This is a genomic window from Bacillus sp. RO1, from assembly GCF_012524115.1.
Classification (GTDB): domain Bacteria; phylum Bacillota; class Bacilli; order Bacillales; family Bacillaceae_I; genus Sutcliffiella_A.
Genome location: NZ_JAAZWB010000084.1, coordinates 1 through 57,671, shown reverse-complemented (window position 1 = coordinate 57,671; position 57,671 = coordinate 1). Strand labels below are relative to the sequence as shown.

Genomic DNA, 57,671 nt, shown 5'->3' with positions numbered 1-57,671 from the left:
CTCCTTTTCCAACCACTTCAATATTGAAGGATACCCATTTGCACCTTCAAAGAGTATTGATAGGGAAGATGCATATTGGTATGTTTCTGAAGATAAAACGTTTGGATGTTGGGTAATCAACATCAACAAGTCCAAAAACATTGTTTCCTTAATTAACCACAACTCTATTGTGTCTTCAAGACAATATCCATCACCAATTCCGCTCCATGATCATGAGGCACCGGAGCCCATAGCATCTTTAATGTGTTGGTACGTTAATGAATATGGGATTGGAGAATATACAATGATAAAAGGAAACAAATTAGTGAATTTGAGTTAAATTATGTTGTTTTCAAGCACCTGGAAGCTCTATAATATAAATAGAGCTTTTTGTTTTTTCTAAAAATTACATAACAAGGGATAACCCTCTATATAAGGCTGCCTTTATTTGGCGTGTCTGTATAGGGGGTTTTTTTGTTCGAAAGGAGCACATTATTGAAAGTAAGTTTATTAATGGAAGGGCATGAGGGTGAGGGGCTTAAAACTCTTCTGCAGATAAATTTTCCTAGCTACGAAATACATACTTTAAAGCTTTCAACCTGGGTGGAAGATAGAGAGTTTATATTAAATTCAAGTCTAGTGATTATAGATTCCTCTCTAGATACGCGAATTAGTGAGTTGAGTATGGTAGAAAAAATAGCGAAGTTATCTAACAATGTCCTGTTGCTGTCGGAGAAAAATGAAGAGGAAGTTATTTTGGATTACTTTTATCTAGGGGTAAAGGGAGTTTTATTAAAGAATAATCAAGTTACCACTCTATTAGATGCCATCTCTTATGTCATACAAGGTGAGATTTATGTAGATCAAAGAATCAATCGTCACATTATAGCGAATCTATTTAAAAAAGAAAAACAACAAGTTAAAAGTACACAAAGCATAAGACCGCAGGATCTGCTTACAAAAAGAGAATGGGAGATATTAGAGGCGATGGCCTTAGACATATCTAATAAAGAAATCGCAAAAACATTATATGTTTCTGAGCCAACCATTCACAATTACTCTGCAAGTATACAAAAGAAGCTCAATGTGAATAGTCGTGTAGGGGCTGTAGTGAAAAGCATAAAGGAAGGTTGGATTAACGCTTACTAATATAAATGTCAGAAAAATAAAAAATAATTTACAAATTTACTATCCCTATTGTATTATATAAAGTAATACAAAATGAATTATTTAAAAAGGGGGACTAGTAATGAAAAAGACAATTGCTATTTTTGGAGGGAGCCAGGAAAAAACTTACAAACAAGTAGGAAGTAAATTCGGTTGTGAGGTATTGTTTCACTCAGGGAAAACACGTAACGGGGGGAATAAAAAAGAGTTTCGCAGCATTATTAAAAAGGCAGATGTTGTGGTTGTTTTGCTAGGAGCATGTGGGCATGTGTCAATGGACATAGTGAAGGAATTATGTAAAAAGAGCGGGAAACCAATTCAGTATGTAAATGGATTTGGTGCTAGCGGCGCAATTCAAAAAGGTCTAGAAACGGTTACCGCTGCATAGGAAAGGAGATGTATTAAAATAAGTGGTTTACAGAAATGCCCGTTAATAATTTTCGAAAAGCCTGCCCAGGCACGAAAAGTTTGTGCAGCCTTTCCTACGAAAGATTGTCGAACACATTTAGAAGTTGCACCAAACAAATATTTACCATCTGGAGCTATCGCGGTGTGGTGTGTAGGGCACGTCTTGCAACTTGTAGATGCAGACAAATATTCAGATGAATACCGAAAATGGGATCTTAAACATTTGCCTATTATACCGGCTGCATTCAAATATCAGGTTGATTCAAAGAAAAGTGGAATCTTTACTAACATTAAAAAGTGGGTTAACAACCCTAAAATAGATTACATCATTCATGCTGGAGATATTGAAAGAGAAGGTCAACTTATTGTTACAGAAATTCTTCGATACATTAATAACAGGAAGCCCGTTAAACGGTTATGGTCCTCCTCGTTAACTAAATCGGCAGTTCAGAATGCTTTTCTTCAATTAAAAAACGACGAACATTATCATAATCTTTTTGTTGAAGCTCAAACTCGGCAGAAAAGCGACTGGGTCATTGGGATAAATTTGAGTAGGTGTGTAAGTATTCTGATGAAAGAGAAAGGTGTTCACGACTCGCTTTTTAGTTTAGGAAGAGTGCAAACAAGTTTGGTTTCTATAATTAATAAGAGAGAAAAAGAAATTGAAGATTTTAAGAGTGTTCCATTCTGGAATATAAAAGGGAAATTCATTGCATCTGGTACTCCTTATTATGGGAAGTGGTGCATTGATAATCTCGAAAATATCTTTGACAAGGAGAGAGCTGAAGCTTTAAGTCTCTATTGTACATCTAAAGAAGCCCGTATACATAAAGTGGACGGTGATCATATAGAAGTGCCTCCACCTCAGTTTTATAATTTAACAGCAATTCAAGAAGAGGCTAATAAACTATATAAATATTCTCCCGATAAAGTCCTGGATATTGCACAAGAGTTATATTTGAAGGGAGCTATTAGTTATCCGAGAGCTCAACCCAGAGTCGTGTCAGACAACGAGGCTCAAGAATTCCCCGAGATATTGTCCACTCTTGAACAAATTACTTTCTTTCAATCATACTTCCCTACACCAATGAAAGACATTAGCAAAAATAAACGTTTTGTCGATGGTAGTAAAGTAAACGATCATTACGCCATTATCCCTACTGTAGAGGTTCCGAATATTTCTAAGTTAAGTATTGATGAACAGCGCGTATATAAAATGATCACCCTACGATTTATATCTGCCCATTATCCTGCAGCTGTATATAAACAGACATCAATAACTACATTGATTGATGAGCAATTCACTTTTTCTACTAAAGGAAAGCAAGTGGTGGTACATGGCTGGAAAGCTATTTTAGGCGAAGGGGAACAACCTGCCAAAGGGGATGAAGATGATTTTCTCCCATCATTGGAAGTTGGAGCTACAGTAGAGCTAGATAACCTAGAAGTTACCGAAGGGAGAACAACTGCTCCACCTAGATATACACAAGGACAATTAGTAAAGGTAATGGAGCAAGCAGGAAGAACCATAGAAAAAGACGCCAGGGCCGATTATACTACCAAAGAATTGAGTTTGGGTACAGTAGCAACCAGGGCTTCTATTATTAAGCAGATCACATCCAAAGCTTATATCGAAGTTAAGGACAATCTTGTTTTTATGACACCAAAGGGGAGACAACTAATTAGCATACTGGGTGAAGGTTGCTGGATTTCCTCTCCCATCACTTCAGGTAATATGGAACGCTCTCTAGAGGAAATTGGAGCAGGAAAAAGGAAACCTGACCCTTTTCTCCATCGTATAAACGAACTAGTCATGCAATTAATCAAAGAGCTCCAAGATAAATCTCCTAAATGGGAAATCCAAGAATCGCTACAACTGGCACCTGAGAACAAGGGTGCGGATATAGGTGAGCCAATAGGAGTTTGCAAATTATGTGGTGAAACTGTTATCGACAAAGGGACTTTTTATGGATGTTCAAGTTTTCATGAGACAGGCTGCGACTTCAGTATTCCTAAAACATTTCTTTCTAAAGAAATCAAACCCCACATTGCAACTAAGATTCTTGAGTCAGGGAACAGTGGCTTGTTGACAGGGTTTAAAAAGAAGAATAAGACCGATGAATATTATGATGCTTTTATTGTATGGGACGAGAATAAAAAAAGACTTTCTTTGACATTCCCACCAGGTAAGGTTAGTTCTTGAATTGGAGGTAAAAGACTATGCAATCTGCTGTATTAACTAGTGGAAAAATTGTCACCGCTGATGAGTACAATCCAGACATCCATGGGAATAGCCTGTACTGTTATGATGTGTCTTGCAAAGCTCCTGTTATTTTTGTAAAAGGCGGCGACAACGTTGCTTCACATTTTAAAACCACAGGAAAGTCAGACGAAAATAAGCATCATACGCAATGTGGATTTTACAGGCCACTCTCATTCTTTGAGTCCGTTAATAAAGTGCAGGAGTATCAAGACGGAATGCTAGAAGGTGGTATAAAGCAAAACATTGTGAAGATAAATTTTAATCAGTTAGACCCTGATTACGAACCTAAGCAAATTAATCGTGAAGAGAAGGAGAAAAAAACTGTAGATCCGACAGATATTAAAATAAAGAAAGAATCAAAAACCACGAAAAGCATTAACTCTCTTAAATCTATAGTTACTCTTTTAACCTCATACGACCCAGGGATTTTATCTAGTATTGTTGTTCAAGTGAAAGATGAGAAGATTCCCATCTCTAAATTAATCTTACATTCCGATACGGCTTACTCCTTGCATTGGAATGAAGAATTATTAGAAATACCTTATTTCGTTTTCGGGAAAGTCGTGAGGGTGATTAGGAGAGAAAAAGTGTATTATATTTTACTTGAATCTCATAACAATTCTCGATTCTCATTAGTGATATTTGATAAATACTTTAAACATTTTACATTAAGAGACGAGCAGCTAGTTGGGAAGGAAATCATCACGTACGGCCACCTAAGGAAAAATGACTATAACCAGGATATGAAACGAAGTGAATTGTGCATTAAATCGGATAAGTTTCTTCAAATATTAACTAGAAGAGGTGATTAAATGAATCAATTAGAGTGGCAAAAGAAGGTAATCAAAGAGGAGTTTGTAAATTCATCTTTAGAAAAGGAAGAGAAGGTGCAGGACCCAAATAGAAGCTTCCGCTTCCGGAAAGCAAAAAGGTTTCCAAGTTCATTAACAAATCCTCTATACAGTAAAAACAAATAAGGGTGAATCTTAGGAGTAGAAATGACAATAAATGATATATTTTCCCTAGTATAGAATCCTTAACTGATGCAATAGGAGCTAGAGGCAATCGAATTGATGCATTGTGTAGGGGAAAGTTTTGTGATATGTTGCCTAAGCATCGACTTGAGAGAGATTAAAAATTGCTAAACGATATGATGAAAGAAAAAAGGAGCTGTCTGAGTTCTCAGAATGCTCCTTTTTAATTACTTGGCTGGGCACTACTTTTCTCACTGAGGGTTTTTATTTTCTCTAAAATGATATTATCATACAAGTGATTTTTATACAGATGAAATATCGTCTTAGCCTCTTCATAATATTCAATAGCTTTCGGCCAATTCCCCATTAATTCGTAATTATAGCCTATCTGATAATGCAGCTCACCGAAGAACTTTTGAGTTTGTTCGGAGATACAGTATTCTATCCCTTCTTCACAAAGCTTAATAGATTCACGGTAATCTTGTAAACGCGTATAAGCTCTAGCTCTAAAATAGCAGTAGCGTAAATGAATGCGACTGTCATGAATAAGTGGTTTCTTTTCTATTTCTATTTTTATTCGATCATATAAGTGTAAAGCTCTATTTAGTTCGTTTAATTGATTGTAAGCTGAACCCAAACTAAGTGCTATTTCAATTTGTTGATCACTCCAATATTTATCCACAGGTGTTAAATTGAATGCTTGATTATATGTATCAACCGCTTCTTTAAATTCCTTAAAATATTCAAATTCTACAATGCCTTTATGCCAAAGCAGGAATTGAAAGTTTAGTTTATCTTCTCTAAATAATGGATTCGTAAATTCCCTATTAATTATTTTTAGAATATCCGGATATTTAAAAGCATTTTTTAGATCATTTATCTTCTTTTTAACAGCTGTTACATAATCCAAATTAGGGGTGGTGCCAATATCAAAGAAATAATTTGGATCTACACCTAATTTTTGAGAAATATAGAATAGGGTATTAGCTTGAGGATATCCGGCTCCTCTTTCTATTTTACTAATCTGCGCCTGGGTGCATATTTCTGATGCCAACTCTTCTTGAGAATACCCAGCTTTTAATCGAAGTTCTCTAATTTTATTTCCTATTAATTTCGGATCCATAGCATCAATCAACCCCTTATTGGGGTCCTACCAACAAAACGCGGAAAACATACGCTAAGCAAATTTCGACATGAAAAAAGCCGATTTTTCCTACGCTAAGGAATCATCGGCTTGATATTAAAAGATAGTTATCCTGCACAACAAGATAGTTTGGATACATCTTTGTCAAACGTTAGAGCAGCCAGCTTCAGTCCTTCTGCCATTGTCAAATATGGTGCAAGGGTTTCGCGAAGATCCTCTACGGTTAAACCGAATTTGACAGCTAATGTCGCTGCATAAATCACGTCTCCTGCGTTTTCTGCAACCACATGAGCCCCTAATATTTTTAACGTTTTCGCGTCCGCGACCAGTTTAAACACACCTGTTGTTTCCCGATTAACCAGTGCTCTTGGAACGGCATCTAACGGCAAAACGGATGTTTTCACTTCATATCCTTTCTCTTTCGCCTGTTGCTCCGTTAAACCAACCGTTGCAATTGCTGGAGCTGTAAATGTAACCCCCGGAACCACTTCTAAATTCAGCTTTTTGTTCAGTCCACCGATAGCATTTCCTGCCGCAACTCCACCTTGATAAGCTGCTACATATACAAATTGAGGACCAAGCGTGACATCTCCTGCTGCATAGATGCGTGAATTCGTTGTTTTTGAATACTCATCGATTACGATTTCACCACGGGGGCCTACTTCAACGCCTGCATCCTGTAAATTCAAGGTTGCCGTGTTTGGTGTTCTTCCTGTGGCAACCAGTAATTGATCTGCCTCAATGATTCGCTTCTTGCCATTTACCTCAACATGGACCTTTTTAATGTCTCCATCTTGTTCGATTCGTTCAAAAGATGCTCCCGTCACTAAGTTGACCCCTTGTTCTGTCAAGGCTTGCGTGATTGCTTCTGAAACCTCAGGATCGTATTCCTTTAACAAACGCGGGCTTCTTTGCATCAATGTGACTTCTGAGCCTAGATTATGGAAGAGTTGTCCCAATTCCATCCCGATATAGCCAGAACCGATGACCGTAAGACGCTTAGGAACCTTCTTTAATTCAAGCAGAGTTGTGCTTGTTAAATAATCGACTTCATCCAGTCCAGGAATGTTTGGCACTGCTGGTGAAGCACCTGTCGCGATTAAGAATCGTTTGGCTGACAACTGAATGCTATTGACTTCAACGGTTTTTTCATCTACGAATTTCGCTTCGCCTTTGATTAATTCAAAGCCGTAGTCATCAATCAAATCCACATATTTTGAGTTTCGAAGATCCGTCACCAGTTCATTTTTCTGCTTGATCAATGGTGCCAAATCAACGTCACCAGCTGACGTGTGCAATCCGATGAATGGATTATTTTTTGCCAGATGATTGATTTCGCCAGCCCGAAGCAAAGTCTTTGAAGGAACACAGCCGATGTTCACGCATGTTCCACCAACCGTACCACGTTCAATGATTGCCACTTTTGCTCCGTATTTCACGGCTTCGATGGCAGATGAAAAGGCAGCCCCACCAGAACCGATGATGATGTAGTCATAATCACCTTCATCACCTAACTGCATCATTTCTTGCGATTGTACTTCTTCTGCTTCGCCTGGTTGATATTTCGCTTCAGCAATCGCTTTTTTCGCTGTTTCAACCTCTAAGCCATTTGGTAGCTCAAATACAGCTTCGCCACGGCGAAAATCTACTTCAATCCCTCTTGCACCCATGTTTTCAAGAGCAACAGCTACATGCTCTTCACAACCCGTACAAGTCATTCCTTGAACGTTCACTCGATATTTTTTCATGTTAACTCCCTCCTTTTATTCGACTCCAAGCCCGAAATCCGAAACTGCCGTCTTAATTGCCTGTAAATCCGTTTTCTTATCATTAAAGGAAACCGTTACTTCGCCCTTGCTTCCACTGACTTTAATGGCTGTTTTGCTAACGCCATCTATCTCTTCCAGGACGCTTTCTACAACAGACGGCGGACAACAATCCATCCCCAAAACCGTGAATGTCCCTGTTTTAGTTGTTTCAATGGTAGCTTTTACTTCCTTCTTAGCATCTATAGTATTTTGTGCTTCTTTTTCGTTGCTACACGCACTAACCACTAACAGAAGGGATAATAGCATCATAATCCTAATTATTTTTACGCTCATATAAAGCACCTCATTTTTTATAGTCCACCTTCAACTAGAAATAAAAAAAGAAACATGCAGAAAACGAAAAACGTCGTGATCCATAAGCCGATGATAGAACTCTTCCTTTTGCCTTTTCTCCCGTAAACCATGTAAAAGGAGTATGCAAGAAGGATGATGGTAACGATGCTGAACAATAACCGATACTTCAATGAGTAGAAGGCGATTGCTCCTGCAAATCCAGTTAATCCAAGAGGAATAAAAATCAGTGGACCCAAGCAGCATGCAGCCATACCAAAAGCTGAAAATATAGTGGCTAACTGTGACACTTTTTCCTTCATGATTTAAACCTCTTCATACTGCAACAATCATGCGTTGTTGTTTCTTTCGTTGTTTCATTTTTAATTTCTGGGTTCAGTTTTCTCCATCCTTTGAAAAGGGTGAAAACAAATAACAGACCCATCACGATGAAAATAACATCTTTAAATTCCGTGAAGTATGAGCCCAGTGCCGTTCCCGCAAACAACGGAAGCAGTAAAAACAAATGGCACGGACATGTGATTAGTGCGACAAGAAACCAACCTGAACTTTTTATTGTGTTTTTCATCCTGTTTCACCTCTTATTTCTTCATCAGTGTTTCAATAATGGGACATTCGTAAATATCTTTGTTTTCGGGACATCTTTCTTTAAGATCCATCAGCATTTGTTCAATTCTTTTGAGATCTTCAATTTTACGCTGGATGTCCTCTATCTTAAGAACGGTGAAATCATACATATCACGGCACTTTGCTTCATCGCGATCAACGACTCCTAGCAACTTATCAATTTCATTTAGCGTAAAGCCTAGTTCCTGCATCCTCTTTATGAAATTCAATCGATCGACCGTTTGTTGTGAATACATTCGGTATCCCTTTTCGGTACGATTAGGCTCTGGAATTAACCCTAAACGTTCATAATATCGAATGGTCTCTTTATTAACGCCGCACTTTTCAGCCAGTTCTCCAATACGAAATTGCATTTATCTCACCTCATATAAAGTATAAACCCTGTACCATAGTACATAGTCAATATATATATTACTCCCTTCAATTAAATGATTCCAATGCCGAAAACGACCGTTTTTGGTTAAAAACAGAGAACTTCTCTAAAACCTCAAAAACTACTTAAAATGCATAACCAAAAATATGACCAAAATCTAAATACCAATATATCTATTACAAACCCCTTTTTGGTATAGTTAGGACATTAAAAAAGGGGGAATTCTTGTTGAAATTTGGATATGCACGTGTCAGTACACAAGATCAGTCATTATCGTTACAACTCGATGCATTGACTCACTACGGAGTGGACCAGACTTTTGAAGAAAAGGAGTCAGGCAAGAGAAAAAACCGTCCGCAGCTTGACGAGCTTCTTAAAGTTTTGCGTAAAGGCGACACGGTAGTTGTCTATAAATTAGACCGTATCAGTCGTAGTACCAAACATTTAATTGAGCTTATGGAACATTTTGAATCAAAGGGTATTCATTTTGTCTCCATACAAGACAAGATTGACACGACAACTGCTATGGGACGATTCTTTTTTAGAATGTTGGCCAGCATAGCAGAATTAGAACGAGATATTATTAGTGAACGAACGAAAGATGGATTGACGGCTGCTAGAGCTAGAGGAAGAAACGGAGGCAGACCGAAGGTTGATTTAAAGAAAATAGAACTTGCTATAAAAATGTACGAAAGCAAAGATTACTCTTTATCTCAAATTAAGACGGCAACAGGGATTGGAGCGACAACCTTATATCGTTATCTAGAAAAGAAAAAGATATCTAGCAAGGAGTTGTAGCATGAGAGGGAAAGAATTACTAACAGAAGATCAAAGAACGGAATTTGTACGAATTCCAGCTGATATGAGCGAAAGTGAACTAGAAACTTATTATACTTTTTCACAATATGACCTTGAAATTATTAAACGACACAGAAGAGATCATAATCGTTTAGGCTTTGCTGTTCAATTATGTGTTCTACGCTACCCAGGATGGTCCCTTTCAGATGTTGGACCTATACCAGATTACATAATCCAATACATAGCTGGACAAATAAATGTTAATCCTAATTCATTTTCTTTATATGCCCAACGAGAGCCAACTAAACATGAGCATATGGAAGAAATCCGTCAAGTTTATGGTTATCAAAATTTTTCCCTAGGGAACTACCGCAAGGTAGCTCAGTTTCTGTTGAATCATGCCCTTCAAAATGGAAATTCAATGTATCTTCTTCGTACAGCACAAGAAGAACTACGGAATCAGAAAATTATTCTCCCTGGTATGACTACTATAGAAAGACTTGTTTGGGAAACTCGTCAACGAGCAGAGGAAAGAATTTTTAAATCATTAACTTGTACTCTATCTAAATGGCAAAAACAAAAGTTAGATAAACTTATAGATCCATTTGTAGACAATAGAAAAACCCCCTTAGCATGGCTTAGAGAACTTCCCGGACACTCTTCACCTGAAGCCTTTTTAAAAGTAATAAAGCGCTTAGAATATATTCGAGATTTAAAATTAGAAATAAATTCAGAACATATCCATCCCAATCGTTTACTTCAATTATCTCGTATTGGAGCAAGGTATGAACCACACTCATTTCGAAGGTTTAAAGAAAAAAAGAAATATGCAATTCTCGTGGCATATCTTGTGACTCATAGTCAGGATTTAATTGACCAAGCAATTGAAATTCATGATCGACAAATGATGATCTTGCAATCAAAAGGACGTAAAACACAAGAAGAAATGCAAAAAGAAAATGGAAAAGCAGTGAATGAAAAAGTCGTACATTTTGCAGATATTGGTTCAGCACTTATCCAAGCACGAAATGAAGGGCTTGATCCATTTAATGCTATTGAAAAGATTATGCCGTGGGATAAAATTGTTTCTTCCGTCGAAGAAGCTCAAAAATTAGCCCGACCGATGGATTACGATTATCTAGATTTGTTAGAAAATCGTTTTTCTTATCTAAGAAAATATACTCCTACTTTTCTTAAGTCTTTTGAATTTCGTTCTACACAAGGTACAGAGCCACTATTGCAAGCCTTAAAGACGCTAAATGAAATGAATGAATCTGGTAAAAGAAAAATTCCAAATGATGCCCCGGTAGATTTTATTCCTAAACGTTGGAAGAAGCATGTTTATGGTGATGATGGAATAATTAACCGACACTATTACGAGATGGCTGCACTAACAGAGTTGAAAAATCATATTCGTTCAGGCGACATATCCGTAGTCGGTAGTAGACTTCATAAAGATTTTGAAGAGTATCTTGTTCCTAAAGAAGATTGGACAACAACTCGTCTTACGGATACTAAACTAGCCGTTCGTTCATCGGCAGATGAATATCTTGAGGAAAGAAGAAAGTCACTAGCTCAACGCCTTACATGGGTTTCAAATAATCTTGATTCTTTAGAAGGAGTAACTATCGAAAAGGCTAAGATCCGATTGGACCGTTTGGAGAAGAATACACCCGAAGAAGCGAGAGCTTTTAGCCTGTCTTTATATAATATGTTGCCAAGAATAAAGCTCACTGATCTTTTAATGGAGGTAGCACACTGGACAGGATTTGACGAAATGTTGATACATGCCTCAACCAATCGCCCGCCAAAGGGAGAGGAAAAAGTTGTTCTCATGGCTGCTCTCATGGCGATGGGAACTAACATAGGACTTACTAAAATGGCAGAAGCGACACCAGGAGTTACTTATCATCAAATGGCTAATGCAGCACAATGGCGTTTATTTGATGATGCTATAAGTCGTGCACAAGCGACATTAGTAAATTTTCAACATAAGCTTAAACTAGCTTCCTATTGGGGAGATGGAAGTACCTCTTCTTCTGATGGAATGCGCGTACAGGTTGGTGTTTCATCGTTACATGCCGATGCCAATCCACACTATGGGTCTGGAAAAGGGGCAACCATTTATCGATTTACCAGTGATCAATTTTCAAGTTTTTATACGAAAGTCATTAATACTAATGCTCGTGATGCTGTCCACGTTATTGATGGATTACTTCATCATGAGACAGATTTAAATATTGAAGAGCATTTTACAGATACAGCTGGCTACGCCGACTCAGTATTTGGATTGAGTCATTTACTAGGATTTCGTTTTGCACCAAGGCTACGTGATTTAGCTGACTCTAAGCTATTCACGATCCAAACGCCAAGTGAATTCCATAAATTAGAAAATATACTCCGTGGTCGTATTAATACAAAAATTATTCAAGAGAATTTCGATGACGTATTACGTGTAGCTCATTCTATTCGAGAAGGAAAAGTGTCCGGTTCACTTATGATGGGGAAATTAGGGTCGTATGCGAGACAAAATAAACTTGCAACTACTTTGCGAGAAATGGGGAGAATCGAAAAGACCATTTTTATTTTGGATTACATATCTAACGAAACACTACGCCGTCGAATTCAACGGGGACTAAATAAAGGAGAAGCGATGAATGGGTTAGCGAGAGCCTTATTCTTTGGAAAACGAGGTGAGTTGCGGGAACGAGGAATACAAGACCAGCTACAACGTGCAAGTGCTTTAAACATTCTAATTAATGCCATTAGTGTATGGAATACCGTTTATCTTACAGAAGCAACAAAACTATTGAAGGAAAAAGGGAATTTGAGAGAAGACTTACTTAAACATATTTCTCCATTAGGATGGGAACACATTAATTTTCTTGGTGAATACAACTTTGATGCAAGAAAAGTAACAAGTCTACATTCCCTACGCCCTCTTCTTCAATAATATTAAAGGCCGATGATTCCTTAGCGTAGGAAAAATCGGCCTTTTTACCTCGGAATTTCTCTTAGCGTATGTTTTCCGCGTTTTGTTGGTAGGACCCCTTATTTAAATGATTATAAGAGAAATATTCTAAAACTGTAAAACATATAAGCTTGAGTATATTACTACAAATGTATTATTTTATACGATTTTCACTGATATATATAGATAAAAGAATATATACTTTTAAAGATGAGGAAATATAAGAATATTCGTGATTTTTAAACTATTTAAATAGATGTTAATATTAGGAAGAATTAACAGTTACGCTAATGCTGGTACTATAGGGTACAGGTATTGTTAATATCTCTTCTATATTTGGTTGAAAAGACATATTGTGCTTAGTTTTATAAGTATTATAATAGAATTTAAATTTGAATAAGAGGTGATTTTAGTGATAACTGTAGTCTTTTTTGTATTATCTTTAATGTTTATTTTTGGAGGTATTTACCTTGCTAAAAGGAGTAAAATTAGTAAGTATAATACAGTTACTAGCATTATATTTTTTGGTGTAGGTCTTTCACTAATAGCGTTTAATATTACTAGACTCCTTTCCAACTAAATGTAATAGAAAACATCTTTGTGTATTAAGGTGGTGTAGTACCTGTTAGGTATAGGAATTAGGAATTATCAAAATCCAAGAGAGAGGAGGCAAATGTATATTAATCTTAATTCCTAAATAAAATATAAAGGTGACTAAAAAATGTTTAAAATTTGTTTTAAAAGTACTCTTCTATCTATTGCTGCAGTTCTAGTATTTTCACTTATCGGACCTAACGCAAGTAACGCTATGAATTCAGGCTCCAATATTGCACTTAGCACACAGGATTTTAAATCCACAGTAGGCTTAGATCCAATTGAAGACAAAGAGACAATTGATATAATACAAGGTATAGAGACTAAAATAATCAAAGACAATAAAAATTTTAGAGTAGTAGAAACCATTGAAAATGGTGTAGTATCCATAGGAACATTTGATAAAAAGAGAAATATCATAACTACTGAAATTAAGGGAGATAAATCTTCAAAGGTTGAAATTGATTTAAATGAATTAGAAGCCTTAGCTTCGGAGTTAAATGATACTACTGCAGAAGGTGGGTTTGTAACTCTTGCATCAACACTTCAAGAGAATACATTCTCAAACATGGAGTACACTATTACCTATTCATCCCCTCAAAAATGGCAACTAAGAAGACCTCAACCAGGATCCCTTTACAAGACTTACTATAAGAATGTAACAAGAACTTCAAGTAACTCAAAAAACCTAGATAATTTCAAAAAAGAAGTAGATTTATTGAATGATTACGAAATCAAATTTATAGGTGCTGCTGTTGGTTCAGGAATTGCGTGGCTTGCAGCATTAGTTATTGCCTCACTAAGTGGAGGAGCAGGAGTTGCTGTTGGTTTAGCCGCAGCGGGGGTAACAGGAGCCGCATATAATTATGCCATAGCTGTTGAGAGACACGCTAAAAATGCTCTCCATTACTATTGGTCTGTATAATTATCATTAATTGTAATCTTCTATCCCATTCAATTAATAAAAATATTATACAAGATTAATATAAAACACCAAGCCAAAAGTAATTGAAGGCTTGGTGTTTTATATTTTATTAAATAAAATCTTTTAATACACTGTTTGTCCATTGATGGACTGCATTCCGCTCTTGTGCAAATACTTTTGCTAAATAGAGTTGAGTCGTTTGAATGTGCTCATGCCCAAGACTTCTACTAATATCTAGGATATTTGCGCCACTATAATGTGATGCTATTACAAAAGCATGTCTAAATGTGTGGGGTCCAATTGGATTATCCCTGTTTTTCAAGATTTCTAAAGGTATTCTAGAAACCGCATTTTTAAGATAGGTAGAAAGATAGGAGTTCGTATATGGTCTTCCCGTATTGGTAGTAAATATGTAGCTATCATCAGAATTACTTAATTTTGTTTCAAGGAATCTCACCTTTCTAAATTCGATGATACTTTGATATACTTTAGGTTTTATTACACATATTCTATTTTTATTTCCCTTACCATTTACCTCAATATAATAGTCTCCAGTAGAAAAATTACGCTTGAGATCTCTCACCTTTAATTGACAAAACTCACTATTTCTTATTCCTGTAGTAACTAGAACATGTATAATTCCAAAAAGAATAGGGTGATTTTCATTTTTAAGAAACTTCAGCAACTCTAGAACTTCATTAGGGCTAAGATCTCTATTTGGTAAATCCTCTTTCTTTACTGTCGCTGCCTTTAACCCAACAGTTATATTCTTATCAATATATCCTACATCGTATAAAAATTTTATAAACCCCTTAATTATTGTGGTCTTTTTGGCCAGGGTTGTGGCAGTAAATTTTTTCTTTCTGTATAGAAGCATAGGAGCTTCATCCACCAGCCATTTTTGATATTTTTCTAAGTGATACTCTTCTAGAGCTTTAAATAAAGAACCTTCTTTAATTTGAATATTAAGTGGAATTTTAAGATTGAAATCCACTAAGTGTTTTGAGAAGTGTATAAGCTCTCTTAAATATTCTACTTTGGTTCTTTCGCTTTTGTTTTTTGCTTCATCAATATTTTTCTGGTTGTGTACATAGTAGTAAATCATCTCTATATCATTGAAGTCTTGGAATTTTTCATAGCCAGTCTCACTGTTATGTTGTCGTTTTAACACTAGTTTTTCTAAGTATCGTTTATCTTTTAAATTTGAAACTAAAATTGGAACTGGCAGCGGATTATTTTTTTCTATGAGTAAAGAGGTGGGGATAAGACTACTCATATAAATCTCTCCTTTACAAAAATAGTGAAGAACTACTAAAACAAACATTGTTATAGAACTACTACAAACAGTCTTATCATAAAAACTAAGTAATTATTGGTAAATATAATTTAATAATAATTTATAACTTACCAAAATTCCATACATATAAAATAATACAATATTAGTTTAGTGGTTTGTATATTACATAATATATTAACTTATAACTTTATATATATAATTTACTTTTAATATTGTAATTTAATGAACATTAACTTATAATGAAATATATAGATAAAATGGTAAATTTATCTATGAGTAAAAACCTTAGAAAAAACTTTTAGAAAGGGTGTTCATTGAAGATGAGCAAAAAAGTACAGAAAACGGTACGGCTAGATTTTAAGCCAGTACAAGTTACCTTGGAGGTTAACAACGATATTCCAACCGAACAGCTGCTTCTATTAGCGGAAGAAGCAGTTATTCAACAGATTAAGCAAAAGAGAACTGGATATTCTTACAGTGTAGAAGAAGGAGCATCATTATCTCTAAATGAAGCAAGACCGGGTTTATTGGTTAGACGAAAAGATACTGGAGAACTTGCTGTTATCTACGATGTGAAACCTCGAAATAAATATCCGATAGGAATCGTTATGAAAGGCATAAGAAAATTAAAAGTAATGCCCATAGCGCTTGAAAAAGTTAATGAGGAGATATTATTGGAGGATGCAGTGTTTGGAAGGGAAAGTACTGGAATAAAGGATACCGATAATTGGTATGAGGGACATACTGGGTACTTAAAGAACCAAAAAGATTTCATTCCGGTTGTTGTAGGTAAAAGAACAAACTCAAAAATGGATGTTTACCCTTTAACCATTCATACTGACCAAAATGTTAATTACTATCCATTACGGCCAAATAATTATCCTTTATTGAAAGATCATAAGGAGGATTAAAATTTATGACAACTTATGATGAAAAGAGTATATTAGCGACCATAAAATACAAAGGGAAAGATATACCCATCTATCAGGCAATCGTAAGTAAACACTGGTCGTTACAAGGAGCCTATATTGAATGGAAGGCCATAGGTGCTTCCAAACCTGAACGCCGACAATTAATAGGAATTGGATATGCACGCCTAGAGAAACTCAGTAAAATAGTCGTTACAAAAAGAGCTGAAAAAGAGATAAAGAGTGCATTGAACCTAGCACTACACTTAAAAGATAAGTACCAACATGAAGTAGATATATCAAATTTGGAACAACCCTTCTGCTTAGATATAAATTCACATGATTTTGAATATGTGAAATTTACCAGACCAAACGGCAGAGAGGTAACTGTAGTAATATAAAATGATATATAATAGAAGAAACTCGTCTTTAAATTAAAAATAGATAAAAAATCAACGATATAAATAAAGGGATGAAGACTGGTCTAATTAAAAAGAGTGAACGACTTATATCAATATTTTTCATATATGGTGGGAGAATAGAAGGATTCTGTTCTCCTTTTCCAATGGAGCTTTTATGGCTAAAATAGTAACTAAGCGGCAGTCATTAAATGATAATGCAAGGGAGTGAAAAGCAAAATGAAGTGGATACAAACCAATAGTCTAGCTTATACGCATGAATTTGAATTAGAAGGTGATGAAACTATAACTATAAAAATTATAGGTGATATAGAAAAAGCCAAGCTTAAATTACGTTCACTATTCGGTTCTGATATTGAAATCATTACATTTGATGATTTGGATTGATGAAATTGTACGTTCAATAGTGCTAATCAGGAGGTAATGACTTGATAAATCAAGAATATGAAATAATTCAAAATAATTTATTAGAACTACTTAAAGAACAAAAGATCTCCTTAAGGACCTATAGGTATTATTCGCGTTTATTATTGTTGGAGAACAATGCTAGAATGCAAGGGAGTGATAACATTGACCTCCGGCAGATTGGATATTCTCTAGGGAATGGAATCTAAAACATCTATTAATTAATAATTCTCTATGGTATTAATAATAAAATTTATATAAAAAGGAGTGAGGATTTTTAATGGTAGACCAGATACATAAAGACAAGAATTTCCTCACAACAGCAGAGGTTGCAGAAAGACTTAATGTTACTCCTAATACTATTTACAAGTATGTTCGAGAAGGGAAACTTGTTCCACTTTATGATCATAAATGGAGAATGCGAAAATCAAAAGTTTTCTCTTTAGAACAGGTTGAGAAATTAGAAAAGGAATATAAGAAACCAGGACTTACTACTGGAGAAGTATCAGCGGAATTAGGAATACACGTAGTAACCATTAACTCTTATATTCAAGCTAACACTCTGAAAGCAGAGAAACATCTATATAAAGGTCGGGAGATTTACTTTATTGAACCAGAGGAATTAGAACGTTTTCGAAAAGAAAACTATACATCTGGTGAGCAAAAGCTCGATAAGAAAGATTTTTATTTAAAAGAAAAAGGATTTTTACTTTTCCAATTGTTTGTTAATAAGTATACGCACGAACTTGCACGACTAATGACTATTAAAAATCAATCTGGAAAATTGTTAACAGAAGGAGGAGAAGAGTATTCGTTAGAAATTGGGACTAGTAGAGGCTTTGAACCTTATCAAAGAATTGAAAATAAAGAATATAGCACTAAAAGAGGATATGTTAAGTTTAATTTTCCTAGGCCACAACAAATTAAAAATAATGTATATACAGCCATTGAACTATTATATGTTGCGGCAGGTCCACAAAACATACGGTATAACTTCCAAGCACAGTCTTTGGAAATTGAGATTAAGCCGGTATTAATAAAGACTGAAGACAAGAATATAAAAGAACTATTGCAACAACATCTTATAGAGGGCAAAATTTTGGTTCAGCCAGATGGGATATATCTTGACAGTGACCTGGAGTCATTAATAATTACTGTTCCAAGTCAATTAAAAGAGTATATTCGAGAGAGAGCAAAGAAAGAGAATAAGTCTATGGAGCAATTGGCTATAGAAGCATTTAAAAAAGCATGGGATATAAATATTAACACCTGAACAGATGACGAAATAAGAATTGATTTGTTCCAGAGTACGGAACTACAGACTAAAACAGGGAAGTAATATGATTAGTAAAACGAATGGATAGCTAGACGAAGAACAGACATTGATGAGTTTAGGATCACTTAATTATAAAGAAACTTCCAAGCTGTATGAATACACATTCAAGTTTAATTAACAGTCGGATATATTATAATCTATTCTAATGGGGGGAACCTATGCTAATGACAAAATTACAGAAGTTCAGCGTTTATATTAAACCTATCGTACTTTCTTTAGTACTTTCCATGATAATTTCAATAGTATTTTACCTTTCTTATTGCTTTTATCATTTTGGCTTAGGTAAAGTTTCAGTTCCTGAATGGTATACAGGATACGATGCTAAAGGTCTACCTATTCCATTTCCTCAAGAGTCTGTAATTGAGCATTGGAAAATTGAAGGCAAAACCTTCGCAACTCAACTTGGTGGTGTTTTATTAATTGTATTTTTTACCCTTATAACTATAAAGCCTAATTTTAGGAAGCCAGAGATGTAAACTAAGGAACAATTTAATTTAATAAGCTTATATAAAGGAGTTTTTGAAATTGAAAGGTGTTTTACTACTTATATTAGGTTTTTCTATAGTAGCAGTTTGTCTAGCTATTTGTATGTTCATGATATCACTTGCAAGGAAGTGATTGATTTGTATTTGTCGCTTACTTAGAGGTTTTAGAAAAATTCGAGTCTGACATTTACATATTTTGAAGCATTTAGAGAAGTTTATTTATAATCATTACAGTCATGAGAATGAACGAAAACATTTAGGGAGCAGCTTACTTATGAAGAAAATCGACATCCAAAGCGCTTTTCTTAATGAAATACGCCGAAAAAAGATTCCAATATCCCTTACATTAAAAAATGGAAAAATAATAAAAGGTCAGCTGACCAACTTCGATGAGTATACAATTGTATTAAACACAAAAAACTATCAACAAATGTATTATAAATCTCAGATCATGACCATCGTACCGCTTGGCCAAATGAATTTTTAAATTTTTTTTCAAAAATACGGAATGCCCCATGCTATCACTTGGATACAATGGGGCTTTTTCTTGTTGTCTCCAAGTGATAGCAAGGTATGCTCAAAAAAGTGAATATATGAATCCAAAAGTCCTATATGTATTTTGTCTAATAAAGGAACAGAATCATAGATTACTAGCTAACCTCTTTTGGCCTCTGCAATTCATCCTGTCGAATTATCTGTCCTCATTAAAGATTTCTTTAAATAATTAAAGAGGTTAAAGATATGTTTAAACACCTAGAAAAAAGACCATACTTCTTACTAATTCGACTTTAGGGAGGGTGAATTATGGCTGGAGTAAAAGCAAAGAAAAATAAAAAGAGAAAAACTCCATTTGGTAAATATCTAGAAGCACATGGGATAAAGCAAGTATGGTTAGCTGAAAGTGCCAAAGTAAGTGAAGGGTTAATCAGTCAGCTTGCTAATGATAAAGAGAGGGTTCCAACCATACAAACTGCAAAACTTATTATAAATGTCTTAAAGAAGAGTGATAGATTTATTAGTCCTAATGATTTTTGGTGAACTTACATCGAATATTATTTATGGAGCTGCATATCTTGTATTAATACAAATATAGGGAGCGTTGATTATGTTTATTAATGCAGAAGTAGAGCAGCACTTGAATATTTATGATGAAGTATTGGTGGTTAAAGGAACCTTAATCGCAGATGAGAATAGGGAGTTATATCCCTCAAGAATTACTATTAAAAAAAATAATATAGATTTCCAATTAATTGATCTTTGTATACAAGAAAAAGAAAATGGTCCCTTCCAATCTATTAAAGGCATGTATCATCCCATTATCGAAGCTACTATCATGGATGCAGCTATAGAATTATTAGGAATCAAAAATTTAAACTCACCATTAGTTTAAGAAGTGGTATAATATAGATAACTATTAAATGTATGGGAAGCCCCCAGTGTAATCGAAGTAATATTCGATGTTGCACTGGGGGTTTTTTGCGTTAAAGCGGAGAAGGAGTGAAAAGAAAAGGTGAATAATATGGAACAAGAAAAGAAAAAGAAAAAAATTGAGCGCATCTTAAACCGCCAATACACCGGGGAAGGTTATATTAACGGCTCACCAATCGTATGGAAGAAAGTTGTTCTGTATCATTTTAATCAAATTTCACGTAACCAAATGACAGTTGATGAACTCATAATGAAGATGAAAAATGTTGGTATTACCTTTAACCAAACAGAGAAACTAATAAGATACCCTGTCATTGACTGCCTTGAATATATTTCAAAGTTATCTAGAGTAGAAATTGAATTAGGAGTGGAAGAAAAATGAAAAAGTTTTATGCTATCGCTATACTAACTTGTATTTTATTAGTGGGATATGGAATTGGGATCATTACTGTAGAGGTAGAACAATACGATGAAGTACCGAAGTACCCCGTGAGAATAGAAATGGCTCCTGGTGCTGAATGGGAAGATGAAGAATGAATATATATTTATATACCAGCTTAGATGAAGCAAAAAGAATTAGACTACTAAGACTTCAAAAAGCTATGTTGTGTACGGATAACAGGGCTGACATGATTTATTATAAGCATGAGATAAATAAAATCCTTGAACATAATAAAATTGAACGTTTTACAAAACCTGCAGATCATACAGGTTTTTCTTTTTGATATTTAACCAACGAATATCTGAACGTACCACACCTGAAAAGACGGCTCTAACTATAGCAACCTAATAAAATTGTTGATATAATATACACATAACATTTTTTCTTTTTTCTTTTTTTGCAACCTTTACGGTTTGCGGTACTCTTAATAGGCTTTGTGACCTTTGGGTCGTCGTTTAAAATACATGCTTTGCATGTATTTTTTATTCGTCGTCCCGGAGGTCTTTTTTATTTTACTTAAAGGGAGTGAGTGTATGTTACAAACAGTATTAATTGCTATTTTAGCAGGCGGGGTTACGGGTTTAATTGCACATTTAATTAGACACGATAAAAGTTTGATTTTCCCAAGAAAAATTAAACGTCCCAAAAGCATTCAATTAGGATTTTTTGCAGATGTTCTAATTAGTGCATTAGCAGCAGTTTTTGCTACCCATTATTTGTTTAACCCAAGTGATATTCGCGAGTTACTTGGAATAGCTGTAATGGCTGGTATGGCAGCAGAGAATGTATTATTGTATCGTGAATTAAGTACTGAGAGAACTAAAACTGATGAGCTGAACAAATTAAATGATCGCCTAGGTCAATGATTATCAGCTCATTCCCCTTTATGGGAAGTACTACATACTAGGAGGAATAATATATGTTTGGTTTAACGAAACAGGAGAAGCAGCTTATTAATGAACTAAAAATAGAATTAATTAATTCTAATTCTCAGAGAGAAGTTAAAGCAATTGCTAATGAAATACACAGCATTTTAAATAGAGCCGAACGTAGGGTAGCCACAATTAAAACTGCACCTATAAAGTTTACCGGGAGACAGATCATAAAAAAGCAGCAAAGGGCTTAACTTAGCCTTTTGTTGCTTTTTTTTATAGTAAAAATATGTAATAATATATTTACCTATTGAATACTCATTTATAGGAATAATACTATTTCTACGAGGTGAGATTATGAGTAAATTATGGTCTTATATGACAGAAGAAGACAAGAAAAAGTATCATGAATTAAAAAATGAACTAGTTAATGCGGCTACTAAAAATGAAGTGCGTTATTATGCTAGTCAGATTCATGAACTTTTAGATAAGGCAGAATTAAAAATGCCTAAAATTGAGGATCAATGAGCAGAAAACATTTCTTAAAAGTAGTGCTGCTTCTTTTTTACATACCTCAAACTATTGATATTACATGTCTTAATTGCTATTATTAAATTAATAAATTTTTACCTTTTTCTACTAAAAGCAGCTTTTAAGCTAGCAGTTATCCCATATCATAAACAAGGTCTTTGGATCTGATTAAGCAGATTATTTCTGCCCCATCAGTCCAAAGGCCTTTTTGTGTTTGTAAATGGCGTCATCTACTGTTTTTTCTGCTTTAAGAACAAATAGGTAAGATTATAATAAATCCCTATGTTAACCGTATTCATCAGAAGATGGAGCGGTTTTAATTATGGGAAGAAGGAGAAACTAATGGAATTTTTTAAGGGGAGAGAAATAAAAATAGGAGACGTTGTCCACGTTTACCGCAATCTTAATACTGGGAACTTTTCTATCCGTTGCGCCAAAACTCAAAGAGTGCTTGCTCATGCTACTACCGTACAGTTACAAGATTGTACATGCAAAGTAAGTAAGTCAGGGAGAGAGAAAACGCTTCTAGAACGGAGAAAACGTGTGCATGCGTGGATTAAAGGTACATTTATCAGTGCAAACAAGGAAAAAACAGAAGAGTTTAATCGAGTAATATACTACAATCCGTACAAAACAGAGCATTTTATGGATATTGCGGGTAATAAACCTGTTTATCATTTAGATGTTGCTCATTTTGAGGGTTCAGTAGTTTATTCAAAGGAGAATTATTAATCATTTAACCAATGTTGGATTTGTCAGAGATAGGACAAAGAATACTTCAATCGAGAGGGTTAATTTTAGATTACTAAACTATTGCAAGGGAGGATAGCTCATTGGTATAGAGATAATCATTCTTGATACCATTTGGGCGATAAAATGAAGAACAATAAAGAACTAATGGAATTTGCTGAAACGTTGGCTATTCCTCTTCCAGGAGAAATGGATATTAACTCATACGAATTTTTGGACATTAACTTCAGTGGGGGTAAGGATTCTATAGCAATGGCATTAATTTTACTTCATGGCTACAAATTACCTAGAGAAAAAATGAGACTAATTCACATGCGCATTGATGGATCGAATCAAGAGGCATACTTTGATTACCCTGAAACGGATGAATATTTGAAGTATTGTAGTGAAAAGTTGGGAATAAAACTGATCACGATTGCTAGTGAGAAAGGACTTAAAGAAAGGATAGAGGAAAGAGGTAAATGGCCAGCTCCTGCCCAGCAATTCTGCACTTCCTATCAAAAAAGGGACTGCTATGCAAAATGGGTGAGGTCTAGAGGACCCGGAAAATACCTATGTTTAAGTGGAGAGAGAAGTCAGGAAAGTTCTCGAAGAGCATCCAATCTTTCAGTCTCTAATTTCCGTGTCTATAAGGCTGCTAATGCACCTACAAAAAAGCGTTTTGTAGATTGGTATAGGCCGATACATCATTTACACGTTGATGAGGTTTGGAAACTATTAAAGCTTGCTGATATAGAACCGCATCCTTGTTACACAAAGTATAACGTAAGCCGCTGTTCTTGTAAATTCTGTATCTTTCTATCACCTACAGAAATGAATAATATTGCAAAGGCATTTCCAGAAGATTTTCAAGAGCTAGTGGAAATGGAAAAGCGGTTAGGTCATACCATGAAATATATTAAGGGACAATCCGTATCTTTAGTAGATTTTATCCAGCGTGACAAAAGCGAGGATCAATTATCACTTGATATGTTTTTGCCATGCAAATGGTAAGGGGGAGAGGTTGAAATGAGCATTGAAACAAGAGAACGAGCAGGCTTTACAAAATTGGGGTTCACAAAAGCATCCTTTTCATGCTGTGGGCATTTTTCCTTTTGTAACATGGGGAAAGGAGATTGTTTTTGGGGGACATTAGATCCAGAAGCCAAAGAGTATTGTAATTGCTATCAGCGTAACCGAAGAATTAAATCTGCAAATTATAACGCTACTGCAGAGGATAGCTTAATCGTGGACAGTCTTCCATTTAACTCACATGACATTGTAGAAGAAGAGGAGAATGAAGTGGCTGATATGGAGCAACTAAGTTTATTTTGAGGGAGATTCAAGATTTCTAATACAAATCTTTTAAGTAGTAATAGTCAATGCTAGACACATTTGATATAATATAGTTATTCAATTGTTTCTTTTACATTTTCTTTTGCGACTTATTTAGTCAGCTGATACTTAAAATATTTTAGAGCCTATGGGTTCAAGTGCGGTTATCCGTTCTTGCTACTCATGGGCTCTTTTTGCGTTTAAACGAGCTCCGAACAAACATTTTGCGCTTTTAAAGACGACTCAGGCTAATACCCTCAACCGTCTTTTTAATATAGATAAAACCTTTTAGGAGAGTGATTTTTAATGAAACTTACAGCGGAAAATCAGGCAGAGGAGATAGTCGAATTGTTGACTACTTCCACACAAATTCCTAATCAGTATTTTGAGTATGGTAGTCTTTTCATTTTGAACGTTTCTAGTTCTGAAGATGCTATACAGGAGTATGCTTTATACAAAAAAGATGAAGAAACTGCTTGCTACTACAAATTTGAAAGTATCACAGTAACTTGGTATGAAAAAGAGAAATTATTGAGCTATCTAATAGAGTCAGATCTCCAAGATATTAACTCAATGACTGCTGCAGCTAGTGATACATGTTTAAAAGCATCGAACCGACCATACCTAGATGATATTATGTCATTTGAGAAAATGGGACGATTTAAAAAAGCTTTTGAACGATTCAAAGAAGTTTATTAAATACTAGGAGGAGAAGTTATTATGAAGAAATTGTACGAGTTGGATTGTAGACATGGAGATTTTTTTCTTGTTGGCTCTTTAGAAAAAATACGCGAAGCGCTCCAGGAAGTGTTTGATGATAAAACGGGAATTTTCGTAATGCTTCAAGAAGATGATGAAGATGGGGAAGTTGCTTTTTCATTTCATTCTGAGAACTATGCGGATCTTTCTGAGAATGCACTTGAAGAATTTGAAAAAAGAGGGTGGTTAACGGATGACTGGACGGATATTATTCTGTCAGAAACTCAGTCCACCATTATTTTGTATTCAAAACTACCTTTAACATCATAAGTTTATAGTTTGTATATGAACAGCGGCACAGAACAGATGGGACACCACGGTGTATCCTCTGTTCTTTTATATTATTCAAAGGTGTGAAGAGTAGTGAAATTATTAAAATTAATGGAAGTTTTTATAATGAGACATTTCCGTTCTAAGAACAAGTACCTTGCTATTCGCCCAGAATTAAAAGTGATCAAGAGAAGAATGAAACAAGCAGCTTCTGAAATGGATGTAGCTTGGATTGAAGAGTTGAAGGAAGAGTATTATAATACAATAAGGAGCATATAGGAAAATGTTGTAAGAGGCTAAAACACCCGCAGAGTGGATAAAGAAGTCGGATTGTTCAAAGTTATTCTCTGTTGAAGGTGCCAAGAAGACCAAAATAGTTCACTATCAAAGGGAGGAATACCGGTGGATGTAATTTTTACGTACCTTGAAGAGAGTGATTTTTTCATAAAAAGCAAGTACGAATTTATCAAGCATGACTTTAATTTCAAAGCTCTTGGGAACTTAACATCAAACGATTTTGCTGAAAAGATTGAGGATGAAATTAGTACGTTGTATATTAAGAAATTTGCGTATCAAGAAGGGGACCATCACTATTTCTTAGAGTTTTACGCTGAAGATGGTATTGGAGAAGGTAGGTTCTTAGTAATTCACGCTTACCATAATAAAAAAGAGTACTTCTCAATAAATAAAATTGATTATAGAACGTTCCAACGGTTGGACTTAGAAATTTCTATAAATCACATTCCGAATGAAGTGAATAAATAATAATGAGAGTAGAAAGCAGTGATTCACACTGCTTTTTTCTTTTGTTTAAAGGAGCGGAGCCCAGCGTGTTTACTAAAAATGCTAGACAAATTGAGAGAGCTTTTATCAGAAAAGCAATTAAGACAGATAAGGTTATCACCTTAAAAGGAAAGGATAATTACATTTTTGCTATCAATTCTTCATACGTAACATTACAAACCGAGAATGGCAGAAAACCGTTCGGGATAGCTAGAAAGGCAATACGGAAAGCGATTAATTTCCTTCTGGATTGTAAGACAATTACCCGGCGTCAGTTACAACGATTCAGTAACTTCACCTCAGCCTTATTAGCTATTCTTATGACTGCATTTCAAGGAAAGGTAATTGTTAAGGGGGGAAAGAATGGCGAAGCACGAATAAGCTTAACTGTAATTCGTCTATACGCCTCTGGTTTGGAACGCGATCCCTACATCAGAAATGTGCTCAAGAAGCTTGGTGGAAAACACTTGTTATTAAATTACTATCATATTAGAGGTAATAAAAATTGGAAAAGAATATTGGATGATTTCCACTGCATCATAGATAGCGGAGCCTTCTCCATATTTAAAACGAAGCAAAAACAGAAGAAAGAAGTTTCTAATCAATTAGAGCTTTTTGATTTTGAAGAGGTAGAAATGATTTCATTAGAAGAATATGCTTCCTTTATTAATAATGAGTGTCACGATACTAGAATAAAGGCTTTTATTAATTTGGATGTAATAGGGGATCCAATACAAACAAAAACCAATTATGAAAGGTTAAAGCATCTTTGTCCAGCTGCTACGATATGGCCCGTATGGCAATTCAGTGATAGTTTTGAAAGCCTGCAAGAGTTAGTAGAACAAGAGCCAGATGTTATATGTATTGGCGGTATTGTACCGGAGATGAACAAAAACAAAGGCACTGTAAAAGAAAAACTAGACCGCTTATTTAATCAATTCCCCGGTGTAAACTTTCATTGTCTAGGACTTGCTAATAGATGGTTATGGGAATACAAATTTTTTTCCTTTGATACCACAGCATTTCTAAACTCGAGAAAATCAAAAAAACAAAGAAAAATTTATAATGATAAAACAGGAGAAAGATTGATGGCACCTGCTATGATGAGTACTCTTTCTATTATTACTCAAAACCTTGAGAGTCTATTAAAACTAGAAAATTTACAAGAAAAGCTTTTACAAATCTAACATATATTGTATAATATAGGTAACTTAATATGTATGGGATGAGCCCACTGATATTGGCATTTGCTGCCTTTATTTTTGGGTTTTTTTGTTTGTTTACATAAACAATAAAATAAATAGAGGTGATATCTTATGTTTTCTAAACTAGAAGAGAAAAGGCTAGAACTATTAGATACAGCCAAGAAATATGGTATGCATAGCGCCAATACACTAGAGGTATCAAAAGAATTAGATGAGTTAATTCTCCTTATACAAAAAGAAAAACAATGTACTTAAGGGAGAGGATATTTATGCGAAAAGCAAAAGTTGGCGAGATTATTACATTTTCTAGAGGTGAGCAAGAATTTACTGGGAGAGTTTCCATAATAAATTCCAATTCTGTCATTGTAGAAATATCAAAACATGATGCCAAGGTCCTTAATTATGACACAAACTATACAGTAGTGAACCACAAACGTTATAAAGTAAAAAAACAAGCTTTATAACATATAAATTGCCTTCTTGCATACAATGATTTTAAGTATGTAAGGAGGTTTTTATATGGCCAATCCAAAGGTTAAAACTATTAAATTCAACTTAGATAATCCAGAGGAAAAGAGGAGCTATAAGTTTGCCTTACAACAAGAAAATTTTTCAGGTTGGATAAAGAGTCTAATCAAAAAAGAAGAGCAAAAGAGCATGCTTCCTAAGTACAAAAGCGACAAGGACGGGGTAATTAGAATTAATTTATAAAAAAAGAAAGTAAGGGGCTTACTCTCTTTTCTTTAGTTAAATTCTATTAATATTTTTAGTACAGATGAGGATATTTTCAGTTCTGGTTTTATTAAAAGCAGCTTTTGCACTTTCTCCAAGGAAAGGAACTACTTACTTGTTCTGCTTTTTCTATCAAAACTTCCAAATCATTGGAACAATATTTTCTATAGGTTTTCGTATACGTCCCTTTCCGAGAGCTTACATTTAAATGCCAACAAGAAACTCTGTGTAATACATTTCCTGTTGCGCCTCCAGCATGATTAAAGACATAACTATCTTTATTTTCAGTACACCATTTTTCATAGTCTTCTTCTTGTTGAAGAAAAGAAATCACCATATGTCTTTTCGCCTCACTCTTTATAGTTAATTAACATTCTGTCTTCAGTTTTACCTCTAGTTCTTCAACCAATAGTTTTAGTAATCTAACTTTCTCTTTATCACTTACAACCAATTCATCGTCCTCATTAATTGATTTCTCGGATTGTGGTACAGCGTCCCAGTAATAGTGCTGGTATCCAACCATGTCCGCAATTGCTAAAAGTAGACTATCTGTAATTTGAGAGAATAACGTTTGATCCTCATTGCACATATGTTTTGCATCTATTGAACCAATTAACTGTTCAATCCCCTTAACTACCAAATCCACTCTACTTTCTGCCTCCCCCTTAAGAGAAACCTCCACTTCCCGTTTTTCTCCAGAAAAACTTGTCGTATTAAACTCTTGCATGATTTTTCCTCCTTCATATTCTTGAATCATATAGTTGTATATATTGAATTTTTAGATTCTTTATTTACTAACAATTTCTGTATATTTATTCTAAAAAATTGTTTTTTCAAATAATCACCTTCTTAGCAATATATTGTTATAAAATTAAGCTATGACATTACAAGTATTGGAGTGAAAAGTTTGAAGGGTAGTTTGTCGGAAAAAAAATGGTTCACATGGTTGATGCTTTTCCTAGTATCACCGTATGGTATTTATCTTTTATTGAAAAACAGAGAGCAATTTCCTAATACTTTACCTTATGTAGTGGGGTGCATTTTTGCAATTCCTTATTTAGGAATATTATTTACAGAGGGAGGAGTGTGGGTCCTATTAACCTACTCTGCTGCGTTACTTTTGTTTGCCGGTATTGTAGGAATCATAAAAGGTAGCGTATCTAGCCTTAAAATTTCTAATAGAAAAGTAGCTGGAATTACATTTGTTGTAGGATTCGTTGCTTTTCTATCCTTTGGTAACGGTCTTCCAGAAGCGAAACAGACCCAAGCAATTATTGATGAGGAAACACAAGTAAATGGAGATTCAAGCACCGATGCAAAACCTGTGACAAACATAGATGAAACTGTAGCTAAGCCACCTTCATCTTCAAAACAACAAGAGACAAAGAAAAACGAAGACGAGGATATGTCTTCTACCTCTTCAATAGAAGAAAAAGAAGAACCGGAGAAAGACACAACAGTCACAGTTGCATCGGAACCGAATGGTGAAATGAGCGTTCACTTTGTAGATGTTGGTCAGGGTTCTGCGCAGGTTATTATTACCCCAAGCGGAAAAACGATGGTTATTGATTCTGGTAACAATGACGATGAGGATGATATGGTAGCATATTTAGCAAATCTTGGTGTTAAACGTGTAGATTACTTAATTGGTAGCCATCCTGATGCAGATCACATTGGTGGAATGGATGCAGTAATTGATTCATACGATATTGGCGAAATTTATATGCCTAAAATTTCTGCAAACACCCAAACTTTTGAGTCTGTCTTACAATCCATAAAGAACAAAGGGCTTAAAGTGAAAACAGGTACCCAGGGTATATCTCTTGATATAGGGGACGGTATCACAGCAGATTTTCTTGCTCCGATAGGTTCTTCGTCTGATCGTAATGAAATGAGTATTGTAGTAAAAGTAACATATGGAGAAAATAGCTTCCTCTTCACAGGTGACGCAGATGAGCGTTCAGAGAGCGAAATGATTACTCAGTATGGTACTAAGCTTGATTCGACTGTATTAGCTGTAGGGCATCACGGATCCAACGGAAGCTCTACATCGGATTTTCTAGAACGTGTGAAACCTAGTTATGCTGTTATCCAGGTAGGGAAGAATTCATATGGACATCCTACTCCGGAGGTCTTAGAACGTCTTAATAATGTTGGGGCCGAGATTTATAGAAATGATGAACAGGGAACCATAATTTTTACATCCAACGGTTACAACGTTAAGGTAAATACAAATGCTTGGGAGTATAAAGCACCTAAGACTAAGCCAAAAACAGAGGAAACAACTAAAGAGGATAGTGAAACAGCTCCTGCTGCAACACCTACACCACCTCCTGTTGAAGAAAAACCGAAAGCAAAACAGTCTTTATCCGCCGCAGCTACAATTAGTAATGCGACGCCTACACAAAATTCTAATTTAATCGTGAGCGTTACAGTTAAAGATGGTCAAGGAAATGCAGTTTCAGGTGCAGAAGTAACATTGACCCTCCATTATAAATCAACCGAAACAATCTATACCGGGGTAACTGGTGCTAATGGTGTAGCAGACATAAGCTTCAGAATAGGGAGAGCGGCAAAAGGCTTTACAGTAGATGGAGATATTAATGTGACTGCTAATGGATTGACAACACATACCTCAACAGCCTTTACACCACAATAAAAAGGAGAGAAATACATGGAAGGCATTATTGATCGCTTCGAAGGAGATATAGTTGTTATTGAAATTGATGGAGAAACAAAAGATTTTACAAAATCCGAAGTGGATCCAGCCTGCAAGATAAATGATGTAGTTTTACTAGTTGGCGGAATATGGATACCTAATATCAGTAAAACAAAGAAGAGGCAGGAACACATTCAAAATCTTATGAACGATGTATGGGAAGACTAACCAATCAAAAAACTACCACAGTAGCGCGTTGCGCGTGTGTACAGAGATAAAAAAGTTGTTTAATGAACACATTGGAATATACTTTTGTATAAGTCAAGATATGAGATTGTTTATTTTGATAACAATACTTGCTAAAAGAAGATAATTTGTTAACCTGGGAAAATAAAGGAGAGATGAACTCGTGCGGACCTTTGTTAAACCTATATTTAAGAAGAATAATGAACAAGGTGGATTCATTGAAGTCAGTTTCTATGTAATGGGTTGCTTTCAATAATTTTAGTTGTGAGGTGAACAAAATGGGATATAAAAAATCAGCAAAAGAAAGATTTTTAGATAGATTCTTAGGTGGAGTTGTAGATTGGGATAAACATTTGGCAGAATCAACAACTGAGGACGAAACTGCTCACCTCTTTGAAACCTCAAAGAAAATACTAAAAATACAAGAAGACTTTGGAAATAGAACTAATTCAGAGTTAGGGCGAGAAATGTGGTACAGTAATGACTTTTTTATTAATAGTCTAATTCTGAATTTTATTACAGATGCAGAAGATGATCTGGTTAATGAGCTAAAACAAATATTTGTTGGAATACTAGGCATTCCGGGAGTCGATGCAGAAGCACTGGACATGGATGAGGAATTTGACGGCTATTTAATTAAAATGCATTTTGAAGTAGATCTTCAAATGACTTTTATTTCTGATTTAGTTTCATATCATATTTATGGTATGCAAATTAGAGATGAGAGAGAAAGGGCAAATTTATTACCAAAGATGTGGGAGGCTTTATCGGACTTGGTAGACAAGGAAGCCCTACTGAAAAAAATTTCAGAAAATAAACAGGTTGATAAACAGGTTGATCTTGAATCCCCTAGATTACATATAGCAACAGATTTGTTTGTAGCAGGCATGTCTTTTGTATTGGGACATGAAATTGGTCATCATTTCTTAAAACATACAGAGTCGAATGAAAGAAACATTGTATCAAAATTCATACCGAAGAATGTTACCTCTAATCAATTGCATCTAGATGAATTTGCTGCAGATAATTTTAGCTTTGATCTATTAATTAGAGGGATGAAAGAAAGAAACGATAATACTTTGTTTGCTCCGTTAATAGTAATATTAATGCTGGCCCTATATGATAAAACTCCTGAGGAACCTAGTCAAACACACCCTTCATTGAGGGATAGGTATCTAAACCTATTAAGTAGGGTGTCTGAACACAATGAAGTAGTAGCATTGACACTTCAACGAATCTTTAATGATGTAGCTACTTGGATTAATGGTACTTTGCGTGGTTACTGGAAAACAGAATGGTGGAAATAAATAAGAAATGGGAACACAAACGGGTGATTTAATAAGAATTAAACAACTTTATTATCCTTTTAAGTAACAAAATTCTTTTAGATAAATTCGATTTTAAACAACTTTTAAAAGCCTTATTACATATTAATGTAGTAAGGCTTTTGTTTATTATAGCGACATTAAACAACTTTATCTACAGCGTAGTTGTTTTTTCATTTGAAGTATGCCTTTGCAGTACGTCTTCGTAAGTATTTTTAATGAAATTGTCTTGGAATTCACTTGTGTCTCTAAATCCTTGGTCACTATCTTGAAGTCGTTGTATGTCTTGTTCTACAAGCTCTACAATACTCTCATATACAATATTAGTCTCATTTTTAGAAAGTTTGGCCAGTCTCTCCTTAAGGCCTTTTACGGATAGACAATGCGCTTCAAACTTAGCTGTATCACCATATTCTTTTATGTAAAGTGTATCTTTTTCATTTAGGTTTGATTGGGCAAACATATCTTGTTGTTCATATTTTTCATGATCACTAACAAAGCGGGACGTACGTACAGAAGACTTTTTAGCTTTAGCATAATCCATCTTTATAGCATTAAATAAGTAGCCACCTAGGTTATCAATATTCTTTTTCTGTTGTTGGAGTTTTACATATTCAATATTTCTCTCAAGCTGTTCCTTTGGGTATGTATTTAAAAGATACTTAGTTTTCTCTTTTTCAATACCTAAGTCTAGCATACTTAGACTTATTTCTTGAAGCTCTTCTGGCCACTCAATGCCAGAGGGTTCTTCTCCTGCAGGAACTTCCTCTTCTGCATTCACCTCTGCATTAAGCAAGTTTCCTTTCTCTTTCCTGCGATCTTTTATATAGAAAGTAATAGACGTAACTTTTCTACCCGTCTTATGCTCTTCAAATGTGAACGAGAGATCCGTTTTTACCTTTAATTCTTCCATTGCAACATTCAGAACTTTACTTTTAAAATGCCCGTACTGTTTATATTTCCCTTCCTCTATAGCCAAGTAAGTTCTAAGCTCTTCTATAGTGAAGTGGCGTTTTCCTATGCTTAGATATTGCTTAAGAAGTTCATAGATACGAATGGAATATATCGACTGTAACTTAATTACATTCTCAAGCTGATAGGACGTGAATTTTTCTTTTAAATTTAAAAACAGATGCTTTAGGTCTGGATTGAATTTTAAAAGGATGCTGCCTTCGTTATCTTCATAAATAGCCGTTATCAGCCAGTTAGCAACCATTGTCTTTGTACCTTGCTTGATGGTTAAAGTTTTGGTTTGTAAATCACTTACCACTTGCCTAATGTGAGAGTAGTAGCCTGTACCTGGTTTCGTTCCTACAATGTCCATAAAGTCCTGCACACGGAATTTGTAAGCCTTTAGTTCTTCATCGCTTGGCTGGACCTTACTTGCTAAAACCAATAGTATTCGCTGTTCTTGTAAAGAAAGCTTGTATGTAGCTTCAATTAACTGGTTAGACTTTGTAACCCAGTTTTTGATATCCAATTCATATGGAGCGGCTTGTACTTCTGTCGTCTTTCCCAAAACCATACCTCCTCACAATCTATCACTAGTATAATTGAAAAGTGATAATTTAATAAAGAGAAAAGAGCGATTATTTTCATAAAATCGTTAACTATCACTTATTTTGCGTCACAACAAGGTTTTTACCGTATAGCATCCAGATACTACCTTTAAGACACGCAAGATTGGTGATATTAATACTTCATTAATATCCACCGATCAGAAACATAGATAAATAGGGGTAATTCAACGCAAAATTAGTGACAGTTACTCCTCCTAAGTAAAGTGAACACGCAAGATTAGTGATAGTTAATATTTTGACGCAAGAAAGGTGATACTTCACTCAAAATTAGTGATAGTTAAACGCAAAATTAGTGAGGGTTACACTCAATAAAGGTGAGGATTAACGCAAAATTAGTGATGATTCACGCAATAAAAGTGAGGGTTTACGCAAAAATAGTGATAGTTTACTAGATTTAACCTTTATATATCAAGGCTTTTCGACACCTTAAAACAATAAAACAATTAAATCATTAAAACATATTAAAATAGTGTATAAAACAACAAAATAGTTGTTGCATTCTCTCTTATAAATTTTCATTAATTTACAACACTGTATTCAAATAGAATATCAATAGCAAATTAAGCTCGAAATTACATTCCAATGTTATATAATGTAACTAAAGGGAGTGATTTACATGAAATCTACTGGTATTACACGTAAGGTTGATATGTTAGGAAGAGTTGTCCTTCCTATGGAGCTTAGAAGGATACTAGAAATAAACATTGGAGATCCAATAGAGATATTTGTTAATGACGATAAGATAATTCTCAAAAAATATCAGGCAAACAATGAGTGCTTTGTGTCAGGTAAAGTTGATAAAACCAACATTTCCTTAGCTGGGGGAAAAATCATTTTAAGTAGAGAAAGCGCAATGGAAATAGTAGGAGAACTGAAAGAGTTAATAAAGGAGCCAGTTAAAGCATAGAAAAAAGGATTGTGCATTAGTAATGATTTCCATATAATAAAAGTATAGTTATTTCCTTTCTTTTTTCTATGCAACCTACTATAGGTTAGCAGCCATTTTAATACTACTAATTAGCGTCCTTTGGGGCGAACTTCTTATACTTCTTGTTTCTATTTTGATAGATGCACGAAAGTATAAATCAAAGTTCACTCCTAGGGCGTTTTTTGTTGTCTTAAAATATCTGCAATAAAAAGAAAGCCAGTATATTTTAGGAGGTGAAAATAGTGTTAGAACAATTTATGTTACAAGCGGTAGATGTTTTACTACAGCCATTGGTAGGTGGATTTTTTGGAGGGTTTATTGGACTGTATTTGCATGCAAGAAAGTACAAAGCCATTAAACGACCAAGAAAGTTAAGAAAGTCTTGGGATTTAGGATTCCTTTATGATTGTATGGACTCTGCATTTGGGGCATTTGCACTTGTGTTAGCGTTAAATCCAGGAGATCCATTTAGGGTATTCCTTGTTGCTCTATTAGGTGCTCTTAATGCGGAGAAAGTGATGAAATATCTTTCTGGTATGTTTAATCAAATCACTAATGACAATATCACGAAGTCATTAGAAAAAGAGATTACCATGCCAGAGAAAGACAATAATAAAAAATCATCGTAAATATCTCTATTTATGAATGGAAGGAGAAATATTAACTATGGCACATAAGGTCGCAGTTAAAAATATTCTAACAGAGGAAGAAATTAATCATATCAACGTGCTGAGGGAATCAATGGAATCTTCAAGAAGTTTGATCGGGTTAATATTTACCTGGATGAAAGTCAAGAAAATAATCCGATTGGCAGAGGACCGGTATCAAAGAGGGGTAAGAACAAATAATTTACTGCAGAGGGTAAGATATTTTAGTTAAGAATGACATGCAGCTGAAGAGGAAATTCCTCTTTAGCTTTTTTTATTTGCTCATACGTCTATATAGACGTATAATTAGTATGTAAATTTATGTAAGGGTGATTAAGATGAACAAGTTTTCTCTCGCTGAAATATATACAGCAGCAACCGCTTCAGCTAAAAGAAATATACCTTACAGTACGTTGAAAGACGATATAGTGCGGTATGGTAAATTTGAAAATCAAATGGAGCGGGGACTAATAAAAAAAGAAGGTAGAGTCTGGTTACTATCGGAACAAGCGTTAGATGAGGTTTATGGGAGCCAGGATACCGAAAACAAGGAGGGATAAAAATGGCAAAGTGGAAGAGCATCCTAAACCCTAGAGAGTTAGACATGATAAAGCATTACCAAAGTCAGATCCTAGAATTGGATATTGAGAATGCTGAAGACAAAGACCATTATAATCGAGAGATTACACATCTCATGGAATCTGCAGCCAAACGTCATTACAAGGAAAACCCTTCATTAATTCCACTCCACAAGAATACGGACGGTTATGATTATGATTCACCTACCGTTCGGGACCTCTTAACCAAAGAAGAGGAAGAAGAACTTGAGTTTCTTAAGTGGCGAATGACAAGGGCTCTTACTCCTTGGGGAAAAAAGGGTCTAAAAAAGAAGATAAACAGTATCGTCTTGGAAGCAGAGAAACGAAATCATTATAGCTAACAGGTTAAGAGAATTAATTTTAAGTGTGTGATTTTTCTTTTCTCAATGATAAGTATATGTGAAGGAATTTTTGGTGATTTGCTTGATTTTAATATCCCATCTATTTCTATCTTATGCTAGAGAAGAGGAGAAAAATATGTGCTATTTGAATGAAGATGATTTCTTTGATCACAATGAATTGCAAATGCGAGAAGAAGAGGATATTTATGGCGAACATAGAGAAGAGATAGAAGAGATTACAAGAATATACTTTGAAAGACAATATAATAGCTTACCAGCAAGATTATCTGAAATTAATAGTAAGAGAGCCAATAATAAAGTTTCTAAAACGAAAGTTGTTTTTCTAGGGATTATTGATGACTCATTGGGAGCTGCTCCTATTGCAAGAAATAATGTAAAAGTAAAAACTGATTATTATTACCGAGATCAACATAAAAGCAATAAATTAAAAGCACTCTACAATCATACATGTCAAATCTGCTCAAAAAAAGGAATTGAAATAAAGCCTGGAGAATACTTTACAGAAACTCATCATCTTCGACCAATGGGGGAACAGGGTCCAGATGTTGAAGGTAATATGCTTGTGGTTTGTCAAAATTGTCATAAGTGCTTAGATCATGGAAGCATTTTCATTAACCCAGATTCACTAGAAATCACTCACTTCAAGGGTGAGATCCAAGGTTGTAGCCTGATGTTAAAACATGAAATTTATTTAAGCTTTCTTTCATATCAAAACAATAAATACATATATGATAAATAAGAATGTTAGAGGTGCATTTAAATGGCAGAAAATTTAGATTGGTTTAATAGAGTATTTACCCAACTAGAAGACGATAGTACTTTTGAAGTTGATGGAGGTTATCGCTTATATGAAGTATTAAATGACAGTGTCATATTTAAAAAAGATATAGGACATAAACACCCTATCATTGAACTATACGATTTGGACGAAGCATTTACAATAGCTCATATTTGTTTCGATCCTTACAATCAAGAATTTTATTTGCAAATTGATGAGGAAGAATTAGGGGGGAAAGTACATCTTATTTTTGATTCGTTTGAAGATATAAAAGGTTTCTTTATCGGTGCCTGGAATAAAATTATTTCACATGAAGATGAAGAAGAATTAGAAGAATATGACTTTTTCGATGAAGAGCACGAATCAGAGGATTTTCTAGATAATGATTATGGGAATCTGGATCCGGAAAACAAAATATATAATCATCTTACTGCTATGTTTTTACAACATAATAACAATGTCGATATGGATAAAGATAAGTTTAAAAACATAGAATGGCTGGACGAGGAAGAATTAATTTCTAGTCTCAAACTTGACATACCTGTTTCTATAGAACAACAAATTGTATTAAAACTTGGTATTATTCCTGAAACGAACGAGAGGGTTCTTTGTAAGGAAACTAGATTCTTATATAAAACGAAGGTAACTCATGGATCTTCCCAGCTATTTTTAATAAATAAAGAGGAACTCGGCCCTTTATTAGAAATGGTAAAAAAACATTGGCTGTGAATTTTAAGTTAGGTATTTCAATGAAATTTTGAATAGTAATAGGGGGCAGTAAGAAGTGAAGAAAGTACTTTCACAGAAAGAACGTGATGAATTATTGGGATCAGTTACTGATTCTCAAAGAGAGTACCTATTAAAATTTCTTAAGAGAGGAAAGAAAACTCTATTTTCCAACCTTATCGCGAACTGGAAAGCCAGTTCTGTAGAGGATGAAGAAGTAGAAGTAGCTGCTGCTAGTTGGGAATTAATAGATTATATAGATGCTGGCCCTAATTGGCACAATGATTCACTCTATTGTGCATGTGGTAGACAACTTCGTAGACAATATAAAGTGTCTAATACCTTAACTGGAGAAGTGAAAGCATTTGGTATTCAACACTTCCAAGAACATACTCAGATTGAACCAGAGCTAGTAAGAGACATAATAAAAGGCTTTGAAAGAATTGATTATGAATTGGATGAGGTTCTTCTTAAAATGGTAGATGGTTGGACGCTTGAAGCGGAATGGTTACCTGACATACCTATGGACTTTGTTTTTCCGACTGATATTGCAGAGCACCTAAATCAAGGTATACCCCTACTTGAGCGGCAGGTTGAGAGGCTTCGACTTGAAATTAGGCAGCATCTGAAAGAGAGAGATAAACAAATATTGGAGCGGGCTTATAAGAAGCAGGAGGAGGGTAAAAAAAGGTCCCAGGCTTTGCAAAAAGCAGTCCAGATAGAATCTTCTATGAAAACCGAATTGGAACAGCTGGAGCAAGCCAAACAAGCAGAAAAGGAAAAAAAAGCTGCAACAGAGACACTGTTGGCCGAACGTCAAAAAAATAGAATTCAAATAGATATTAGTAAAATTAGGTTATCTCTAAATAAGAAGTACCAGGAAGCTATCATAGAAATTATTAATCAACATCCATCTGTAGAAGTAGATACATTGAATGTTTGCTGGGAATTAATTAATAGATATGGAGCCGATAGTCAGTTATATTCATCTAGTCACGGTGTTCAATTATTCATGAAAATGTTAGAAGCAGAAGGTGTGTTGAAATTACAAACATATAATCATGAGAATTGTTTCTATTTTATATTGACAGGCGCTAAGTTGGAAGAGGATCAGCAAATGTACTTATTCTAATAACAGATATAGGGGATGAATAGGATGGGATTGCAAGAAGAAGCAGCCATTATTTTGAGTAATGGATTTGAGGAAATAATGGATAATTATAATCAGACGGCCTTATTGTTAAACTCTTGTGACAAGGCAGCGTCTTATTATCATTCCAAGACATCTAGAATCACAATTGATACTACAGCAAATATACCAACTGACCTTAAACTGCAAACGGATATTGGAACAATTTTTGCAAAAAAGCAGTTAATCGAACAATACGAGCATAAGCTAGGGTTGAAGCTTGCAAAAGATTATTTGGTGGCTACAATTGCTACTCTAGACGGATTAATGGAAGATTTGTATGAACTGTCTATAGCTCACCAAGAACCCGAAAAAACTGAAGAACAAATTAAAAGAATGATTAGGTGGGGGGATAAGGGGATACCAGTTGATCTGATCGTTAGGCTGCCTTTTTTGAAAGAACATAAAAATCCAAAAGGGTTTAAGTTTGAGGATTTCCTTAATACATATGAGCATTTAAGACAAATCAGGCATGCTACAGTGCATACAAAAGGACAATTAAGAAAGCGACATCTTTCCAAAATTCACAGCCTTGAAGAGAAAATGGAAGCAAAACAAAGAGATTCCGTCCAACAATTTTATAGGGAAGATAAAGTAGTTTTGTCTCCTTTAACCACTTTTGTGTTAAGACATTGGTGCCTAACATTTATTTCATTTATAACAATTGCAATAGAAGAAGCAACGGACAATCAAAATCTGTAATTTTAAAATTGGAAGGTAAGGACAACTATAATGGGAAGAAAAGAATTGATTAAAATTATTGCAGAAACCTACTTTAAATACCTCCAATCCCTAGATTTTAATAACGAGTATTTCATGGCAGGCGCTAGGGAGGGGAAAAGAAAATTTTTAGCTAACCTTCATATATATTTAATTAATATGACTCAGCCTAGAGGTTGGAAAGACCGGCGTTATTCAACTGATTATATTACGATAAACGCCCTAGAAATTTTAAGGAACAAATCTTGCGCAGGCTTGGTTTACGAACACATTGTTCCTAAGACGAAGTACATCCAAGAGGTTTGCGAGCACAGAGCTAGAGAAAAGACATTGACCATTGAATTTATTATCACCCAGTTAGACAGATACTTATGGACTGCTACAATAACTGAAAAAGAAAATGAGCGGTTAAACAATTTTGCAATGCCAGATGATTGGGATCTTAAAAATATAATGGCCCGGTATGAAGAGGCTGGAATAGAGTTAGTGATTCATAATAAAGATTATATGTTAAAAAAGGGCGTAATCCTCTAACAAGGATCAGCGCCTATTTTATTTGTAGTCAGGTTAGTGATACTTAAACTAGCCGTAAGCTTTTCTCTGAAAAAATATTAAATTTAACCATAGAACTATGGCGAGCTATAAAAAGGATTTATGAGCTAGATTGTGGGAGTAGTAAGTAGGTGTATTAGAACTAGTAAATTATTTTTTAAAGGAGTTGCAATATATATCCCACATATATATAATTGTGTTAACACTAAAAACACAAAAAGGAGAAGAACTGTGAAAAAAGAGAGCAAAACAGTAAGAATGGCTGCAGAAACAAAAGAATGGATTGATGAGTTAATACTGGATGAACAAACTACATTAAAGGAAAAAATTAGACAAGGTTTAATTGATAACTTGGAAGAAAAACTGATTCAATATTTTTATGAAGAATTAGCAGGAACTAGTTTGAGTTTAACTTTAAATATTACTGTTGGAAGTGTGTTAGAGAAGGCTTACTTGGCTACAACACACTATTCGAAATCTGAATGGGAAACTCTAGCGAAGACTATGAAAGAATTAGAGACTAAATACGATACTAATAAAAAGGGTGTAACTCCAAGAATAGCTCTTGATATAGATGTCCTGAGAGGACTAGAAGCATATCAAAGGGAATTCATGGATTTAAACACCTATGCCGGAGCAAAAAGGGCAGTGAATTTGGGCTACGTAATAAAATTGGTTGTATATGCTTATTGGACAAAATATAAAGAAATGAGGGTAGGAACTTGAAACTACAAAAATTTATTAGGTTAAGTGAAGAAGAAGTTGTTAATTATGATTTTAAAAATGAATCACCAACAAGCGCAGTTCAAATGGAATCACACCCTGTAAAGAAATTCTTTCTTTACAGAAAGGATTATCAAGAAAAAGCAAAAAAAGCAAAGTTCGACTGTGACGGATGCAATCTTATTTTAGAGATACATGCTAATGTATACTCTAACAAAAAATTAGAGTATTTAGATTCAGATACGATGAACTCTTTTTATAGCACATACAGGCTTTTATTAAGATCTTTTGATAAGTCCTTCTGGGATAATGATATTATTACCTTTTGTAATAAGCGCGGTATAGATTTTAATAACGTCAACAACAAAAATAAAAAATATTTATTAAGGTATGACTGGCTTTTATCGGAAAGAGTATTTAATCACTATACCGAAATTAACAACCTCCCCGAAGTAAAGCGCTTTGCTACATTAACACATACACTAGGAAATATGACGTTATTGCCAAAAGGATACAACGTAGGCCGTGCTACACCAACTAAAGATTATTGGGATTTAACATTAATATCATTACAAAATTTTCTAGGGAGTACTTTTGATAACTTTGTAACTGATTATCACATGCAAGATTTTACTGCTGATGCAATAGAATTTTGGGAAGGCCATTCATTAGAATACCCTTTACCCGACTCGTTTGATAGAAATAATGTTAACAAACTTAATCAAGCCCAAAAAGATGAGATTGTATATAAGCGAATTTTGGAGTTTATGCAGAAGGTTAATGTTAGGATTGAAAAACGCTCTAAAAGATTGTTTATCGCTCTAAAGGAAAAGGAGAGATGTTTATGTTAACGTATAAAAATTATCTTCAGGAAAAAGATAGTTTACCTCTTCAAGAAGCAGAAGAAATCCATTCTCAAATCTTGGAGTCTGCAAAGATTACGGATAGTGAGTTCCAGGAGTATTGGGAAGAGATGATCCATTCTGCTATCATTTATGCAAATACTCGTGCTCTATGGAGTGTGAAGTCATTGGAAGAGCGTAGAGATATTGATAATAGTAGAACCCACCAACACAATGATTTTATGATAAACCTAAAAATAATTGCAACGTATATGAAGCAACAAGACTGGAGTGCAGAATGGTTTGATAAGTTGGGAACTATAGAAAAAGATAGAAAGAGATTTGGAGATTTTGCTTGCTATCTTGTTTATATCAATTCCTTAAATGCAAGATAAAACGGGATGACCTAGCAAACCCTCAAACTCACTCAGTGCAGTGGAGAACATTAAATCAAAAAAGTTTGACATTCTAAAGTACGTCAATCCCTTACAAAATCAATACTGGCAGAATTTCTATTCGAATAAATATGTAATAGTTTAAATACGTTCCTAAAGGAGATTAATTATGAGTAATATTACCGCTCTACTTTTTGATTTTACTACAGATAATTTGGATGCACATGAAATCTGGAAAGAAAACATGACCTCTGGGAGAAATGTTTTAAATGATATCATTCAATTTGAAAATGGAGAATTTAGTGATACTCCATTTGTTCGGTCAATTGAAATAGCGTGCTATGATTGTTTTAACCATATTAAGGATGAGCAAATGAGTAATATTCTTAAAATAGATAAAGAGAATCTTTGTAATTATGAAATGTATAATACTACTTATCGAAAATCTCGATCATTTACGAGAAATATGCAAAGCTTGGGAGACAAAATTATCATTTTGGCTAATAAATCAATGGTTGAACAAACTAAGCATATTTTTGAGATACGTTATAAAGAAAATGAAGAAAAATGGTCCTCTTGGCAAGCAATCGCCGGAAAATTTATAGTTACACAGGAGTATCGATTTGGCCCTGGAGGAGTAGCACAGGTTTATAGTCCATTAGCTGCAAAGCAAATAGCAAATTTTAAACAAAAATTTGAAATTAGGTATAGTGGTTCCATCTTGTTAGATATGGGGGAGCCAAACACACTAACTAGAATTATTAATGATCCTTTTAATAACGGTATTAGAAAAATTATAGATCCAACTACCTTTCAAATATTATTTGATTCACAAATAATTCAAGAAGTTCCAAGTGAAAAGAGTGACGAAATTTGGAGAAACTTTGAAGAACGTTATAGATAATTTAAATTATAAATATCCTATTATATGGAATTACTAGCCAAGAGCAATTCCTACATACTTAAAGCTGCCAACAGGCATTGTCAATAGCACTGCAATTATAGCAAGAGGCATAATCTTATTTTTAAAAGCTTTTTTCTGCTTAATTGAAGTATTTTCATAGGCGCAGGATAATGAATCACAAAGAGATCAGAAGGTTGAGGAAGGAGACAGATTAAACATGAAGGTACTGATAAAGATCGGAGAGGATGCTGGGACGATACTGGTGGACCAAGGAAAGAAGAAGGTTGAGAAGGTCGAGGTTTTCAAACCAAACTACATGAAAATAACTTTCCCGATTCTGTTCGAGGATTCATTCAACTACTTGAAACTTGAGAACATCTGAATCACCACATGAGATTTAAAGAGCACGAGAAGAAGAGTTTGTCTGAAATTCTACACATCACAATGAATGATGGGTTCTTCCACCCCATTAAACCTCTGATCATAGAGGTTGAAGAGGTTCGGAAATTAGATTGGTAACAAGAATAGAACATCAACATCATAGTGGCCTTATATAATTAGAACATAACTCCATTAACAATTGAAAATTTAAGGGGAAATAGTGTAATAAAAGACAATATTTGGTGCAATTAATTTGCCTCTTATGAATTTTACTAAGTCAAATTAATATTTTTTAATCCATGGAAACGAGGTAATTTATGTCCAACCATATAGAAAATTTCTTTCAAATAAAATTAGATCAACTAGAAAAACAATATAAAACTGAAAAAGCTATTATGTATAAAGGCTTTTACAGTTCTGTGTTTTCTAATTCTCAGCAACTTTCAATTCTTTCGATATTTCATAGTACAATTAATGATTTGTTTTCATTTATGAACCATAAAAATAATCCAGGTTATGGTGGCCATTATAATGCAGATGAAAGTAGAATGCTATTAGACATAATTGAACAAATACAAATTTTTCAGGCTACCACAAATGAATTTATAGAATATAGATTTAAATTAGATGACTATTACTCTAATCTAATAATGAAATGTAGGGATTTTCTTACAAAAAGCGGTGGTAGTTCTATACCAGATGATTTTCAAAGAATAGATATTATTGAAGGTAAACCTATCTTTACTAAACTAGATGTCACTGAAATAGAAAGAGTATCTACTTTTAACTCGTTAGCTATTCAGAAAATAGGTGGAGGTTCATATGCTACGGTTTTTAAATACACCGACCCCCATTATGAAACCGAGTTTGCTTTAAAAAGAGCGAAACCTAATCTCAGAGAAGATGAATTAAAAAGGTTTGAGCTTGAATATAAACTATTAAAGTCTTTTGACTCTCCTTTTATTATCAAGGCTTATAAATATAATACCCACAAACATGAGTACACTATGGAAATTGCTGATAAAACTTTAGAAAAATTTTATAAATATAATAACGCTTCTATTTCTTTTGAAACAAGGAGAATGTTAGTTAATCAGTTGATGTTAGCTTTTGAATACATTCATTCAAAAGCAATATTACACCGCGATATTAGCTATCAAAATATACTAATTAAACAGTACGAAGATCGAATTATGTTGAAAGTTTGTGATTTTGGATTAGTAAAACGTCCTGAAAGTAAATTAACAAGAGTAGGTACGGAAGTAAAAGGGGCTATTAATGACTATTCTGATTTAGATTTTATAGGTTTTGAAAATTATGAAATAAGACATGAAACTTATGCATTATCTAAAGTTGTTTATTTTTTACTTACTGGCCGCACCTCAAATTATAATAAAGAAAAAAATATTGAGTTGAAAAAATTTATATTAAGAGGTATTGGAGCTAAAGAAGGAAGATTTGTAAGTGTTGGTGAAATAAGAGGTGTTTTGATGGAAAAAGTTTTCCCTTCGCTAAAAAAAGATATTTTAACAATGCAGAAGTGAGCTAATTATAGAGATAAAATTTTTTACCGAAAAAAATGAAAACCTATTTAATACAAGGTAAGAGGCCTCTCTTAATCTTTGCGTGAAATTCTAATTTAACGAAAAGATGTGTAGACCAAGAGAATGTATGTTTGTTATAATAAAAGGACTAGAAATAATTTCTAGTCCTTTTACTTGGGTATTAGCGCTACGCACCGTTAATTAATTGGCACAGTGAGTAGTACACCAAAGCAATAAATAACGTGTCGCTAATTATAGGGCGCAACAAGTTATGTATTACTATACCCTAATATATTACTTCGTAATATTAATAATACCATTATCCACTATAAAAATAAAGGTGTAAAGAGGCGTCTATATGCAGCAACCATTTTCTAACCATTCTATAAAAGTTTTCTTTGACGAAAGCGGTAAAAATCAAAAACATCCTCACTTGATGGCGGGCTTACTCATTCCATCACAATATTACAGTTCATCGGCTATTCAGGAACTCAATGAGATCATTAAAACTTCAAAACTTCATTGGACCGATTATAACGGTGACAGTAAAAAAAGGAATCAAATTTGGAAGATATTACGTACTATTCTTAAAGACGAAAGACTTTTGACAATGAACGTAATCTCATACAATCAATCTAAAATTGAGCAAAACTCAAAAAAATTAGCCAATATGTATCCAGATATTGCTGATCAAACAATTTTCATGAAGTTTCCTGAACGAATAATTTATGGCTTGTTACGTGGATACGGCTCTCATGTTCATCTTGATACTCAAATTTTTATTGAGGATGATTCACAATATCATAATAATAAATATGACTTAAGGACTCAGCTTTTTCAGCAGTTAAATATACAATCAATTTATCGAGGTGAAAGATTCACGATCAAAGAAGTTGATTATTACCCAAAACAAACTGAAGTTGGAATAGAAATTACGGATATATTATTAGGGATTGTTCGCACTATCATCCGTAATGAAGAATCGACTACCCGTTCAACAAGAGAAAAGAATAAATTTATTATTTCTTTGCTTAAGGCTGAACCAGCTTTCAGCACCTTTCTTAGTCGGATTAAATATTATGAATGGGGCAGTGCTCACGAGCTAGTTGAAGTCAATTTTGATAGCTACTTAAAAATCTTTATAAATTCAAACATAGAAAACTTTTAACTTTCTTATTGACCTAAATACAGATTATAAAAATATTGAGGATAAAATATGAAAAACAAAACAATCTTGGTGTATCTTATTCTTTTCGTATATATATTGATACTCCTTCCAATTATTCTGCAGATAGTAGGTATGAATATTATGGCCTCTGTAATAATTGGTATATTGGCCGGCAGCTCTATTACCTACTTAACCTTGAAATCAGCACATAACCCTAACAAAGAGGTTGTAGGGAAATGGGACAATTTCAGGTCTTATATAAACGATAAAGTATCGTTTATCGCTACTTACTCAATTCTAATAGGAGTAATAGTATATATTTTTTATTATGGGTTTTGTATTAAACTGATCCCACTTTTATACAGATTAGATAAACAATCTTTATCAACTTCAGAACAAATCTTGTACATACTTAATAATGGACAATTTTACGTTGAATTCGCCACAGCTGCTACCTTATTGGGGCTATATCATTTATTAAGCGAAGGAAGAGCAAAGCTAAAAGCAAAGAATCTTAAAAACAAAACGGCACGAAGCTAACAACAAGAAAGAACATGTGTTCGTTAAAATTGTATTATACGCATACTACTTACATCCATTCATCGTACATATCTTTTCGTGCTTGATGATAAAGCCGTGTATATAAATGGGTTTGATGAGGACTATTATGCCCTAGCAGTGTTTGAATGGCCATAAAGGGCATCCCTCTTCTTGATAAATGTGCTGCGAATGTATGACGTAACGTATGTGGAGAAACATGTCTTCCCAGCTTTTTGGAATAACTATCAAATCTGGATTGAATGGTACGAGGGCACATCTCACCTGTTCTCGAATAGTTTACAAAGACAAATGGAAGCTCATCCTCACGTACATCTAAATAGGCTTTTAAATGTTCTCCGGCCTCTCTTGTAAATAAGACGATTCTTTCTTTTTTACGTTTCCCTTTAGGAATGGTAATCATGCGATCTGGCCAATAAATTTCTTCCTTTTTCATTGAAACTAACTCCTTTAATCGTACACCCGTTGCAAAAAATATCTCAATAACTGCCCTTTCCTCTATTCGTCCCTTCAAGATTGTTCGTAACAGCGCTAATTCACTCATTTGTAAGTAATGTGGCAATGTATCATTTACTTCTGGATAAGGTATGGATTCAACTGGATTCTTGGAAAGGATTCCTTCTTCCACACAGAACTTGAAAAATAACTTAATGCCAGCTAGTTTTGTTTTTAAGGTGACCGGTTTATATCCACGTGCATCTAAAAAAGACATCCACCTTCTAATATCACTAGACATGACTTCCTCAAGTGGTTTATTACCATATTCGATGAGTTGATTAACCGCTAGCAGATAACAATATAAGGTGGTTTCTTCCAATCGAAACATATACTCATCTCTAAACTGCGTCAAACATGTTTGTAGTGTCATCAAGGAAGCCCCTCCTATCCCATATATTTTCGATATAGTACCATGATTTCTCTTTTCGGAAGACGAGCGTAGATTTGGGTGGTCCTAATATCCCGATGACCTAGTTCATCTCCAATAAATGACAACTCTGCTCCTTTGGCTAATAATTCTGTAGCAAATGTATGGCGCAAACGATGTGGGTTCAAACTGGAGGACAAGCCCGCATCCTCTCCTATCTTCCTGATAATATCTTGGATAGTTCGAACACTTAAACGTTTTCCTTTCCAAGAAATAAAAAGGCTATTCGGGAACGTAGGTCTAACAGAGAAATACCGTTCCAATAGATAGGCACATTTTTCGGTAAAATGAACATAGCGAATTTTCTTCCCTTTCCCGACTACACGTGCTATACGGTTTTCTAAATCTACATCCTCTTTATTTAACTCACTAACTTCACTTACTCGACATCCCGTCGTAAGCATAAATTCAACTAACACCTGATTTCTTAGGGACATTAACTCACTTTGGCTTCGCATTTTGGCAATTTCCCCCTTTTCTAGATACTTCGGGATGGATTGAGGAAGGCGAGGAAACCATCTACTCTTAACAGGAGATACTTCCACCAACTCTTCTGCTACACAAAAGTTATAAAAGGAAGAAAGGATACTTAATCGTAGTCTTAGTGTTGCCTGACTATGATGTGCTTCATTATGTTGGAACCATTCAAGGATTGTATGGGAGGATAACAACGTAAATGGCTCCTTCATTTCTCCAAAAAATCTTTCTAGAAAAAAGCGATAGACCTTAATCGTGTTTTTACTTCTGTTTAATATTTTTAAACTCATTAAAAACTCTCCTACGATTTCTTGATTGACTTTTATGGGTAATGTTTTCGTTAATTCCCAGTAATTACTCATTCTTTCACCTCTTTAATTGTAAAGATCATATTGTTTTTTTCGTGCATGTTCCATCAGTCTTGTATAAATGCGGGTACTATTAATATCAACATGGCCTAGAAGTTCCTGAATGTAACTTTGTGGCATATTCTTCTCCGCTAAATGGGCAGCAAAGGTATGACGCAAGGTATGTGGGGTGATTTTAAAACCAAGTGTTTTGGAGAAGCTACGAAAGTTTTTTTGAATATATTCCCGGTGTAGCGGCATCCCTCTTCGATTACAAAATAAATACTCGCTATAAACTTCCCGCTTGTCGAGATACCACTTTAGCCGTTCTGCACAATCATGGGTAAAAAGGACAAAACGTTCTTTATTTCCTTTTCCTTTATGTATCCATATTTGGCGCGTATCCCATTTTATTTCTTTTAGTTTGATGTGTAATAGCTCACTAACCCTCACTCCTGTGGCATATAGGGTTTCAATAATGGGACGGAATTGATAATCCCCCTTTGTTAATTCTTGAAGTTGTGCAACTTGGCGCTTACTTAGATAGTATGGTAGAGAATCATCTTTTTTAAGGGCTTTTACAGTTAACGTAGGGGGGTTTTTCAAGATATTCTCTTCTATACAATACTGGTAAAAGGATTTTAAGCCTGCTAGCTTAATATGAATAGTATTTTTACTCAGACCTTCTTCCACCATGGAAGCAAGCCATGCCCTTATATCTGTCGCTTTCACTTCATCGTAATTTTTCCTGCAAAATGAAAAGAATTGATGGAGGGAAAGTTTATAACTTCTTAATGTCTCCGCGCTATAGCGAGAGCGGTTATCTTCCAAAAACGATTGGATTACATCTGTTTTCATAATTCACTACCCCATTTTATTTTGATAAGCGGAAATAATATCTTCCGATAAAATACGTGCATAAATACGTGTCGTATTCAAGTTTACATGTCCCAATTCATCCGCTATTAATTCAAGGGTTGCTCCCCTTGCTAACATGTTCGTTGCAAACGTATGACGACAACAATGCGGATGTAACGTTTTTGGTAGTCCAGCCTTAGTACCAATTTTTCTAGTAATGGAATAAATAGTGTAGGTGGTTAAAGGTTGACCTGAATGAGATATAAATAGCGGTTCCTCCTTCTTATAGGGTCTGGAGTGAAGATATTCGTTCAGGGCAATGGAACACTCCTCAGAATAGTGTACATTTCGAATTCTCTTTCCTTTCCCAGTTACCTCTGCTGTTCTTTTTTCTAGATTGACGTCTTGGATTAAAAGGGTAGAAACTTCTGAACTCCTGCAACCAGACGAAAATAAAAATAGAATTAACGCACGATCACGAGGAGCCAAATTCTCCGCCACAATTTTCACCTTAGAGTATTCCATTTCATTTAAATACTTGGGCAAGGACTGTGGGATTTTAGGTCTCCATCTTTTTTTAATTACTACATTTTCTAGGTACTCTTCAGCTAGACAAAATTGAAAAAATGAAGTCAGTGCGGATAAGTAAGCGTCTACTGTCCGTTCCTTTTTTCCCTGAGTAAACTGTTTCAAATGCTTTCTCACTTCTTCAGCTGTTAATAGTTTTAAAGGAACTGTACACTCTGCGAAAAATCGTTCTAAAAACCAACGATAATTTCTGATAGTCTTTTCTGATTTGTTGGCCAGTTTTAAACCTAGCAAATATTCATTCATAATCGTCCTCGTTGATTCTTCCTTAATCTCACTCTTCCAATACTCTCTCATCAATGAACCTCCTTCTCTATCAAGTGCTTACGTATGATAATCTTTAACTAATAATCTCTTTTTTATACTCTGAATCCATGCAGACCTTGGCTTGGAAATTAAACACTAATCATATCTCCATGTCGATTAAGATAAAGAATATATAGGCTTATTTAATAAATTTCGTCCGAAAATGAAAAATGAGCGCTAATCCTTGTTTGAGGATAGCGCTCTTTAATTGAATGTTGAATACTGTTCTAATTATTCATCTCTATATCTAAAAAATGATCATTCTGTTTTATTACCAAGTTTTAAAAAGGTAACTTGGAGGCTGTTCGCATACTTAAAACATTAAGAGATTTGAACAACAAACCTGGCAACTAGTTAGCCCAGTATGTTAGCTGAAAAAAATCGGCGTCCTCTAAACCTCTTCCATTTTAAACCTGGTGTTAATCCTGATATTTCTTCCATTTACTCGAGATGAAGATATATAGTGTTTATCCTCAAGAGCCTGAACAAATTTTCGGTGCACTTCATTATTCCTAATTTGAGGACGCTTTCCGTTTTCAGCTATCTCCGCATAGGGATCACCCAATTTTGTTAACAATTCTGTAATAGTAACAAAATCAAACTCTTCTATTCGCTTACTGATTAGAATGAGCTTATTATCAACACGCATATCAACAGCCATTAGCCAGTCAAAAACTTCCTTGGATACTTGCACATGATTTTCGAGGATAAAGTCAGCCAATCCCTCAAAAAATGCTGTATCTTCTTTTAATAAGCCAGCTACGTCAAGTCCCTCAATCAAACGGATTTTATACTTTTCCGGGACGCGCTCTGAATGAAATAGCTGCACCACACTATCATGTTCCAACGGATAGTTATCCATATTTTCAATAAATTGATCTATATTTTCCTCCAGGTATAAGCAAACAAGGTTGTTGTAATTTGCTTTCAATGATTGAAAGTTCTCATTACTCAGTTTTAGCACACCCTGAATTATCATTGTTTCTACTCTTTTCATAGGTATGGAATCAACTGGAAAGTAGCTGAATTTTGAGATGCTGCTTGTTAATACCTCAAAGGACTCTTCTGTAATCTCCTGATTTTTTATAATTGCTTCAGATACTTTTTCCACAGTATCTATATCAAACTTCTCTGCATCCCCTATATAATGTTTAGATAGCTCGCTTGCAACTTCTGGGTTATTAAGAAAGTTAACTAAATCCTCATCAAAGCTTTCCCCCTCTTGGAAATAAGCTACCACATTTGACCAGGTTACCTTAATTTTTTTGAAACTAACAAGCACTGGCCAAATTTCATGATTTATATTGGCGATATTGGAAATTACTACAGGTTGCTCTACAATAACTTTTTCTTTTAGATTCATTGAGACATCTTTACGATTCAATAAATCAATCAGCGCATGCTCTGTTTCCTCCTTGATCGCCACTTTTAAAAGTACTTGATCTACGTATATTTCTATATTTGAATCAATATAATTTTGGACATCTTGTCGATCCGTTTGCTTAATGAAAGAATAAGATAATTGTTCCATAGTTACTCCAAGGATGGTTGCTAATGTACTTGGATTAATTTTATATAACTCCTTTTCAACCACATTATCGATAAGATCCTGATCGCTCGATAGTTTTTCCAAGCCCAGAAATTTCACATCCAGTTCTAGTAATATCTGCATCCGTTTGTTGTTATCTGTTGGTGCTATTGTTAGAAAATCATGATGTCGCGCGATAAAATCTGATAGTTTCTCTCCTTTGTTAATCTTTTTAATATCGTCTATGTTGGCAAAGGCTAGGATGTCAGATACATAACTATCCTTTTCTTCCGCTGAGAAATTAGATTCCTTCTCGATAAAATGCCATATATTGTCCCATTTTCTACAGATGGATTGGATAAACCGTTTCTTTTGCGTCGCTGTTCGCCTGAACCCGTCAATAAAATCGATGGATTCTTTCTTTTCGTTGGCTAGCTGGGTAATAATGGTGTCGTAAAAAGTTTGGTAAGTTTCACGATGACTATTTTCCATCAGATGGTTAAGTAAATAATAATTGAGGATTTCCACCTGTTTAAATTCATTACCATTCAAACGTTCAATAATTTTATCGATATTGTTCAGAGAATGATGTGCTTCTAACGGTTCATGATTTTTGACACTAAAGATGAATTTCATATCTGTTTCAGTTAAGCTACCTGGATGGAAGTAAGTGAGATAGTGGTTATACATCTCATCAATATATCCATGACGTAGCAGGTAAATTAACAGCTTTTTATCATAAATACCCTCCGAGAAAACATCTTTAGGGTCGCTTTCTTCGATTAATTCTTTCAAGGATTTGGCGCTAGTTTCTGTTTTTTGTTGTTTTAGCTCGGCTAATTCTTCCTTGAGGAGATCTATTCTGTCTTCTTCACGTATCTTTATATATTCCTCTCGCTCAAAGTAGTTTTGCTTGGTGTCGAAGACAGTCGCGATTTGCTCGGCTTTGGTCTGACCGCTACCACGGTTGGGCAAGTTATAGTTAACTCTGTCTGTCTGTTTCAGATTATCGAAAAAATTTTGTTCGTTATAGCTATTGTTATTGTTATAGCTTGTTGCCCCAATGTTAATAGCATAGTTCTGGTATCTATTCGGTTTATAAATCCCTAACTCATCTAAATAACTCACTTGCAATTCTCTTAATGAAGTCAGTGTTTCTTGCTCTGTCCCTTTAATCTTTAACTCTAGCGTTTCAATTTCCGTTTCTAGCGTGTGCGTTCGAGTGCGAATAATCACGGATTTATTTTGTAAAACATCGTAGACAAGTCCCTTCTTATATTGCAATTGCGAGAAGTCAAACGGATAGATATTTTTATAGATGACCATAGCTAAGAGTTTATTCAAATCAAGGTCGATGCCCCCAAGCTTGTCCTTGTAAATAATAAATTCGTTAAAAACATTTTTTAAAATCCGCATATCATCTATGTAAATCGTCACATCGTTTAAGAAACTCCTGTCTATTTTGTCTGTGTACGTTAATTTGTCAATTTTCTCCGTTAATTTATCTATCGAATTTGAGGAGTTAATAATCGGGATGACAGGAATGATAAAATCAAAAAATTTCGTGCGATTTTTGCTGAAGTCAATCGTATCTTGCATCTTGCTGCTGTCCTTATCGACGACACCGAAGATTTCATCCTTAACGGCATATATAAACACAACCCTCCGTTTGATTTGCTCGGAGTTGTTGATAAGCGCATTCAACTCTCGTAAGCTCTCAAATATAACTAAGTTATCAAATCGGTCCAAATCCTCGAAAATTACAACATCATACTTAGTAGCTTCAAAGAAATAAAGAATTTCATCGAGGTATTTATCAAAGATGGATTGAGCATCCACGTTATTTTTTTCAATCGTCGCATTGGCAATTGTCACTTTATTAAAGTTTAGATTGCCGCGGATCAAGCTGTAAATATTTTTTAAAAAGACAAATGGAAACAACAAGGTGACTGTAATCAGAAAAAAGGTCCATAAGATGTTTAAAGGTTGTCCACTAATGAAATTTTGTTGAAGTAGAGTCCCCTGAAAGTTGTCTTTTAGGTATGTTGGTTGAAATAGATAGATACTAGCTGTCACTGAGGCTACCAATAATGTGAGAAAAAGAATAATACTGCGATTTTTCACATGCTTAATGCGCTTGAATCGCGAAAAGGGAATGGTACGATCCTTGACTCGATATATCATTTGTTGGAGGATGCTTTTCTCTAGGTCATCCTCTTCGTTTTTCCCTTCTTGTGGCTGAAAAGTTGCTAACGAGATATTTAAAAAATGGTACGTATTTCCATGCTTTTTTTCATACGTCTTAAGTACACTACTCTTTCCTGAACCGTATGGCCCAGTCAATGCAATGTTCTTCACATTGTCATTCTCCAAGCCCCAAGATATTGCCTCTGCATATTTACCATTTTCATCAATGTCAGTGCTTGGCGTTAAGTCCTCGAACAAACTTTTAGGCTTGTTTTCACCGGTAGCTAGTTTGGTCTGGAGCTTGGTAAGGCTGTTGGTTAGTTTCGTTAACGCTTGGATAATCCATTTTTTCATTAGTACACCTACTATACTATAAATTTATTAGGTTCGCTGTACGACGCTTTGCATACAGAGTCATCATTTTTATTAATTTAATAATAACATTTGTAAAAATTTAGTGTGATTAATAAATATATTTACTCAATCAAATGGTCCAAAAATGAAAACAAGCACATATCCTTATATGGATTGCGCTCGAGCGTATTATTAGGTCAGCCTCTTCTCCTCTTATTCTGGTTGACCTTTTTTGAAAGGTCTTATGATAGCGGTAGTCGGGGTAGAGCGTAGCGCTTGTGGGATTTGACGTCAGTAAAACTGTTCGCCCCCTACTTGTATAAACATGTTTTAGCTGGTTGAGACATGGATCCCATTAACCAAGCGAACTTATGGCATTACAAGGAGCTTAGGGGTTACCGACTAATTAAATTATTATAGGAGCAGATTGGTAGATGAACCCAGTGATTGTTCTGGATGTTTCAAAAGGAGACAGTCGGGTACAAGCCTTTTTCACGATGAGCTCTATTTTATCTTAATTAAGCTCCCAGATTGTTGAAGATCTTATAATATTATCTTATTAAAGAAAAGCTCCTAGATTGCGGAATATACTAAAATAAATTGTTTGGTTTTATTCAATTATTTTATTTCAGTTTCGCTTTATATTTTTCTAATATCTCGAACGTTAATTCTCCAGGATAACTGTCTACTATCTTTCCATTTGAATCAATAAAGTATGTGGTAGGTAAATTCAAGACTTGATAATGCCTAAAAACACCTTCTGTATCTAATAAAATCGGAAATGATATATCTAAATCATTTACAAAATTTCGGACACTTTGCTCACTTATTTCTTGACTGGTAATATTAACACCCATTACAACAACCTCTTCGCTATATTCCGTATGGAATTTTTCTAACTCAGGCATTTCATTTTCACAAGGCTCACACCAAGAAGCCCAAAAATTAAGTATGATTGGTTTCCCTTTATAACTTGATAGACTTGTTTGTGTACTATCTAATGCTTGTAATTCAAAATCAGTTGCAGAATCACCGGGGCTATTACCTGCTACACTATTTTGTTTATCAGTAAAATGTAGATAGACTGCCGTAATAACTAATGAAACAATAATCAAAATACCTATCATTTTTTTCATTTTCAATCCCCTATCTTCCTCTTGATATGGTCCTCCTCTAATTTTAATAACAAATAAGTTTGTACTCAATCTCTCCATTACTTATTATTAATATATTTAAAAATATTACATTGATAACAATAAATAGTTTTAACCGAACGAAGCATTTCTTATATGCTCTAAAAGGTGGAATATAAAATTATCAAAGTTATGTTTTATTTCCTGTAAGCCAAGCAAGTAGGTATCCGGTAAATACTATTAAAACTTATTTAAGGAGCGAACCGCTACTTGGGTAATCGCTCCTAGATTGTTGAAGACCTTTTATTCCATTTCAATTTATTTAAGGAAAACAACATTGCTAAACGTAAACTTATTAAATAGTCTTGAAAGGGCAATAAAAAAAGAAACACAAAGTCTTTAATAACTTACAATATTGCGAACATCAACAAGTAATTGCTCTTATCAATTCAATATTAATAGGTTGTGTATAGTGAGAAATAATACATATGATGCTCTTTATCTAATTTTGACAATATATTCTGAAGCGATTATTTGTAACAAATCGGTCAACTCATTTTTATTAACATTAAAAAACAAACTCGAGCCACTATTAAAAGAGTGTAACAGTAGCTCATTTCCTTTTAGTAATTGAAAATCAAATACTTCCGTAGGAATACTAGGTGATTTGGATTTTAATAAAATATCCTCTACCCCAGCGTCAACTCTATAAAAGCTAGCACGCATACCTTGTTCAATTGGTTTTTCATTTAATTTGTATGGCTCTAATAACTTATATGCTTTCGTACTTACCTGAAATTCTTCTGAAACATTTAAATCTCCCGCCCAGTACTTAACTATTAAACAATCTGCTTTTCTTAGACAATAACTTACTACGTTATTCCAATTTTTCTTATTTAAATTAAAGCGGTAACTTTCTTTGCTTGTATTTATTGATGGATTAGTTAAATCTAAATAATGTGAAAATCCTTCCATTTTATCACCCCGTTTTTTTTTGCAATACCAAAAAATCATCAAACGATTAGTTTTTCATTCTTTAATTTAAAGTTTAGAGTCCACTGCCTTCTTTTTAAGTTAGAAACGACTGCTGCAATCGCTCCTAGTTTGTTGAGTTAAAAATCCATATAACGATAATGGAAACTCCGAATTTCTAAGTTGGTCAAATAGTAATAATCTAATTGTCCCTTAATCTATCCTCTCTAAAAAGCTCACCTTTGGTCTTACATACTGGAAAAGAGCTGCGATAAGACAAAGTGCACTACAAGATAGTAAGACATAGGATATAATCTGAGCCCCTTCAGTAACAGAGGAGACCATTTTCAACCCTAATACAAACAGTACCACTGCTATAAATGATAGGAAAATCGCAAAAACATTTTTCTTGCTTCTTAAAGTATAGTACCCGACAGTGATAATTAGATATATACTACTTAACGCCATCACGACTGGGAAGGTCGGTTTATACTTTACGGCATAAACAAAGTAATCAAGTCTTGAAATATCACTAGCTTTTTGTACCGAACCAGAGAAAGGAGTTGAATACTTCCATTCAAAGGGTCTATCCACAATTTCGGCACCTTCATACCAGGTTGCTAAGGTTGAAAAAAGAAAGAAAACTAAACCAATTCCTAATAGAACTATTAACCTATTCACATTAAAACCTCCATACATAATTTCCAATTCCCCTATAATACTTAGACGTTTTTTAAGTACGTAAAGTTTTAACCGTATTCCATTAAACTCCCTCTATAAAGAAAGAGATAACTCTTGTTTTCTCGCTTATTCTCAATATTTCTATAAGGTTTAATTTTTCATAACATTTGAAGTGTGGTTAGATGTTGAAAATAAGGATGATTTTGGGCA

Annotated in this window: 71 protein-coding genes (1 of these 71 running past the window's edge); 54 read left to right on the top strand and 17 right to left on the bottom strand. The window is 34.5% G+C overall.

Going from position 1 to position 57,671, the window contains the following annotated elements; translation table 11 throughout:
• The 6 genes from HC179_RS15400 to HC179_RS15375 all read left to right on the top strand — a co-directional run.
• Positions 1–319, top strand: partial view of a hypothetical protein gene (locus HC179_RS15400; protein WP_168865107.1) — the 3' portion only. The gene continues 209 nt to the left of window position 1, outside the view; the window shows 319 of its 528 coding nt (coding positions 210–528); the start codon falls outside the window, past its left edge; it ends in the stop codon at positions 317–319.
• Between the two features lie 155 nt (positions 320–474).
• On the top strand, positions 475–1,128 hold the full coding sequence (locus HC179_RS15395; protein WP_168865106.1) for a response regulator transcription factor: 654 nt from the start codon (positions 475–477) through the stop codon (positions 1,126–1,128).
• Positions 1,129–1,228: 100 nt separating this feature from the next.
• On the top strand, positions 1,229–1,534 hold the full coding sequence (locus HC179_RS15390; RefSeq protein ID WP_168865105.1) for a DUF2325 domain-containing protein: 306 nt from the start codon (positions 1,229–1,231) through the stop codon (positions 1,532–1,534).
• 12 nt (positions 1,535–1,546) lie between these two features.
• The gene (locus HC179_RS15385) at positions 1,547–3,757 is read left to right on the top strand and encodes a type IA DNA topoisomerase (RefSeq protein WP_346775153.1); all 2,211 of its coding nucleotides are present in this window, start codon (positions 1,547–1,549) and stop codon (positions 3,755–3,757) included.
• A gap of 17 nt (positions 3,758–3,774) precedes the next feature.
• Positions 3,775–4,629 (top strand): hypothetical protein, encoded by an 855-nt coding sequence (locus tag HC179_RS15380; RefSeq protein WP_168865103.1) that lies wholly within the window; start codon positions 3,775–3,777, stop codon positions 4,627–4,629.
• Positions 4,630–4,794 (top strand): hypothetical protein, encoded by a 165-nt coding sequence (locus tag HC179_RS15375; RefSeq protein WP_168865102.1) that lies wholly within the window; start codon positions 4,630–4,632, stop codon positions 4,792–4,794.
• A 220-nt stretch (positions 4,795–5,014) separates the two neighbouring features.
• Here HC179_RS15375 and HC179_RS15370 read toward each other — a convergent pair whose 3' ends face one another.
• The 6 genes from HC179_RS15370 to merR1 all read right to left on the bottom strand — a co-directional run bounded on the left by HC179_RS15370 (position 5,015) and on the right by merR1 (position 9,035).
• Positions 5,015–5,914 carry a helix-turn-helix domain-containing protein gene (locus HC179_RS15370; RefSeq protein WP_168865101.1) on the bottom strand — a complete coding sequence of 300 codons (900 nt, stop codon included), beginning with the start codon at positions 5,912–5,914 and terminating at the stop codon, positions 5,015–5,017.
• Between the two features lie 128 nt (positions 5,915–6,042).
• Complete coding sequence (gene merA / locus HC179_RS15365; protein WP_031536989.1) at positions 6,043–7,683, bottom strand: mercury(II) reductase; 1,641 nt, start codon at positions 7,681–7,683, stop codon at positions 6,043–6,045.
• Positions 7,684–7,698: 15 nt separating this feature from the next.
• On the bottom strand, positions 7,699–8,037 hold the full coding sequence (gene merP / locus HC179_RS15360; RefSeq protein ID WP_031536988.1) for a mercury resistance system substrate-binding protein MerP: 339 nt from the start codon (positions 8,035–8,037) through the stop codon (positions 7,699–7,701).
• A gap of 17 nt (positions 8,038–8,054) precedes the next feature.
• The gene (gene merT / locus HC179_RS15355; RefSeq protein ID WP_031536987.1) at positions 8,055–8,357 is read right to left on the bottom strand and encodes a mercuric transport protein MerT; all 303 of its coding nucleotides are present in this window, start codon (positions 8,355–8,357) and stop codon (positions 8,055–8,057) included.
• On the bottom strand, positions 8,354–8,623 hold the full coding sequence (locus tag HC179_RS15350; protein ID WP_035416349.1) for a hypothetical protein: 270 nt from the start codon (positions 8,621–8,623) through the stop codon (positions 8,354–8,356). The genes merT and HC179_RS15350 overlap by 4 nt, the downstream gene beginning before the upstream one ends.
• Before the next feature lie 13 nt (positions 8,624–8,636).
• Positions 8,637–9,035 carry a mercury resistance transcriptional regulator MerR1 gene (merR1, locus tag HC179_RS15345; RefSeq protein WP_031536985.1) on the bottom strand — a complete coding sequence of 133 codons (399 nt, stop codon included), beginning with the start codon at positions 9,033–9,035 and terminating at the stop codon, positions 8,637–8,639.
• A 248-nt stretch (positions 9,036–9,283) separates the two neighbouring features.
• Between merR1 and HC179_RS15340 the strand changes: the two genes are divergently transcribed.
• The 3 genes from HC179_RS15340 (at position 9,284) to HC179_RS15330 (ending at position 14,343) form a co-directional block, all read left to right on the top strand.
• A complete protein-coding gene (locus HC179_RS15340) occupies positions 9,284–9,853 on the top strand; it encodes a recombinase family protein (RefSeq protein ID WP_031536984.1) in 570 nt (189 codons plus the stop codon).
• A 1-nt stretch (position 9,854) separates the two neighbouring features.
• A complete protein-coding gene (locus HC179_RS15335) occupies positions 9,855–12,806 on the top strand; it encodes a Tn3 family transposase (protein ID WP_031536983.1) in 2,952 nt (983 codons plus the stop codon).
• Between the two features lie 739 nt (positions 12,807–13,545).
• Positions 13,546–14,343 carry a geobacillin-26 family protein gene (locus HC179_RS15330; protein ID WP_168865100.1) on the top strand — a complete coding sequence of 266 codons (798 nt, stop codon included), beginning with the start codon at positions 13,546–13,548 and terminating at the stop codon, positions 14,341–14,343.
• Between the two features lie 109 nt (positions 14,344–14,452).
• On the opposite strand, the gene HC179_RS15325 is transcribed toward HC179_RS15330, so the two are convergent.
• Positions 14,453–15,619, bottom strand: coding sequence for a tyrosine-type recombinase/integrase (locus tag HC179_RS15325; protein WP_168865099.1), 1,167 nt, complete (start codon positions 15,617–15,619; stop codon positions 14,453–14,455).
• Positions 15,620–15,960: 341 nt separating this feature from the next.
• Between HC179_RS15325 and HC179_RS15320 the strand changes: the two genes are divergently transcribed.
• The 24 genes from HC179_RS15320 (at position 15,961) to HC179_RS15205 (ending at position 28,258) form a co-directional block, all read left to right on the top strand.
• A complete protein-coding gene (locus HC179_RS15320; RefSeq protein ID WP_168865098.1) occupies positions 15,961–16,551 on the top strand; it encodes a hypothetical protein in 591 nt (196 codons plus the stop codon).
• 5 nt (positions 16,552–16,556) lie between these two features.
• Positions 16,557–16,949, top strand: coding sequence for a hypothetical protein (locus HC179_RS15315; RefSeq protein ID WP_168865097.1), 393 nt, complete (start codon positions 16,557–16,559; stop codon positions 16,947–16,949).
• A 237-nt stretch (positions 16,950–17,186) separates the two neighbouring features.
• Positions 17,187–17,354, top strand: a complete 168-nt coding sequence (locus tag HC179_RS15310; protein WP_168865096.1) for a hypothetical protein — start codon at positions 17,187–17,189, stop codon at positions 17,352–17,354.
• A 298-nt stretch (positions 17,355–17,652) separates the two neighbouring features.
• Positions 17,653–18,645 (top strand): helix-turn-helix domain-containing protein, encoded by a 993-nt coding sequence (locus tag HC179_RS15305; protein WP_168865095.1) that lies wholly within the window; start codon positions 17,653–17,655, stop codon positions 18,643–18,645.
• Between the two features lie 227 nt (positions 18,646–18,872).
• Positions 18,873–19,184 carry a hypothetical protein gene (locus HC179_RS15300; protein WP_168865094.1) on the top strand — a complete coding sequence of 104 codons (312 nt, stop codon included), beginning with the start codon at positions 18,873–18,875 and terminating at the stop codon, positions 19,182–19,184.
• A 283-nt stretch (positions 19,185–19,467) separates the two neighbouring features.
• Positions 19,468–19,680, top strand: a complete 213-nt coding sequence (locus HC179_RS15295) for an RNA chaperone Hfq (RefSeq protein ID WP_168865093.1) — start codon at positions 19,468–19,470, stop codon at positions 19,678–19,680.
• Between the two features lie 317 nt (positions 19,681–19,997).
• Positions 19,998–20,231 carry a helix-turn-helix domain-containing protein gene (locus HC179_RS15290; RefSeq protein ID WP_168865092.1) on the top strand — a complete coding sequence of 78 codons (234 nt, stop codon included), beginning with the start codon at positions 19,998–20,000 and terminating at the stop codon, positions 20,229–20,231.
• A gap of 67 nt (positions 20,232–20,298) precedes the next feature.
• Entirely contained in the window at positions 20,299–20,583 is a 285-nt protein-coding gene (locus tag HC179_RS15285; protein WP_168865091.1) for a hypothetical protein, read from the top strand.
• Positions 20,584–20,703: 120 nt separating this feature from the next.
• Positions 20,704–21,003 carry a hypothetical protein gene (locus HC179_RS15280; RefSeq protein ID WP_168865090.1) on the top strand — a complete coding sequence of 100 codons (300 nt, stop codon included), beginning with the start codon at positions 20,704–20,706 and terminating at the stop codon, positions 21,001–21,003.
• Entirely contained in the window at positions 21,000–21,158 is a 159-nt protein-coding gene (locus tag HC179_RS15275; RefSeq protein WP_168865089.1) for a hypothetical protein, read from the top strand. Before HC179_RS15280 ends, HC179_RS15275 begins: the two co-directional genes overlap by 4 nt.
• Positions 21,159–21,596: 438 nt before the next feature.
• Positions 21,597–21,929 (top strand): DUF4257 domain-containing protein, encoded by a 333-nt coding sequence (locus tag HC179_RS15270; RefSeq protein ID WP_168865088.1) that lies wholly within the window; start codon positions 21,597–21,599, stop codon positions 21,927–21,929.
• Positions 21,930–21,982: 53 nt separating this feature from the next.
• A complete protein-coding gene (locus HC179_RS15265; RefSeq protein ID WP_168865087.1) occupies positions 21,983–22,189 on the top strand; it encodes a hypothetical protein in 207 nt (68 codons plus the stop codon).
• A gap of 103 nt (positions 22,190–22,292) precedes the next feature.
• Positions 22,293–22,463, top strand: a complete 171-nt coding sequence (locus HC179_RS15260; RefSeq protein ID WP_168865086.1) for a hypothetical protein — start codon at positions 22,293–22,295, stop codon at positions 22,461–22,463.
• Between the two features lie 345 nt (positions 22,464–22,808).
• Positions 22,809–23,198: a hypothetical protein gene (locus HC179_RS15255; protein ID WP_168865085.1), complete on the top strand. Its 390-nt coding sequence runs from the start codon at positions 22,809–22,811 to the stop codon at positions 23,196–23,198.
• A 144-nt stretch (positions 23,199–23,342) separates the two neighbouring features.
• The gene (locus HC179_RS15250; protein ID WP_168865084.1) at positions 23,343–24,209 is read left to right on the top strand and encodes a phosphoadenosine phosphosulfate reductase domain-containing protein; all 867 of its coding nucleotides are present in this window, start codon (positions 23,343–23,345) and stop codon (positions 24,207–24,209) included.
• A 15-nt stretch (positions 24,210–24,224) separates the two neighbouring features.
• Positions 24,225–24,530 (top strand): hypothetical protein, encoded by a 306-nt coding sequence (locus HC179_RS15245; RefSeq protein ID WP_168865083.1) that lies wholly within the window; start codon positions 24,225–24,227, stop codon positions 24,528–24,530.
• A 306-nt stretch (positions 24,531–24,836) separates the two neighbouring features.
• Complete coding sequence (locus HC179_RS15240) at positions 24,837–25,229, top strand: hypothetical protein (RefSeq protein ID WP_168865082.1); 393 nt, start codon at positions 24,837–24,839, stop codon at positions 25,227–25,229.
• Positions 25,230–25,250: 21 nt separating this feature from the next.
• Positions 25,251–25,559, top strand: coding sequence for a hypothetical protein (locus tag HC179_RS15235; RefSeq protein WP_168865081.1), 309 nt, complete (start codon positions 25,251–25,253; stop codon positions 25,557–25,559).
• 126 nt (positions 25,560–25,685) lie between these two features.
• Entirely contained in the window at positions 25,686–25,838 is a 153-nt protein-coding gene (locus HC179_RS15230; protein ID WP_168865080.1) for a hypothetical protein, read from the top strand.
• Between the two features lie 123 nt (positions 25,839–25,961).
• Positions 25,962–26,324: a hypothetical protein gene (locus HC179_RS15225; protein WP_168865079.1), complete on the top strand. Its 363-nt coding sequence runs from the start codon at positions 25,962–25,964 to the stop codon at positions 26,322–26,324.
• 65 nt (positions 26,325–26,389) lie between these two features.
• Positions 26,390–27,529 carry a hypothetical protein gene (locus HC179_RS15220; RefSeq protein WP_168865078.1) on the top strand — a complete coding sequence of 380 codons (1,140 nt, stop codon included), beginning with the start codon at positions 26,390–26,392 and terminating at the stop codon, positions 27,527–27,529.
• Positions 27,530–27,658: 129 nt separating this feature from the next.
• Positions 27,659–27,802, top strand: a complete 144-nt coding sequence (locus tag HC179_RS15215; RefSeq protein WP_168865077.1) for an aspartyl-phosphate phosphatase Spo0E family protein — start codon at positions 27,659–27,661, stop codon at positions 27,800–27,802.
• A 14-nt stretch (positions 27,803–27,816) separates the two neighbouring features.
• Positions 27,817–28,011, top strand: a complete 195-nt coding sequence (locus HC179_RS15210; RefSeq protein WP_168865076.1) for a DUF2187 family protein — start codon at positions 27,817–27,819, stop codon at positions 28,009–28,011.
• 55 nt (positions 28,012–28,066) lie between these two features.
• A complete protein-coding gene (locus tag HC179_RS15205; RefSeq protein WP_168865075.1) occupies positions 28,067–28,258 on the top strand; it encodes a hypothetical protein in 192 nt (63 codons plus the stop codon).
• A gap of 388 nt (positions 28,259–28,646) precedes the next feature.
• On the opposite strand, the gene HC179_RS15200 is transcribed toward HC179_RS15205, so the two are convergent.
• Complete coding sequence (locus HC179_RS15200; RefSeq protein ID WP_168865074.1) at positions 28,647–29,006, bottom strand: hypothetical protein; 360 nt, start codon at positions 29,004–29,006, stop codon at positions 28,647–28,649.
• A 180-nt stretch (positions 29,007–29,186) separates the two neighbouring features.
• On the opposite strand from HC179_RS15200, the gene HC179_RS15195 reads away from it, so the two are divergent.
• The 3 genes from HC179_RS15195 (at position 29,187) to HC179_RS15185 (ending at position 32,491) form a co-directional block, all read left to right on the top strand.
• A complete protein-coding gene (locus HC179_RS15195) occupies positions 29,187–30,938 on the top strand; it encodes an MBL fold metallo-hydrolase (protein ID WP_168865073.1) in 1,752 nt (583 codons plus the stop codon).
• 15 nt (positions 30,939–30,953) lie between these two features.
• Positions 30,954–31,166: a DUF3006 domain-containing protein gene (locus HC179_RS15190; protein ID WP_168865072.1), complete on the top strand. Its 213-nt coding sequence runs from the start codon at positions 30,954–30,956 to the stop codon at positions 31,164–31,166.
• A 296-nt stretch (positions 31,167–31,462) separates the two neighbouring features.
• Positions 31,463–32,491, top strand: coding sequence for a hypothetical protein (locus HC179_RS15185; RefSeq protein WP_240948548.1), 1,029 nt, complete (start codon positions 31,463–31,465; stop codon positions 32,489–32,491).
• Positions 32,492–32,663: 172 nt separating this feature from the next.
• On the opposite strand, the gene HC179_RS15180 is transcribed toward HC179_RS15185, so the two are convergent.
• Positions 32,664–34,028 (bottom strand): replication initiation protein, encoded by a 1,365-nt coding sequence (locus HC179_RS15180; RefSeq protein WP_168865071.1) that lies wholly within the window; start codon positions 34,026–34,028, stop codon positions 32,664–32,666.
• Between the two features lie 677 nt (positions 34,029–34,705).
• On the opposite strand from HC179_RS15180, the gene HC179_RS15175 reads away from it, so the two are divergent.
• From HC179_RS15175 to HC179_RS15090, 18 genes are all read left to right on the top strand, one after another.
• Complete coding sequence (locus HC179_RS15175) at positions 34,706–34,996, top strand: AbrB/MazE/SpoVT family DNA-binding domain-containing protein (protein WP_168865070.1); 291 nt, start codon at positions 34,706–34,708, stop codon at positions 34,994–34,996.
• Positions 34,997–35,259: 263 nt separating this feature from the next.
• The gene (locus HC179_RS15170) at positions 35,260–35,646 is read left to right on the top strand and encodes a DUF4257 domain-containing protein (protein ID WP_168865069.1); all 387 of its coding nucleotides are present in this window, start codon (positions 35,260–35,262) and stop codon (positions 35,644–35,646) included.
• Positions 35,647–35,683: 37 nt separating this feature from the next.
• On the top strand, positions 35,684–35,896 hold the full coding sequence (locus tag HC179_RS15165) for a hypothetical protein (protein ID WP_168865068.1): 213 nt from the start codon (positions 35,684–35,686) through the stop codon (positions 35,894–35,896).
• A gap of 106 nt (positions 35,897–36,002) precedes the next feature.
• Positions 36,003–36,224 carry a helix-turn-helix domain-containing protein gene (locus HC179_RS15160; RefSeq protein ID WP_168865067.1) on the top strand — a complete coding sequence of 74 codons (222 nt, stop codon included), beginning with the start codon at positions 36,003–36,005 and terminating at the stop codon, positions 36,222–36,224.
• Between the two features lie 2 nt (positions 36,225–36,226).
• On the top strand, positions 36,227–36,604 hold the full coding sequence (locus HC179_RS15155; protein ID WP_168865066.1) for a hypothetical protein: 378 nt from the start codon (positions 36,227–36,229) through the stop codon (positions 36,602–36,604).
• Between the two features lie 145 nt (positions 36,605–36,749).
• Entirely contained in the window at positions 36,750–37,364 is a 615-nt protein-coding gene (locus HC179_RS15150) for an HNH endonuclease (protein WP_168865065.1), read from the top strand.
• A 21-nt stretch (positions 37,365–37,385) separates the two neighbouring features.
• A complete protein-coding gene (locus HC179_RS15145; RefSeq protein WP_168865064.1) occupies positions 37,386–38,132 on the top strand; it encodes a hypothetical protein in 747 nt (248 codons plus the stop codon).
• A 55-nt stretch (positions 38,133–38,187) separates the two neighbouring features.
• Positions 38,188–39,261 (top strand): hypothetical protein, encoded by a 1,074-nt coding sequence (locus HC179_RS15140; RefSeq protein ID WP_168865063.1) that lies wholly within the window; start codon positions 38,188–38,190, stop codon positions 39,259–39,261.
• A gap of 24 nt (positions 39,262–39,285) precedes the next feature.
• Positions 39,286–40,020: a hypothetical protein gene (locus HC179_RS15135; RefSeq protein ID WP_168865062.1), complete on the top strand. Its 735-nt coding sequence runs from the start codon at positions 39,286–39,288 to the stop codon at positions 40,018–40,020.
• A 30-nt stretch (positions 40,021–40,050) separates the two neighbouring features.
• Positions 40,051–40,572, top strand: coding sequence for a hypothetical protein (locus HC179_RS15130; RefSeq protein ID WP_168865061.1), 522 nt, complete (start codon positions 40,051–40,053; stop codon positions 40,570–40,572).
• A 132-nt stretch (positions 40,573–40,704) separates the two neighbouring features.
• Entirely contained in the window at positions 40,705–41,316 is a 612-nt protein-coding gene (locus HC179_RS15125; RefSeq protein WP_168865060.1) for a hypothetical protein, read from the top strand.
• A complete protein-coding gene (locus HC179_RS15120) occupies positions 41,313–42,164 on the top strand; it encodes a hypothetical protein (RefSeq protein WP_168865059.1) in 852 nt (283 codons plus the stop codon). Before HC179_RS15125 ends, HC179_RS15120 begins: the two co-directional genes overlap by 4 nt.
• Positions 42,158–42,550: a hypothetical protein gene (locus HC179_RS15115; protein WP_168865058.1), complete on the top strand. Its 393-nt coding sequence runs from the start codon at positions 42,158–42,160 to the stop codon at positions 42,548–42,550. Before HC179_RS15120 ends, HC179_RS15115 begins: the two co-directional genes overlap by 7 nt.
• 169 nt (positions 42,551–42,719) lie before the next feature.
• Positions 42,720–43,454, top strand: a complete 735-nt coding sequence (locus HC179_RS15110) for a hypothetical protein (protein WP_168865057.1) — start codon at positions 42,720–42,722, stop codon at positions 43,452–43,454.
• 217 nt (positions 43,455–43,671) lie between these two features.
• The gene (locus tag HC179_RS15105; protein WP_168865056.1) at positions 43,672–43,836 is read left to right on the top strand and encodes a hypothetical protein; all 165 of its coding nucleotides are present in this window, start codon (positions 43,672–43,674) and stop codon (positions 43,834–43,836) included.
• 316 nt (positions 43,837–44,152) lie between these two features.
• Positions 44,153–45,379, top strand: coding sequence for a protein kinase family protein (locus tag HC179_RS15100; RefSeq protein WP_168865055.1), 1,227 nt, complete (start codon positions 44,153–44,155; stop codon positions 45,377–45,379).
• A 358-nt stretch (positions 45,380–45,737) separates the two neighbouring features.
• The gene (locus HC179_RS15095) at positions 45,738–46,547 is read left to right on the top strand and encodes a DUF3800 domain-containing protein (RefSeq protein WP_168865054.1); all 810 of its coding nucleotides are present in this window, start codon (positions 45,738–45,740) and stop codon (positions 46,545–46,547) included.
• Between the two features lie 48 nt (positions 46,548–46,595).
• Complete coding sequence (locus HC179_RS15090; protein ID WP_168865053.1) at positions 46,596–47,087, top strand: hypothetical protein; 492 nt, start codon at positions 46,596–46,598, stop codon at positions 47,085–47,087.
• Between the two features lie 49 nt (positions 47,088–47,136).
• Here HC179_RS15090 and HC179_RS15085 read toward each other — a convergent pair whose 3' ends face one another.
• From HC179_RS15085 to HC179_RS15050, 8 genes are all read right to left on the bottom strand, one after another.
• Entirely contained in the window at positions 47,137–47,973 is an 837-nt protein-coding gene (locus HC179_RS15085; protein ID WP_168865052.1) for a tyrosine-type recombinase/integrase, read from the bottom strand.
• Between the two features lie 14 nt (positions 47,974–47,987).
• Positions 47,988–48,869 (bottom strand): site-specific tyrosine recombinase/integron integrase, encoded by an 882-nt coding sequence (xerA, locus tag HC179_RS15080; protein WP_168865051.1) that lies wholly within the window; start codon positions 48,867–48,869, stop codon positions 47,988–47,990.
• 12 nt (positions 48,870–48,881) lie between these two features.
• Positions 48,882–49,712: a tyrosine-type recombinase/integrase gene (locus HC179_RS15075; protein ID WP_168865050.1), complete on the bottom strand. Its 831-nt coding sequence runs from the start codon at positions 49,710–49,712 to the stop codon at positions 48,882–48,884.
• A gap of 6 nt (positions 49,713–49,718) precedes the next feature.
• The gene (locus HC179_RS15070; RefSeq protein WP_240948547.1) at positions 49,719–50,597 is read right to left on the bottom strand and encodes a tyrosine-type recombinase/integrase; all 879 of its coding nucleotides are present in this window, start codon (positions 50,595–50,597) and stop codon (positions 49,719–49,721) included.
• Between the two features lie 400 nt (positions 50,598–50,997).
• Complete coding sequence (locus HC179_RS21040; RefSeq protein ID WP_240948546.1) at positions 50,998–54,675, bottom strand: KAP family NTPase; 3,678 nt, start codon at positions 54,673–54,675, stop codon at positions 50,998–51,000.
• Positions 54,676–55,298: 623 nt separating this feature from the next.
• Positions 55,299–55,811 (bottom strand): TlpA disulfide reductase family protein, encoded by a 513-nt coding sequence (locus HC179_RS15060; RefSeq protein WP_168865049.1) that lies wholly within the window; start codon positions 55,809–55,811, stop codon positions 55,299–55,301.
• Between the two features lie 495 nt (positions 55,812–56,306).
• A complete protein-coding gene (locus HC179_RS15055; RefSeq protein ID WP_168865048.1) occupies positions 56,307–56,783 on the bottom strand; it encodes a hypothetical protein in 477 nt (158 codons plus the stop codon).
• A gap of 210 nt (positions 56,784–56,993) precedes the next feature.
• Positions 56,994–57,461, bottom strand: a complete 468-nt coding sequence (locus HC179_RS15050; RefSeq protein WP_168865047.1) for a DUF4306 domain-containing protein — start codon at positions 57,459–57,461, stop codon at positions 56,994–56,996.
• Positions 57,462–57,671: the final 210 nt, after the last annotated feature.

Excerpts from the sequence above, each read along its gene's own strand:
- HC179_RS15390 (WP_168865105.1), top strand. The coding sequence starts at position 1,229 with ATGAAAAAGACAATTGCTATTTTTGGAGGGAGCCAGGAAAAAACTTAC.
- HC179_RS15380 (WP_168865103.1), top strand. The coding sequence starts at position 3,775 with ATGCAATCTGCTGTATTAACTAGTGGAAAAATTGTCACCGCTGATGAG.
- HC179_RS15375 (WP_168865102.1), top strand. The coding sequence starts at position 4,630 with ATGAATCAATTAGAGTGGCAAAAGAAGGTAATCAAAGAGGAGTTTGTA.
- HC179_RS15370 (WP_168865101.1), bottom strand. The coding sequence starts at position 5,914 with ATGGATCCGAAATTAATAGGAAATAAAATTAGAGAACTTCGATTAAAA.
- merA (WP_031536989.1), bottom strand. The coding sequence starts at position 7,683 with ATGAAAAAATATCGAGTGAACGTTCAAGGAATGACTTGTACGGGTTGT.
- merP (WP_031536988.1), bottom strand. The coding sequence starts at position 8,037 with ATGAGCGTAAAAATAATTAGGATTATGATGCTATTATCCCTTCTGTTA.
- merT (WP_031536987.1), bottom strand. The coding sequence starts at position 8,357 with ATGAAGGAAAAAGTGTCACAGTTAGCCACTATATTTTCAGCTTTTGGT.
- HC179_RS15350 (WP_035416349.1), bottom strand. The coding sequence starts at position 8,623 with ATGAAAAACACAATAAAAAGTTCAGGTTGGTTTCTTGTCGCACTAATC.
- merR1 (WP_031536985.1), bottom strand. The coding sequence starts at position 9,035 with ATGCAATTTCGTATTGGAGAACTGGCTGAAAAGTGCGGCGTTAATAAA.
- HC179_RS15335 (WP_031536983.1), top strand. The coding sequence starts at position 9,855 with ATGAGAGGGAAAGAATTACTAACAGAAGATCAAAGAACGGAATTTGTA.
- HC179_RS15330 (WP_168865100.1), top strand. The coding sequence starts at position 13,546 with ATGTTTAAAATTTGTTTTAAAAGTACTCTTCTATCTATTGCTGCAGTT.
- HC179_RS15325 (WP_168865099.1), bottom strand. The coding sequence starts at position 15,619 with ATGAGTAGTCTTATCCCCACCTCTTTACTCATAGAAAAAAATAATCCG.
- HC179_RS15320 (WP_168865098.1), top strand. The coding sequence starts at position 15,961 with ATGAGCAAAAAAGTACAGAAAACGGTACGGCTAGATTTTAAGCCAGTA.
- HC179_RS15315 (WP_168865097.1), top strand. The coding sequence starts at position 16,557 with ATGACAACTTATGATGAAAAGAGTATATTAGCGACCATAAAATACAAA.
- HC179_RS15310 (WP_168865096.1), top strand. The coding sequence starts at position 17,187 with ATGAAGTGGATACAAACCAATAGTCTAGCTTATACGCATGAATTTGAA.
- HC179_RS15305 (WP_168865095.1), top strand. The coding sequence starts at position 17,653 with ATGGTAGACCAGATACATAAAGACAAGAATTTCCTCACAACAGCAGAG.
- HC179_RS15300 (WP_168865094.1), top strand. The coding sequence starts at position 18,873 with ATGACAAAATTACAGAAGTTCAGCGTTTATATTAAACCTATCGTACTT.
- HC179_RS15295 (WP_168865093.1), top strand. The coding sequence starts at position 19,468 with ATGAAGAAAATCGACATCCAAAGCGCTTTTCTTAATGAAATACGCCGA.
- HC179_RS15290 (WP_168865092.1), top strand. The coding sequence starts at position 19,998 with ATGGCTGGAGTAAAAGCAAAGAAAAATAAAAAGAGAAAAACTCCATTT.
- HC179_RS15285 (WP_168865091.1), top strand. The coding sequence starts at position 20,299 with ATGTTTATTAATGCAGAAGTAGAGCAGCACTTGAATATTTATGATGAA.
- HC179_RS15275 (WP_168865089.1), top strand. The coding sequence starts at position 21,000 with ATGAAAAAGTTTTATGCTATCGCTATACTAACTTGTATTTTATTAGTG.
- HC179_RS15270 (WP_168865088.1), top strand. The coding sequence starts at position 21,597 with ATGTTACAAACAGTATTAATTGCTATTTTAGCAGGCGGGGTTACGGGT.
- HC179_RS15265 (WP_168865087.1), top strand. The coding sequence starts at position 21,983 with ATGTTTGGTTTAACGAAACAGGAGAAGCAGCTTATTAATGAACTAAAA.
- HC179_RS15260 (WP_168865086.1), top strand. The coding sequence starts at position 22,293 with ATGAGTAAATTATGGTCTTATATGACAGAAGAAGACAAGAAAAAGTAT.
- HC179_RS15255 (WP_168865085.1), top strand. The coding sequence starts at position 22,809 with ATGGAATTTTTTAAGGGGAGAGAAATAAAAATAGGAGACGTTGTCCAC.
- HC179_RS15250 (WP_168865084.1), top strand. The coding sequence starts at position 23,343 with ATGAAGAACAATAAAGAACTAATGGAATTTGCTGAAACGTTGGCTATT.
- HC179_RS15245 (WP_168865083.1), top strand. The coding sequence starts at position 24,225 with ATGAGCATTGAAACAAGAGAACGAGCAGGCTTTACAAAATTGGGGTTC.
- HC179_RS15240 (WP_168865082.1), top strand. The coding sequence starts at position 24,837 with ATGAAACTTACAGCGGAAAATCAGGCAGAGGAGATAGTCGAATTGTTG.
- HC179_RS15235 (WP_168865081.1), top strand. The coding sequence starts at position 25,251 with ATGAAGAAATTGTACGAGTTGGATTGTAGACATGGAGATTTTTTTCTT.
- HC179_RS15230 (WP_168865080.1), top strand. The coding sequence starts at position 25,686 with ATGAGACATTTCCGTTCTAAGAACAAGTACCTTGCTATTCGCCCAGAA.
- HC179_RS15215 (WP_168865077.1), top strand. The coding sequence starts at position 27,659 with ATGTTTTCTAAACTAGAAGAGAAAAGGCTAGAACTATTAGATACAGCC.
- HC179_RS15210 (WP_168865076.1), top strand. The coding sequence starts at position 27,817 with ATGCGAAAAGCAAAAGTTGGCGAGATTATTACATTTTCTAGAGGTGAG.
- HC179_RS15205 (WP_168865075.1), top strand. The coding sequence starts at position 28,067 with ATGGCCAATCCAAAGGTTAAAACTATTAAATTCAACTTAGATAATCCA.
- HC179_RS15200 (WP_168865074.1), bottom strand. The coding sequence starts at position 29,006 with ATGCAAGAGTTTAATACGACAAGTTTTTCTGGAGAAAAACGGGAAGTG.
- HC179_RS15190 (WP_168865072.1), top strand. The coding sequence starts at position 30,954 with ATGGAAGGCATTATTGATCGCTTCGAAGGAGATATAGTTGTTATTGAA.
- HC179_RS15185 (WP_240948548.1), top strand. The coding sequence starts at position 31,463 with ATGGGATATAAAAAATCAGCAAAAGAAAGATTTTTAGATAGATTCTTA.
- HC179_RS15175 (WP_168865070.1), top strand. The coding sequence starts at position 34,706 with ATGAAATCTACTGGTATTACACGTAAGGTTGATATGTTAGGAAGAGTT.
- HC179_RS15165 (WP_168865068.1), top strand. The coding sequence starts at position 35,684 with ATGGCACATAAGGTCGCAGTTAAAAATATTCTAACAGAGGAAGAAATT.
- HC179_RS15160 (WP_168865067.1), top strand. The coding sequence starts at position 36,003 with ATGAACAAGTTTTCTCTCGCTGAAATATATACAGCAGCAACCGCTTCA.
- HC179_RS15155 (WP_168865066.1), top strand. The coding sequence starts at position 36,227 with ATGGCAAAGTGGAAGAGCATCCTAAACCCTAGAGAGTTAGACATGATA.
- HC179_RS15145 (WP_168865064.1), top strand. The coding sequence starts at position 37,386 with ATGGCAGAAAATTTAGATTGGTTTAATAGAGTATTTACCCAACTAGAA.
- HC179_RS15135 (WP_168865062.1), top strand. The coding sequence starts at position 39,286 with ATGGGATTGCAAGAAGAAGCAGCCATTATTTTGAGTAATGGATTTGAG.
- HC179_RS15130 (WP_168865061.1), top strand. The coding sequence starts at position 40,051 with ATGGGAAGAAAAGAATTGATTAAAATTATTGCAGAAACCTACTTTAAA.
- HC179_RS15115 (WP_168865058.1), top strand. The coding sequence starts at position 42,158 with ATGTTAACGTATAAAAATTATCTTCAGGAAAAAGATAGTTTACCTCTT.
- HC179_RS15110 (WP_168865057.1), top strand. The coding sequence starts at position 42,720 with ATGAGTAATATTACCGCTCTACTTTTTGATTTTACTACAGATAATTTG.
- HC179_RS15105 (WP_168865056.1), top strand. The coding sequence starts at position 43,672 with ATGAAGGTACTGATAAAGATCGGAGAGGATGCTGGGACGATACTGGTG.
- HC179_RS15100 (WP_168865055.1), top strand. The coding sequence starts at position 44,153 with ATGTCCAACCATATAGAAAATTTCTTTCAAATAAAATTAGATCAACTA.
- HC179_RS15095 (WP_168865054.1), top strand. The coding sequence starts at position 45,738 with ATGCAGCAACCATTTTCTAACCATTCTATAAAAGTTTTCTTTGACGAA.
- HC179_RS15090 (WP_168865053.1), top strand. The coding sequence starts at position 46,596 with ATGAAAAACAAAACAATCTTGGTGTATCTTATTCTTTTCGTATATATA.
- HC179_RS15085 (WP_168865052.1), bottom strand. The coding sequence starts at position 47,973 with ATGACACTACAAACATGTTTGACGCAGTTTAGAGATGAGTATATGTTT.
- xerA (WP_168865051.1), bottom strand. The coding sequence starts at position 48,869 with ATGAGTAATTACTGGGAATTAACGAAAACATTACCCATAAAAGTCAAT.
- HC179_RS15075 (WP_168865050.1), bottom strand. The coding sequence starts at position 49,712 with ATGAAAACAGATGTAATCCAATCGTTTTTGGAAGATAACCGCTCTCGC.
- HC179_RS15070 (WP_240948547.1), bottom strand. The coding sequence starts at position 50,597 with ATGAGAGAGTATTGGAAGAGTGAGATTAAGGAAGAATCAACGAGGACG.
- HC179_RS21040 (WP_240948546.1), bottom strand. The coding sequence starts at position 54,675 with ATGAAAAAATGGATTATCCAAGCGTTAACGAAACTAACCAACAGCCTT.
- HC179_RS15060 (WP_168865049.1), bottom strand. The coding sequence starts at position 55,811 with ATGAAAAAAATGATAGGTATTTTGATTATTGTTTCATTAGTTATTACG.
- HC179_RS15055 (WP_168865048.1), bottom strand. The coding sequence starts at position 56,783 with ATGGAAGGATTTTCACATTATTTAGATTTAACTAATCCATCAATAAAT.